Origin of the sequence: Algoriphagus sp. AK58 (assembly GCF_014324365.1) — a bacterium.
GTDB lineage: Bacteria > Bacteroidota > Bacteroidia > Cytophagales > Cyclobacteriaceae > Algoriphagus.
Genome location: NZ_QEIG01000003.1, coordinates 57,672 through 115,342 on the forward strand (window position 1 = coordinate 57,672; position 57,671 = coordinate 115,342).

At 44.2% G+C, this 57,671-nt stretch carries 49 protein-coding genes (2 of these 49 cut by a window edge); 32 read left to right on the forward strand and 17 right to left on the reverse strand.

What is annotated here, in order from left to right; translation table 11 throughout:
• A protein-coding gene (locus tag DDT91_RS02315) for an aspartyl protease family protein (RefSeq protein ID WP_255502001.1) crosses the window boundary here: on the reverse strand, positions 1 to 382 show its start. It extends 830 nt beyond the left edge of the window; 382 of the gene's 1,212 nt are visible here — the first part of the coding sequence; the start codon lies at positions 380 to 382; the stop codon falls past the left edge of the window.
• Positions 383 to 623: 241 nt separating this feature from the next.
• Here DDT91_RS02315 and DDT91_RS02320 point away from each other — a divergent pair, with 241 nt between their 5' ends.
• The gene (locus DDT91_RS02320; protein ID WP_187174518.1) at positions 624 to 1,103 is read left to right on the forward strand and encodes a Fur family transcriptional regulator; all 480 of its coding nucleotides are present in this window, start codon (positions 624 to 626) and stop codon (positions 1,101 to 1,103) included.
• Here DDT91_RS02320 and DDT91_RS02325 read toward each other — a convergent pair.
• A complete protein-coding gene (locus DDT91_RS02325; protein WP_187174519.1) occupies positions 1,093 to 1,530 on the reverse strand; it encodes a hypothetical protein in 438 nt (145 codons plus the stop codon). The genes DDT91_RS02320 and DDT91_RS02325 overlap by 11 nt on opposite strands.
• Positions 1,530 to 2,144: a cytochrome c oxidase subunit 3 gene (locus DDT91_RS02330; protein ID WP_187174520.1), complete on the reverse strand. Its 615-nt coding sequence runs from the start codon at positions 2,142 to 2,144 to the stop codon at positions 1,530 to 1,532. Before DDT91_RS02330 ends, DDT91_RS02325 begins: the two co-directional genes overlap by 1 nt.
• Positions 2,145 to 2,263: 119 nt before the next feature.
• On the opposite strand from DDT91_RS02330, the gene mfd reads away from it, so the two are divergent.
• The 4 genes from mfd (at position 2,264) to DDT91_RS02350 (ending at position 10,653) form a co-directional block, all read left to right on the forward strand.
• Positions 2,264 to 5,614 (forward strand): transcription-repair coupling factor, encoded by a 3,351-nt coding sequence (gene mfd, locus DDT91_RS02335; RefSeq protein WP_187174521.1) that lies wholly within the window; start codon positions 2,264 to 2,266, stop codon positions 5,612 to 5,614.
• A gap of 180 nt (positions 5,615 to 5,794) precedes the next feature.
• Entirely contained in the window at positions 5,795 to 7,018 is a 1,224-nt protein-coding gene (gene gldJ, locus DDT91_RS02340; RefSeq protein WP_187174522.1) for a gliding motility lipoprotein GldJ, read from the forward strand.
• A 123-nt stretch (positions 7,019 to 7,141) separates the two neighbouring features.
• The gene (locus DDT91_RS02345) at positions 7,142 to 8,092 is read left to right on the forward strand and encodes a hypothetical protein (protein ID WP_187174523.1); all 951 of its coding nucleotides are present in this window, start codon (positions 7,142 to 7,144) and stop codon (positions 8,090 to 8,092) included.
• A 170-nt stretch (positions 8,093 to 8,262) separates the two neighbouring features.
• Positions 8,263 to 10,653: an alpha/beta hydrolase family protein gene (locus tag DDT91_RS02350; protein WP_370539283.1), complete on the forward strand. Its 2,391-nt coding sequence runs from the start codon at positions 8,263 to 8,265 to the stop codon at positions 10,651 to 10,653.
• 118 nt (positions 10,654 to 10,771) lie between these two features.
• Here DDT91_RS02350 and DDT91_RS02355 read toward each other — a convergent pair whose 3' ends face one another.
• Positions 10,772 to 11,554, reverse strand: coding sequence for an undecaprenyl-diphosphate phosphatase (locus DDT91_RS02355; RefSeq protein ID WP_187174525.1), 783 nt, complete (start codon positions 11,552 to 11,554; stop codon positions 10,772 to 10,774).
• A 140-nt stretch (positions 11,555 to 11,694) separates the two neighbouring features.
• Between DDT91_RS02355 and DDT91_RS02360 the strand changes: the two genes are divergently transcribed.
• Positions 11,695 to 13,575: a DUF4139 domain-containing protein gene (locus DDT91_RS02360; RefSeq protein WP_187174526.1), complete on the forward strand. Its 1,881-nt coding sequence runs from the start codon at positions 11,695 to 11,697 to the stop codon at positions 13,573 to 13,575.
• A gap of 33 nt (positions 13,576 to 13,608) precedes the next feature.
• Here the strand turns inward: DDT91_RS02360 and DDT91_RS02365 are convergent, their stop codons facing one another.
• From DDT91_RS02365 to DDT91_RS02375, 3 genes are read right to left on the reverse strand one after another with little or no spacing between them, the layout of a single operon-like run.
• A complete protein-coding gene (locus DDT91_RS02365) occupies positions 13,609 to 14,133 on the reverse strand; it encodes a hypothetical protein (RefSeq protein WP_187174527.1) in 525 nt (174 codons plus the stop codon).
• Positions 14,134 to 14,176: 43 nt separating this feature from the next.
• Complete coding sequence (locus tag DDT91_RS02370) at positions 14,177 to 14,458, reverse strand: transcriptional regulator (protein WP_187174528.1); 282 nt, start codon at positions 14,456 to 14,458, stop codon at positions 14,177 to 14,179.
• Entirely contained in the window at positions 14,451 to 15,026 is a 576-nt protein-coding gene (locus DDT91_RS02375) for a hypothetical protein (RefSeq protein ID WP_187174529.1), read from the reverse strand. The genes DDT91_RS02370 and DDT91_RS02375 overlap by 8 nt, the downstream gene beginning before the upstream one ends.
• Before the next feature lie 128 nt (positions 15,027 to 15,154).
• On the opposite strand from DDT91_RS02375, the gene DDT91_RS02380 reads away from it, so the two are divergent.
• The 3 genes from DDT91_RS02380 (at position 15,155) to DDT91_RS02390 (ending at position 16,897) form a co-directional block, all read left to right on the forward strand.
• The gene (locus DDT91_RS02380) at positions 15,155 to 15,607 is read left to right on the forward strand and encodes a DUF1569 domain-containing protein (protein ID WP_187174530.1); all 453 of its coding nucleotides are present in this window, start codon (positions 15,155 to 15,157) and stop codon (positions 15,605 to 15,607) included.
• 43 nt (positions 15,608 to 15,650) lie between these two features.
• Positions 15,651 to 16,334: an energy transducer TonB gene (locus tag DDT91_RS02385; RefSeq protein WP_187174531.1), complete on the forward strand. Its 684-nt coding sequence runs from the start codon at positions 15,651 to 15,653 to the stop codon at positions 16,332 to 16,334.
• A 95-nt stretch (positions 16,335 to 16,429) separates the two neighbouring features.
• Positions 16,430 to 16,897, forward strand: coding sequence for a copper resistance protein NlpE (locus DDT91_RS02390; RefSeq protein ID WP_187174532.1), 468 nt, complete (start codon positions 16,430 to 16,432; stop codon positions 16,895 to 16,897).
• 2 nt (positions 16,898 to 16,899) lie between these two features.
• Here DDT91_RS02390 and DDT91_RS02395 read toward each other — a convergent pair whose 3' ends face one another.
• Positions 16,900 to 17,832, reverse strand: a complete 933-nt coding sequence (locus tag DDT91_RS02395) for a hydrogen peroxide-inducible genes activator (RefSeq protein WP_187174533.1) — start codon at positions 17,830 to 17,832, stop codon at positions 16,900 to 16,902.
• A gap of 202 nt (positions 17,833 to 18,034) precedes the next feature.
• Here DDT91_RS02395 and DDT91_RS02400 point away from each other — a divergent pair, with 202 nt between their 5' ends.
• The 13 genes from DDT91_RS02400 to DDT91_RS02460 all read left to right on the forward strand — a co-directional run bounded on the left by DDT91_RS02400 (position 18,035) and on the right by DDT91_RS02460 (position 38,301).
• Positions 18,035 to 19,339, forward strand: coding sequence for a Gfo/Idh/MocA family protein (locus DDT91_RS02400; protein ID WP_187174534.1), 1,305 nt, complete (start codon positions 18,035 to 18,037; stop codon positions 19,337 to 19,339).
• A 24-nt stretch (positions 19,340 to 19,363) separates the two neighbouring features.
• Positions 19,364 to 20,566 (forward strand): redoxin domain-containing protein, encoded by a 1,203-nt coding sequence (locus DDT91_RS02405; protein WP_187174535.1) that lies wholly within the window; start codon positions 19,364 to 19,366, stop codon positions 20,564 to 20,566.
• A 148-nt stretch (positions 20,567 to 20,714) separates the two neighbouring features.
• Positions 20,715 to 21,155: a MarR family winged helix-turn-helix transcriptional regulator gene (locus DDT91_RS02410; RefSeq protein WP_187174536.1), complete on the forward strand. Its 441-nt coding sequence runs from the start codon at positions 20,715 to 20,717 to the stop codon at positions 21,153 to 21,155.
• A 1-nt stretch (position 21,156) separates the two neighbouring features.
• Positions 21,157 to 21,576 carry an organic hydroperoxide resistance protein gene (locus DDT91_RS02415; protein ID WP_187174537.1) on the forward strand — a complete coding sequence of 140 codons (420 nt, stop codon included), beginning with the start codon at positions 21,157 to 21,159 and terminating at the stop codon, positions 21,574 to 21,576.
• 162 nt (positions 21,577 to 21,738) lie between these two features.
• The gene (locus tag DDT91_RS02420) at positions 21,739 to 24,273 is read left to right on the forward strand and encodes a M14 family metallopeptidase (protein WP_187174538.1); all 2,535 of its coding nucleotides are present in this window, start codon (positions 21,739 to 21,741) and stop codon (positions 24,271 to 24,273) included.
• Positions 24,274 to 24,450: 177 nt separating this feature from the next.
• Complete coding sequence (locus tag DDT91_RS02425; RefSeq protein WP_187174539.1) at positions 24,451 to 28,146, forward strand: sensor histidine kinase; 3,696 nt, start codon at positions 24,451 to 24,453, stop codon at positions 28,144 to 28,146.
• Positions 28,147 to 28,306: 160 nt separating this feature from the next.
• A complete protein-coding gene (locus DDT91_RS02430) occupies positions 28,307 to 30,100 on the forward strand; it encodes a patatin-like phospholipase family protein (protein WP_187174540.1) in 1,794 nt (597 codons plus the stop codon).
• A 122-nt stretch (positions 30,101 to 30,222) separates the two neighbouring features.
• On the forward strand, positions 30,223 to 31,587 hold the full coding sequence (locus tag DDT91_RS02435; RefSeq protein ID WP_187174541.1) for a sensor histidine kinase: 1,365 nt from the start codon (positions 30,223 to 30,225) through the stop codon (positions 31,585 to 31,587).
• Between the two features lie 11 nt (positions 31,588 to 31,598).
• Positions 31,599 to 31,979 (forward strand): response regulator, encoded by a 381-nt coding sequence (locus DDT91_RS02440; protein ID WP_187174542.1) that lies wholly within the window; start codon positions 31,599 to 31,601, stop codon positions 31,977 to 31,979.
• 398 nt (positions 31,980 to 32,377) lie between these two features.
• The gene (locus tag DDT91_RS02445) at positions 32,378 to 32,758 is read left to right on the forward strand and encodes a response regulator (RefSeq protein WP_187174543.1); all 381 of its coding nucleotides are present in this window, start codon (positions 32,378 to 32,380) and stop codon (positions 32,756 to 32,758) included.
• Position 32,759: 1 nt separating this feature from the next.
• Positions 32,760 to 33,800 (forward strand): adenylate/guanylate cyclase domain-containing protein, encoded by a 1,041-nt coding sequence (locus tag DDT91_RS02450; protein ID WP_187174544.1) that lies wholly within the window; start codon positions 32,760 to 32,762, stop codon positions 33,798 to 33,800.
• 15 nt (positions 33,801 to 33,815) lie between these two features.
• Positions 33,816 to 34,550, forward strand: a complete 735-nt coding sequence (locus DDT91_RS02455) for a DUF6090 family protein (RefSeq protein ID WP_187174545.1) — start codon at positions 33,816 to 33,818, stop codon at positions 34,548 to 34,550.
• Positions 34,551 to 34,671: 121 nt separating this feature from the next.
• Positions 34,672 to 38,301 (forward strand): amidohydrolase family protein, encoded by a 3,630-nt coding sequence (locus tag DDT91_RS02460; protein WP_187174546.1) that lies wholly within the window; start codon positions 34,672 to 34,674, stop codon positions 38,299 to 38,301.
• Between the two features lie 52 nt (positions 38,302 to 38,353).
• On the opposite strand, the gene DDT91_RS02465 is transcribed toward DDT91_RS02460, so the two are convergent.
• Together DDT91_RS02465 and DDT91_RS02470 are read right to left on the reverse strand one after the other, a co-directional pair.
• Complete coding sequence (locus tag DDT91_RS02465) at positions 38,354 to 38,818, reverse strand: TspO/MBR family protein (protein ID WP_187174547.1); 465 nt, start codon at positions 38,816 to 38,818, stop codon at positions 38,354 to 38,356.
• Between the two features lie 4 nt (positions 38,819 to 38,822).
• Positions 38,823 to 39,125 carry a DUF4286 family protein gene (locus DDT91_RS02470; RefSeq protein ID WP_187174548.1) on the reverse strand — a complete coding sequence of 101 codons (303 nt, stop codon included), beginning with the start codon at positions 39,123 to 39,125 and terminating at the stop codon, positions 38,823 to 38,825.
• Positions 39,126 to 39,221: 96 nt separating this feature from the next.
• On the opposite strand from DDT91_RS02470, the gene DDT91_RS02475 reads away from it, so the two are divergent.
• The 10 genes from DDT91_RS02475 (at position 39,222) to DDT91_RS02520 (ending at position 49,137) form a co-directional block, all read left to right on the forward strand.
• Positions 39,222 to 39,887 carry a carotenoid biosynthesis protein gene (locus DDT91_RS02475; RefSeq protein WP_187174549.1) on the forward strand — a complete coding sequence of 222 codons (666 nt, stop codon included), beginning with the start codon at positions 39,222 to 39,224 and terminating at the stop codon, positions 39,885 to 39,887.
• 97 nt (positions 39,888 to 39,984) lie between these two features.
• Positions 39,985 to 40,431 carry a sterol desaturase family protein gene (locus DDT91_RS02480; RefSeq protein ID WP_187174550.1) on the forward strand — a complete coding sequence of 149 codons (447 nt, stop codon included), beginning with the start codon at positions 39,985 to 39,987 and terminating at the stop codon, positions 40,429 to 40,431.
• Positions 40,428 to 41,324, forward strand: coding sequence for a MerR family transcriptional regulator (locus DDT91_RS02485; protein WP_187174551.1), 897 nt, complete (start codon positions 40,428 to 40,430; stop codon positions 41,322 to 41,324). Before DDT91_RS02480 ends, DDT91_RS02485 begins: the two co-directional genes overlap by 4 nt.
• A 192-nt stretch (positions 41,325 to 41,516) precedes the next feature.
• Positions 41,517 to 42,029 carry an RNA polymerase sigma factor gene (locus DDT91_RS02490; RefSeq protein WP_187174552.1) on the forward strand — a complete coding sequence of 171 codons (513 nt, stop codon included), beginning with the start codon at positions 41,517 to 41,519 and terminating at the stop codon, positions 42,027 to 42,029.
• Between the two features lie 4 nt (positions 42,030 to 42,033).
• Positions 42,034 to 43,518 carry an NAD(P)/FAD-dependent oxidoreductase gene (locus DDT91_RS02495; RefSeq protein ID WP_187174553.1) on the forward strand — a complete coding sequence of 495 codons (1,485 nt, stop codon included), beginning with the start codon at positions 42,034 to 42,036 and terminating at the stop codon, positions 43,516 to 43,518.
• Between the two features lie 21 nt (positions 43,519 to 43,539).
• A complete protein-coding gene (locus tag DDT91_RS02500; protein ID WP_187174554.1) occupies positions 43,540 to 44,382 on the forward strand; it encodes a phytoene/squalene synthase family protein in 843 nt (280 codons plus the stop codon).
• Entirely contained in the window at positions 44,382 to 45,083 is a 702-nt protein-coding gene (locus DDT91_RS02505) for a lycopene cyclase domain-containing protein (RefSeq protein WP_187174555.1), read from the forward strand. Before DDT91_RS02500 ends, DDT91_RS02505 begins: the two co-directional genes overlap by 1 nt.
• A 13-nt stretch (positions 45,084 to 45,096) precedes the next feature.
• Positions 45,097 to 45,942, forward strand: coding sequence for a 4-hydroxy-3-methylbut-2-enyl diphosphate reductase (locus DDT91_RS02510; protein ID WP_187174556.1), 846 nt, complete (start codon positions 45,097 to 45,099; stop codon positions 45,940 to 45,942).
• Positions 45,943 to 45,945: 3 nt separating this feature from the next.
• Positions 45,946 to 46,653, forward strand: coding sequence for a fatty acid desaturase (locus DDT91_RS02515; RefSeq protein ID WP_187174557.1), 708 nt, complete (start codon positions 45,946 to 45,948; stop codon positions 46,651 to 46,653).
• 81 nt (positions 46,654 to 46,734) lie between these two features.
• Entirely contained in the window at positions 46,735 to 49,137 is a 2,403-nt protein-coding gene (locus tag DDT91_RS02520) for a TonB-dependent receptor (RefSeq protein WP_187174558.1), read from the forward strand.
• On the opposite strand, the gene DDT91_RS02525 is transcribed toward DDT91_RS02520, so the two are convergent.
• The 7 genes from DDT91_RS02525 to polA all read right to left on the reverse strand — a co-directional run.
• Positions 49,134 to 49,595 carry a DUF1905 domain-containing protein gene (locus tag DDT91_RS02525; protein WP_187174559.1) on the reverse strand — a complete coding sequence of 154 codons (462 nt, stop codon included), beginning with the start codon at positions 49,593 to 49,595 and terminating at the stop codon, positions 49,134 to 49,136. The two genes, DDT91_RS02520 and DDT91_RS02525, sit on opposite strands and share 4 nt — an antisense overlap.
• A 49-nt stretch (positions 49,596 to 49,644) precedes the next feature.
• On the reverse strand, positions 49,645 to 50,088 hold the full coding sequence (locus tag DDT91_RS02530) for an outer membrane insertion C- signal (protein WP_255502002.1): 444 nt from the start codon (positions 50,086 to 50,088) through the stop codon (positions 49,645 to 49,647).
• A 67-nt stretch (positions 50,089 to 50,155) separates the two neighbouring features.
• Positions 50,156 to 51,622, reverse strand: coding sequence for an aminotransferase class V-fold PLP-dependent enzyme (locus tag DDT91_RS02535; protein ID WP_187174560.1), 1,467 nt, complete (start codon positions 51,620 to 51,622; stop codon positions 50,156 to 50,158).
• Positions 51,623 to 51,675: 53 nt separating this feature from the next.
• On the reverse strand, positions 51,676 to 52,044 hold the full coding sequence (locus tag DDT91_RS02540; protein ID WP_187174561.1) for a DMT family protein: 369 nt from the start codon (positions 52,042 to 52,044) through the stop codon (positions 51,676 to 51,678).
• A 102-nt stretch (positions 52,045 to 52,146) separates the two neighbouring features.
• A complete protein-coding gene (gene ftsH, locus DDT91_RS02545) occupies positions 52,147 to 54,111 on the reverse strand; it encodes an ATP-dependent zinc metalloprotease FtsH (protein ID WP_187174562.1) in 1,965 nt (654 codons plus the stop codon).
• Between the two features lie 115 nt (positions 54,112 to 54,226).
• The gene (radA, locus tag DDT91_RS02550) at positions 54,227 to 55,600 is read right to left on the reverse strand and encodes a DNA repair protein RadA (RefSeq protein WP_187174563.1); all 1,374 of its coding nucleotides are present in this window, start codon (positions 55,598 to 55,600) and stop codon (positions 54,227 to 54,229) included.
• 98 nt (positions 55,601 to 55,698) lie between these two features.
• Positions 55,699 to 57,671 carry the 3' portion of a DNA polymerase I gene (gene polA, locus DDT91_RS02555; RefSeq protein ID WP_187174564.1) on the reverse strand. Its footprint extends 856 nt past the window's final position, so only the last 1,973 of its 2,829 coding nucleotides appear in the window; its start codon lies off the right edge, out of view — the gene reads right to left on this strand; the stop codon is at positions 55,699 to 55,701.

Sequence of the window (57,671 nt, forward strand, 5' to 3'; positions counted from 1 at the left end):
TGCCATAAACAGGCACACCGATAACCGACTCCAGCTCAAGAAAGTCTTCTTCAAGCACCAGCAGACTTTGCAGCTTACCTTCCACCGGTCCCATATCGATGGTATTGATTGGGGAGACCTGAGCCCAAATGCTGGTTGTACCGTCAGCGCCCACAATATTGATTCTTCTGGAGTACTCAAGGCCCAAAGCATCCCCTAACTTTTTGCTAAAAAGAATATTGGATTTGACTCCCGTATCGACCAGGAAATTGAGCTTATAGTTGCCATTGATGGACACCGGCAGGATGATCAAGCTATTGGAGGAGTAAAATGGGATTTTTGCCTTTTTTACCTCTTCCTTCAAAAAAAAGCCCGGCACCTGGGCTTTACTTTGAAAACCCATTAAAAGAAATATGAAAATCAGAGACTTTAGGAAAGTCATTTGGATTTTGGGCGAACTTTTAGTTATAAGTTAAGGACTTTTCTCTTTCCAACTGATGGCTTTAACTCAAAAACCTAGCTAAATTGTTACAGTCTTTTTTTTCTTTCTTTAATTAGATTGAAACCAAATTATGGCTCAGAAAGTCTCGCAGTTTGCCAAAAAAACGAGAATGCCACATCTTTAATTTCTGAATTCTTGGAAAATGGCTGACACTGCTCTGATAGAGAAAGCAAAAAAAATCTTCGAAAACTTCCTGATCAAGCAAGGGAACAGGAAAACTCCCGAGCGTTTTTCTGTAATCGATGAGCTGTATCTTTTACCGGAAGATGAGCACATTGATGTAGAAGGTCTTTTTCTCAAAATGAGAAACAAAGGTTACACCATCAGCAGGGCCACTATTTACAATACCCTGGACCTTTTGGTCGAGAGCGGACTAGCCGTCAAGCATCAGTTCAAGGACAAAGTAGCACTCTATGAACAGGCGCTGACTTACAAGCACCATGACCATCACGTGTGCAATCAATGCAGGAAAATCCGGGAATTTTCTGATCCGAGAATCAATGAGATCAAAGAGGCAATGGGAAGGGAATTTCAATCCGGAATTACCAGTCACTCACTGGTGCTGTACGGAGATTGCAAAATCCCAAACTGCGAGAATTTACAGGCAGTGCCTACTTTTTAAATATCCTTCGGTAGATAGGTTTTCGATACACAAACTGTAACCACAAAGCAGGGAATAGCAAGGGTGTCATCCAAGAGAAGGGACCTGAAAAATCAATTTCGTCGCGAATCACAGATCCGGTTCCGGTGGAAATGATTCGGTGTTTATGCCTCCATTTGCCCAAGAAAAAAGGCAATTCAATTCCTTCATCAACAAAATAAAACTCCTGATCGGTGGTCTGATCATCGGTAATCAGACTTACCCATTTTTGCTTAAACAGCAGGAAATTTAGCTCAAGCACTACCTGATGGCCTTTTTTGCAGCCATCAAATCTCAGCACGTTTACCGGCGGGAAAGGCGGAGCAAGTTTTTTGAACAGTACTTCGGTAAAGCCTTCTTTGACCTCCAAGTAGCCTTTTTCGACGGGAGTATCTATTACAATCTTCATCAGAAACTAATTACAAACAGGAGAAACAAAATGAGCCAAATCGCGTCCATGAAATGCCAATACACGGTGAAAAGACGAATCCTCATTTTTTCATAGGGATTGGTGACCAAAATCAACTTCCGGACTCCATCTTCTTGGGTTTTGCGAAGCTGAAGGAGCAAAATCACCGCAAAGACCATCGCTCCGACCAAGTGAAACACGTGTATGCCCGAAAGCAAATACAGAAAGGAGCCACTTGGAATTCCGGTAAAATTGATGCCCATGTCTGTCAGCTCCTTCCAGCCTGCAAACTGGAGAATGGTGAAAATCAGACCTAGAAAGAACGTGTTTCTCAGAGCAGATTCCAGCTTGGGAATGTTTTCTTCCTGATAAAACAAGCGCATTTTAGTAGCCGTGTATCCCGACAAAACCAGCATAAAGGTGGAAATCAGGAAAGCAATAGGCATGCGCTTGTTCATACCTGATAACTGATTCAGTCCTGAAAAAAGAAAAGCAGCTACCAAAAAAAGGAAAATCAATCCGCTGCCGATCATTGCCAGGTACAGCAAAGTTTCATAGGGGTGAAGATTCTCCAGCTTTTGAAGCCAGGATTTTTGTGGATTTTGATGGTTCATCGGTTCAAAAACATTTTGCAGGCAGCTTGGTTCAAAAATTGGCAAATCAGGAAACATCTCCCCTCCAAAGCCCAAAAAAACCTAGATTTGCAGCCTGATTTCCGCTAAACACACTCCCATTGGACAGACTATCCTTTCTATCCATCTATCAATCTGACCCTATCTTTCAGACTCTTGCACACAGGCTGAGTTCGGAACTAAGATTCCGTATCCAACTCAAAGGTCTTGCGGGAAGTCTGGACATGGTTCTTTTTGCAGCTTTTTATGAGAAAAAGGGAGGATTTCATTTGATTGTGGCCCAAGACAAGGAGGAAGCCGCCTATCTCAATTCGGACCTTCAAAATCTCTTGGCTACCGAAGACCACATGGTATTCCCGGGAAGCTTCAAACGACCCTACCAATACGATGAAGTGGACAATGCCAACGTACTCATGCGGGCAGAAATCCTCAATCAAATCCTGGAAACCAAAGGAAAATCCAGAATCGTCATCACCTATCCAGAGGCACTTTACGAAAAGGTCATCAATAAACGGTCCTTGGTCGAAAATACCTTCTCAGCCCGTGTAGGAGAATCGGTGGATATGGAGTTCGTGGCAGAGGTCTTGACTTCTTACGATTTTGAGCGGACAGACTTTGTGTACGAACCGGGTCAGTTTGCCATCCGTGGTGGTATTCTGGATGTTTTTTCATTCTCCAACGAGCATCCCTACCGTCTGGAACTTTTTGGAAAAGAAATCGAAAGCATCCGAACGTTTGATCCCGAGACTCAGCTCTCCATTGCCAATGTAGAGGTGATTTCGCTGATCCCAAACGTACAGACCAAACTGCTTCAGGAAGTTCGGCAATCCTTTTTGAGCTTCTTGCCAGAGAATGCAACCATATGGATCAAAGATTACCAGCTGACCTTGGATGTGATGGATGAGTGTTTTCATAAGGCCGAACAGGCTTTTGCGCAAATCGTCGCTCAGACAAAAACAGATAAGCTGGTCTTGAAGCCCGAAAACCTCTTTGACAGGGGAAAGGATTTGACTGAAGCGATGATCAACTTCTCTTTGGTGGAATTTGGTCGTCAGTTTTACCTGAGGGCCGAGGAAAAAATCAACTGGGAAAGCCAACCCCAACCCTCCTTCAATAAAAATTTCGACCTGTTGGTCACTAACCTGGCAGAAAACGAAAAACAGGGATTTGTCAATCTGATTACGGCAGAAAACGAAAAGCAGATCGACCGCCTTGTGGGTATTTTCCAAGAATTGGATCCTACCCTTCAGGTACAGAGCATGCTGTTGGGACTGAGGGAAGGATTTATGGATAAACAGGCAAAACTCGTTTGCTACACAGATCACCAGCTTTTTGAGCGCTTTCACCGATATAAATCCCGTACCAAAGCCAGTAAATCCAAAGCTCTGACGATCAAAGAGCTGAAAGCCCTTCATCCGGGAGATTATATCGTTCACGTGGATTATGGAGTCGGAAGGTTTGCCGGTCTGGAAAAAGTCGATGTGGGTGGTAAGATGCAGGAAGCCGTCCGACTGATTTTCCGGGATGATGACCTGCTCTATGTCAACATTCATTCCCTTCACAAGATCTCCAAGTATTCCGGTCAGGAAGGTCAGGTACCTTCCATGTCCAAGTTGGGATCACCCGAATGGGAAAATAAAAAGACCCGAGTCAAAAAACAGGTCAAGGATATCGCAAAGGACCTGATTCAGCTCTATGCTAAGAGGAGATCGGCTCCTGGTTTTGCTTTTTCAAGAGATTCAGTGCTCCAGGTAGAGCTAGAATCTTCCTTCATTTATGAGGACACCCCGGATCAGGCATCAGCTACCGCGGATGTCAAATCCGATATGGAAAAAAGCTATCCCATGGACCGTTTGGTCTGTGGAGACGTGGGATTTGGGAAAACGGAAGTGGCGATCAGGGCTGCCTTCAAGGCTGTCAATGACCGAAAACAGGTGGCCGTCTTGGTTCCGACGACGATCCTGGCCATGCAGCATTTCCAAACTTTTAAAGAGCGACTGGAAAACTTCCCGGTAAAGGTGGATTACATCAACCGATTCCGGACAGCCAAAGACATCAAGGCGATTAAAGAGCAGGTAAAATCCGGGGAAATCGACATTCTCGTGGGTACTCACAAGATTGTCAACAAAGACATCGAGTTTAAAGACCTTGGATTGTTGATCATCGATGAGGAGCAGAAGTTTGGTGTAAAAGTGAAAGATCAGCTCAAAAACCTCCGTGTCAATGTGGATGTACTGACGCTGACCGCGACCCCCATCCCGAGAACGCTCCACTTTTCGCTGATGGGTGCCCGGGATCTCTCAGTCATCGCCACCCCTCCACCAAACAGGCAACCTGTAACTACGGAAGTACAGACTTTCCATGAAGAAGTCATCCGAGACGCTGTTGCCTATGAACTTAGAAGAGGTGGGCAGGTATTTTTTGTCCATAATCGGGTGGGCGAAATCGACAGCATCGCCAACCTGATCATGAAACTTGTCCCGGATGCTCGCGTGGTCGGTGCACACGGCCAAATGGATGGTGAAAAGCTTGAAAAAATCATGGTTGGATTTATCAATCATGACTATGATGTTCTGGTTTCCACCAACATCATCGAGTCTGGGTTGGATATCCCCAATGCCAATACCATCATTATCAACCGGGCGCACATGTTTGGTCTTTCGGATCTTCATCAGATGCGAGGCCGGGTAGGCAGAAGTAATAAAAAGGCATTTTGCTATTTGCTTACCAGTCCCATGTCAGGCCTGACTCCGGAAGCACGAAAAAGGCTGCAGACCTTGGAGGAATTTTCAGATTTGGGTGACGGCTTCAAGGTCGCCATGAAGGATTTGGACATCAGAGGAGCGGGCAACCTGCTTGGGGCAGAGCAAAGCGGCTTTATCACAGATTTGGGCTTTGAGATGTACCATAAAATCCTCGATGAGGCAGTTCAAGAACTGAAGGAAAATGAATTTGCCGCGCTTTTCGAGACAGATTTAAAAGAAAAAGTCAAAGTTTTGGTACAGGATTGTACCATTGAAACAGACTTAGAACTCCTGATTCCGGAAGAATATGTCAGTAACATCAGTGAGCGATTGGGCTTGTATTCTAAACTTGATGCCTTGAAAACCGAGGAAGAACTGGAGAAATTTGGTCAAATGCTACTGGACAGATTTGGACCGCTTCCCGAGTCTGTCAAAGACCTGATGGAGACGGTTCGTTTACGTTGGAAAGCAGAAAACCTTGGAATTGAAAAGCTTACACTTAAAGGAAAACAGATGAAGTGTTATCTTTTGCCCTCCAATCGGGACGACTTCTATTCCTCGGATGTATTTGGTAAAATCATGAAGTTTGCCCAAGTACATTCCAAGGCATGCAAAATAAAAGAACACAAAAACCGTTTGATCCTTACGATCGAGGGAGTTTCAACGATCCAAAAGGCACAAAAGGTGCTTGAAGAAATGAAATCCTAAAGATTTTAAAAAAATTTAACTGGCATAAATATTGTACTTTCGCCAACCAATTTTGTAAGATTTGCCTGGTTTTGATATGTTTCCAGGCGTTTTCAAAATCTGGCGAAAAATCAAAGCATTGGAGGAAGTATTCAATGCGGTTATATTAGCAACTTGAAATAGACCAAACCACCTGATACTATGCGTCTAAGTAACAAATCTTGGGGAATGTGGGCAGCAAGCTTAATGCTGGCTTCCGCCTCAATTTTATCTTCCTGTCAAAAGACTCCTGGTTACGGCCGCAGAACTGCGAGTGATCCCGGAAAGCGAAGTGCAACTACTGGGGCAGATTTCTCTTTTGATGAGCAAGACACCACTCAATTTTTCGTGTCCAAAAATGCAGAACAAATCCCAGGTCCAAACCTGAAATTTATCCAAGGCGGCCGTACCGTTTTGGGATCTCAGGAAGAGGACGTGATGGCATTCAGAGACAACCTGGAGAGGACGGTTTCCATCGCTTCCTTTTACATGGACGAAACAGAAATGACCAATAACGACTATCGTGAATTTCTGTTTGACATGAAAAAGAGAGTCAGCGCTGACTCTCTCAAAAAGTTGGAGCCTTCTGAAAACGTTTGGTCAGGAGCCATGTCTTTCAATGATCTTTATCAGTCCTATTATTTCAGATTCCCTGGATTCAATTTCTATCCGGTAGCTGGTGTATCTTGGAAACAGGCCAGTGCCTATGCCAAATGGAGAACTGAATTTGTTCAGGAGTTAATCAGAAAAGATAGGGGGTTGGATTCTACGATGACCAAAACTCAGTTGATCGAAAGAGGGGTAGCAATGGCTGACTTCCGTCTTCCTAACGAGGCAGAATGGGAATATGCAGCCAAAGCCATGATCGGAACTCAGTACTTGGATGAAAATCAAGAATATGGTCGAATCTATCCATGGGATGGTCGTGGTGTAAGAAATCCATACAACGTAAAAAGAAAAGGAAAGCAAGGTGACTTCTTGGCTAACTTCAAAAGAGGCCGAGGTGACTATGCCGGTATCTCCGGTAACCAGAGAAATGACGGTGAGATCCTTCCAACCAACGTCTATGATATGGCTCCAAATGATTTCGGGCTTTACCATATGGCAGGCAACATGAACGAATGGGTTTATGACGTGTATCGTCCGTTGACCTTCCAAGATGCAGACGATCTCAACCCGTTAAGAAAAGACGGTGTCTACGATGAGCAGGAAAACTATGAAACCTCACTCTTCACCGACGAAATGAGAGTGTATAAAGGTGGTTCTTGGAAAGATGTAGCTTATTGGCTTGCTCCAGGTACCAGAAGATTTATGCACCAAGACTCTGCAACCAACAATATTGGTTTCCGATGCGCTATGATCTCCATTGGAGAGAAAGGTAAATAATTCCATTTCACAATTGAATAGTCAAGGCCTCGAAATTCGAGGCCTTTTTTGTTTTTCCTCTATTTATGCCTAGATTAAGTAACATTTTGATTTTCAGTGTTTTTCAACAAAACCAAATCTTTTATGAGAAAAATTAATCTAGTAGTAGTGTTTTCTGTGTTGGCCTTTGCCTGCCAACAGAATGAAGTGATGGATCTTCCATCCGGTGACCAAATGGTATCTGAGGAAATAGAATTTAGGGAAAATCCATTCGGGTCCATTCCGGTAAATCATTTCGATCCAAACGCCCGAGTTGAGTCTGCTTACAGTCTAGTCCTGCATTCCGTCAGTTACCTTACGGCTCCAGAAAGCAACCAAATGGGAAAAACCATTTTCTTCACAGACCGGGGCAACAAGCAGTTGTCTGCCGATTTCTCTCCTTTGGTCCCATGGGATGGTACGGCCTCAGTGGATTATTTTCTGGATGAGGCACGTGCTCCTTCTTCCATGGATTTTTCGGCTGCCCAAGCAGCAATTCAGCGTGCTTCTTCCACTTGGGAAGGTGTCAACTGCTCTGAAATGGGATTAAGTCAATCACCATCAATACCTTTTCCCTTGGGATTTGTGGCACTTGTTTATGGCTACCCTAGTTTCGGTTTCGCTCCCAGTGAAGTTAATCATTTGGGGTGGATGCCTGCTGGTTTTTGGGAATTGCTTGTTCCCGGAGGTAGTGAATTTATTTTGGGAGCAACCTTTACCTTAACCTACATAGATGAGGAAGGCCAGCCCCTGGACACCAATCAGGATGGGAAAGCGGACGTTGCTTTCAGAGAAATTTATTATAACGACTATTTCACCTGGGGAGATGGGGTGAATTCACCAGGAACCATTGATGTGGAAACAGTGGCCTTGCATGAAATGGGGCATGGATTGAGTCAAGCCCATTTCGGAGAGGCCTTTAGAACTCCTTCCGGCAAATTGCAATTCGCACCCAGAGCGGTGATGAACGCTGCCTACTCAGGAATCCAGACCAGAATAGGGGGTACTGACCTTGCTGGACATTGCAGTATCTGGGGGAATTGGCCAAACCGATGAAATAAGCCCACCAAAGGCTTAAAAAAACCAATCCCCTTTACAAAAGTGAACCCCGATAAAAATCCGCTAATAACCATTAGCGGATTTTTTGATGTAAAGAGTCAGGAATCCTCCTACATTCAAAAAAGAATTAACCCAAATCAAGTATGACATATAAAACTATCCGGACTATGATGGTCTTGGTGGCTACGGTTTTTTGCCAAACCCTATTGGCACAGACCACCTACCAGACCCCGCCAAAATCCATCGCTGATTTATTTAATGCTCCCGCCACTCCTTCTGTGACTTTCAACAAGGATGGTTCGATGATGATGATTCTGGAGCGAACTGAGGCTCCGTCAATTGAAGATTTGGCACAGCCCGAACTCCGAATAGGAGGAATCCGAATCAATCCTGCCATTTCGGGTCAAAGTCGCGCAGGAAGCTTTACCAACATTAAAATCAAAAAGACCCGCTCTGGTGAGGAAATTCAAGTCAAAGGACTACCCTCCAATCCCAAAATGAATGGATTCTCCCTTTCTTTGGATGAGAAGTACTTGGCTTTTACCCAAACGGAAAGCAACGGGGTCAGTCTTTGGGTTGTGGATATGCTATCTTATGAAGCCAAAAAGATTACCGAGCCGATCCTCAATCAAGTGTTTGGTAACTCAGTTGCCTGGCTACCGGACAACAGCATTGTGATCAAGGCTGTAAATCCTGCACGAGGGGCTATGCCCAAAGCCCCTGCCGCTCCGGCTGGACCCGTTATTCAGGAGACTTCCGGTAATGCAGCTCCCAGCCGTACCTATCAAGATCTTTTGACCAATCCCTACGATGAGGCACTTTTCGCCTATTTCATGGACTCTCAATTGATGAAAGTTGATTTGGAAGGCAGCAAATCCCCCATCGGCAAACCGGCTATGATCAAGTCCATGGATATCAGTCCAGACGGAAATTACCTATTGATTGAGTCTATCCAAAAGCCATTTTCTTACCTGGTCCCTGCTGACAGATTCCCTTATACAGTGGAAATCTGGTCTACAACCGGTGAAGTGGTGAAGATGCTGGCACAAATCCCCTTGGATGAAGTTCGCCCAACTGGGTTTGACGCTACTGTAACAGGAATCAGAAATGTGAACTGGAGAGCTGACAAGCCAGCTACCTTGTATTGGGCAGAGGCTCAAGACAAAGGAGATCCAAGAGTGAAAGTGGAAGAACGCGATATCATCTATACGCTTTCTGCCCCATTCAGCGGTGAGAAACAAAAGCTCGTTGGAACTGCGCTCCGATTTGGAGGAATCAGCTGGTCGGATGATTCTTTTGCCATCCTGAATGAACGATGGTTTGCCAGCAGAACAGAAAAGCGCTCTGTGATCAACCCTTCCAACCCTACTCAGGCGCCTAAAGTGATCATCGAGCGCTCCTCAGATGATCTATACAATGATCCTGGAAGCCCGCTTTTCACACGAAATGCATTTGGAAGAAATGTATTGTTGCGAAAAGGCGATCTGGTCTACATGACCTCCGAAGGTGGTAGTCCCGAAGGCAGTATGCCGTTTTTGTCCACATTCAACACTGCCACAAAAGAACAAAAGATCTTATGGAGGTCTCAGGCGCCTTACTATGAGCGGGTGGCAAAAGTATTGGCGTCAGATGCTACTGAATTTATTACCATCAAAGAAGGAACAGACCTTCAACCCAACTATTGGCTGATCAATACCAAAAAGCGCATCGCCCCAATGCAGGTGACCAACTTTGCCCATCCGTATGAGTCCATCAAAGGAATCAACAAGCAGTTGGTGACTTACAAGAGAAAAGATGGGCTAAACCTTTCTGCGGTAGTCTATACTCCAGATGGATATGATCCGGCCAAAGACGGAAGACTTCCTGTCCTCATGTGGGCCTATCCACGGGAATACAAATCCGCAGCCGATGCCGCTCAGGTGAGAGGCTCCAAATACACCTTTACCCGACTGAGCTGGGGTTCTCCGATCTATTGGGTGACTAGAGGCTATGCGATCATGGATCAAACCGAAATGCCGATCGTGGGTGAAGGAGATCAGGAACCAAACGACTTCTTCATTGAGCAGCTGGTGGCCAATGCAGAGGCAGCGATCGATCATATTGTGGAGATGGGCATTGGGGATCGAAACAAAATCGCGGTGGGTGGTCATTCCTATGGCGCCTTTATGACGGCCAATCTGCTGTCCCACACCAATATTTTCGCAGCGGGTATCGCCCGAAGCGGAGCCTATAACCGTACCCTGACACCGTTTGGATTCCAGTACGAGCAGCGCACCTATTGGGAAGCTCCGGAGGTATATTTCAATATGTCGCCGTTTTCATTTGCCGATAAGGTAAAAACTCCGATTCTACTTATCCACGGTGAGGCAGATAACAATTCAGGGACTTTCCCAATTCAATCCGAGCGCTATTACAATGCTTTGAAGGGTCATGGGGCAACTACCCGATTAGTCTTCCTGCCTCACGAAAGCCACGGCTATGCCGCCAAAGAGTCCGTACTCCACACCTTGTGGGAGATGGATACCTGGCTGGAAAAGTATGTGAAGAATAGGAAGTAAAAGGAATCTAAGAATCAGTTCAAATGAAAAGACCTGCTCAAATTTTCTATTTGAGCAGGTCTTTTTTGTAAAAAGGATTTAACAAAATCCCATGGAAATTGTAAAATCTATTTTACAATCACCCCAAATCCGTCCCCCACATAAAGATCAAAAACAGAATCCCCAAGGCGATGCGATACCAGCCAAAAGCCGTGAATCCATGGCTGGAGACATATTTCAAAAACAACTTCACCGCAAACCAAGCTGAAACAAAGGCGACTCCAAAACCGATAGCCAACATGCTCAATTGCTCAGAAGTGAAGGTCAAATCAGATTTGATCAGATCATAGCCTCCCGCAGCCATCATCGTCGGTACGGCTAGGAGAAATGAAAATTCGGTTGCCTGCTTTTTATCCAAGCCATTGAACACCCCTCCGATGATCGTGGCAGCAGCGCGGGAAGTACCAGGCACCATGGAAAGGCACTGACAGAGCCCGATGAAAAAGGCGTTTTTATAGGAGATGTCTTCTACTTCTTTGAGTGTGGATTCTTGATTGACTACTTTTTTGTCAATAAAAATCAAAATCACCCCACCCAAAATCAGGGAAACTGACACCACAATCGGATTAAAGAGGTAATCCTTGATAAAATCATAGGCCAAAAGTCCAACCACCGCGGTAGGCAGGAATGCGGCAAACAGCTTGAAATAGATGTCCAAGCTTCTGAAAAACCGCTTGATGTACATCAAGGCAATCGCCAAAATAGCTCCCAATTGGATAAATACCTCAAAAGTTTTGACAAACTCATCCTCGTGAATTCCCATCGCCGCCGAGGCCAAAATCATATGACCGGTGGATGAAATCGGCAAAAACTCGGTAAGACCTTCGATAATGGCAATGATGATGCTTTGAAAAAGAGACATGAATAGGCGATTTTTTTATCCGCCAAAACTAACAAACTCCATCGGAATGAAGGTCAATTGTACGCAGAATTCATTTTTTTGAATGAGTCTTGTTGCCTTTTGAGGAAAATATTCGTTCTTTAAACTAAAATAGTCTTCCTATGAAACGATCCATTTTTACCATTTTTATGTCCTTTTTGTCTCTCTCGACTTTGGCTCAAGAGCTAAAAGAAACCACCCTGACCAGCCAAATTCAAGAAGTTACTTTGTTCCTTTCAGGAGCTCAGATTTTTGAACAAGCGTCTGGTCAGGTGGCAGCAGGCGAATCGACTGTTATTCTGAAAGGTCTTTCTCCATATCTAGATGAAAAAAGTATTCAAGTCAAAGCTCAGGGTAATTTTACCATCCAAGCAGTCAATAAGCGATTGGATTACCTGACTGAAAAAGAGGTCGGCGAAAAAGTCCAAGAACTTCAAAAACAGATGGATGCGATTCAAAAGTCTGTCACCCTGGGACAAAACCGACTTCAGATTCTTGCAAACAAAGCAGGGCTGCTTTCTGCCAATAAAGACCTCGGAGGCAATCAGTCTGGCCCCACTATGGCAGAATTGAGAGCCGCCTTGGATTTTTTTGACACGGAACTTACTAAAATCACCACCGAGGAGCTGGAAGTAAAATCCAAAATTTCGGAAGGGGAAAAGGAACTCGAGCGCATCCGTAATCAAATCCTTGCCATGCAGGAAAGTAAAAACAAATCCACGTCCGAAATCCGCATCCGAGTCAAGGCTCCTAATTCAGGGACGGGCAGCTTTCAAATCAACTACCTCGTAACCAATGCGGGCTGGTATCCAAAGTACGATGTGAGGGTAAAAAATATCTCGGAAAACCTTCAGCTAAATTATAAAGCTGAAGTGTATCAGAATACAGGCGTGGATTGGAAAAATGTCAAGCTCCGATTTTCCAATGCCAATCCCAACCAAAGCGGCCAAGCCCCCCAACTTGAAAAGTGGGAGCTCAACTATGCCCGCTACACAACAGTAAATAAATTCGCTCTTCCTCCTGTACCTGGTCAGGTCAGTGGTGTGGTTTTGGATTCAAATGGTGAGCCTCTTCCCGGAGTTTCGGTCTTGGTCAAAGGTACTAGCATCGGTACGGCCACAGATTTGGAAGGGAGATATTCACTTACCATCCCTCCATCAGCTCAGAGCCTTGTTTTTTCCTTTGTCGGATTCTCTTCTCAGGAGGTTGCTATACAAGGGCGTTCCACAGTCAGTGTGCGTATGCAAGAGGATGTTTCCATGCTTCAAGAAGTAGTAGTAGCAGGTTATAGCCAAGAAGTACAAAGGAGCCTTCAAGGCAGAGTAGTTGGGGTTTCAATAAGAGGAAACAATTCGATTGAATCGGCTCCCTTGATGACCAACTTTGTAGAAAACCAAACCACGGTCGAAATTGAAGTGGCCGAACCGTATTCGATCAAAACCAACGGAGAGCGGACTTTAGTGGATCTGAAAACCTACGATATTCCTGCTACCTATCGATACACCGCCATTCCCAAGCTGGATAAAGATGCGTTTCTCCTGGCAGAAATCACCGATTGGAGTCAATACAGTCTGCTCGAGGGAGAAAGCAATCTGTACTTTGAGGAGGGTTTTGTCGGTCGGTCTATTCTCAATGCTGCCGCACTTCAGGATACGCTTCAAATCTCCATGGGCCGTGATCGCTCGATCATAATGCAGCGGGAAAAAGTGGATCAATTCTCCAAAAAACGAACCATCGGCTCCAATATGACCGAAAGCAGAGGTTATGAAATCACGTTGAAAAATAACAAATCCCAGCCCGTCACTCTGCTGGTGAAAGATCAGATTCCCGTATCGGTCAATTCCAACATCACGGTGACCGCAGGGGAACTCAGCGGTGGAAAGCTCGATCAACAAACGGGAATAGTTACCTGGGAAGTGACGCTTTCACCAGGAACGCAGCAAAAGCTCTCCCTGCAATACGAAGTCAAGTATCCCCGAAGCGAGCGTGTTATATTGGATTAATAAAACAGCGGCCTGGTTAGGCCGCTGTTTTTCTTACTTCACCTTGTCAAGCGTCATCTCAAAAAATTGATACCAAGTACCTCCTGCTTGATATTCTCCCACCTCATACCATTGACCTTGATCGTTGAGTTGAATCACATAGCGCACTTGCTCTGTGGGTTGCCAAATGAGTTGGTTATTTTCCCATCGGGCAGGATAGGTACCCCGCAGGCCACTTTGGAGAAAGGAAGTAAATTCAAACGCACCGTCTTCCTTCGCTGGCTGAATCATAGCTAGCGCATGATGCACGGTTTTACCATCGGCTCGTCCTATCCCTTCGATTTGTAGTAACGTTCCGCTGAGTTGAAACTGTACCCGTTCTTCCTGCTCAAAGGTCATTTTGACCCGATTCTCGCCCATCATCCATCCTGTTCCTTTCCAGGTTCCTTCCAAAAAGGACAGGAATGCCAATTTTTCTTGAGCCTCCCTGTTGAGTGCGTAGCTCATTTGAGACCAAGCCTTTTGCTGAAAAGAAGTTACCAAGCTCACCATCAGCATGATTTTTATAAAGTATTTCATTTGTAAATTAGTTTAAATTATAAACCAAAAAGGTAAATTTTTTTTAGGAAATGTAGTTTTTCAGATTTTCGACATACGCTTCAAAGGCTTTGACCCCTTCAGATGTAATTTTACAGGTAGTAAGAGGTCTTTTTCCCTTAAATGACTTTTCAATTGTGATGTAACCGGCTTTTTCCAGCTTGTCCAACTGCACGCTGAGGTTACCCGCAGTGGATTCGGTTTTTTCCTTTAGGAAAGTAAATTCTGCTTCTTCCAAGCCTATCAAAAGAGACATCACCGCTAGCCTTAGCTGGGAATGAAGAAGGGGGTCTAATGGCTTAAACACGATTTTTAAATTTGGTTTTTAATACATATCCCGGTACCAAATACCCCAATACCATCGAGATGCCCGCGGTCAGGTATTGTTCATTGACAGGCAGCAAAAATCCGATAATCGCTCCGATGAACAAAACCGTCCCTCCCAATTTGGTAGAATTATCCCGAATCATCGCGCCAGTGCTGAAGACCCCAATTCCGGCCAGCACCAAAATGATCGGATTGTGTCGATACTCCAACACAGGCATAAAAGACAATAGAATCACCATTCCGACAAACACAGCGATCCAAAGCTGTCCCAAGAAATCGTCCAAATGAGTCTTGACGCGGGACTTTTTACGCTCCCGAAACTCATGGACAAAACTCCAAATCACAGCAGGTATCACCGCGAGCCATACCACATAAGGCATCTCAAAACCTGATTTAGCTAAGAAATAATGCCCAAAATTGCAGAGAGCAATTACCCAACCCCAGAGTAAAAGCTGAAAGCTTCCGTCACCTGCGGCTTCTTTTTTGGCCTTTTGGATCATCTCGGTGATCAAGGCCAGAGATTCCGAACTGTTCATTTGTTTTTCCATGATAATGATTTTTGAATTAATAACGAGCCAAATGTAAATTAGTTTACTTTATAAACCTATTTATTACAAATATTTTTTGCTGACGTTTCAATTGGTAACTTGTAGAAGCAATTTTTCCCTTACTATCCATGAAAAACATCTTTGATCCTCAAATCACTGGAGAACTTATCTCCAGAATCAATCAACTGAAGTCCGACAGTCCTGCGCTTTGGGGAAAAATGTCAGTGGATCAAATGCTAGCCCACTGTTGTGTAGCTTACGAGATGGCTTTTACCAATAAGTATCCCAAGCCTAATTCGATCATGCGTTTTCTTCTAAAGACTTTTGTCAAAAATGGGGTCGTTAATGAAGTACCTTACAAAAGGAATATCCGAACAGCGCCACAATTCGTGATCTCGGATCGCAAGGATTTTGAGCTTGAACAAAAGCGGCTGATTACTTACCTCGAGCATACCTTGGCCTTAGGCAAAGACCATTTTGAAGGAAAGGAATCTCTTTCATTTGGGCCATTGACCGCTCAAGAGTGGAACAACTTATTCTACAAACATCTGGACCATCATCTGAATCAGTTTGGAGTATAAATCCTATTCTAAATTCTTTTCTTGACTATTTAATATTACTTCGATGCTACTTTACAAAAGACCTTTCCAAAAGAAAATGGGAGTCGTACTCAGTGTTCTTTTCCTTTGTTCCTTCGGTCTTTTTGCTCAGGAAACAGCCTCAGATATTCCCACCTCGACTTCCTTAAACGAGCTTTTGGCAATGAATCTGAAATTTCCCAGTGCAGAATTAAGGGATAAAAAGTCTGCAAGAGTCATTATCTCTATGAAAATTGATCAAGTGGGGCGGCCAGATAGCATATTCCTGATTGAAAGTGCCTCTGAGGCTTTTAATAAGGAAGTTTTAAGAGTGATCGATTTGGCTACGATAAACTGGAAACCTGAATATTTGGAAAACAGACCGACAGGGAATGAATATTTATGGGTAATTTCCTTCAAGGCTGCAATGGGGGAAAGCATGATCACAGATGAATTTAGCGTTGTGGATAACCTTCTCAAAAAGGAGAAATATGACAAAGCAATCGAGCTTTGTTCTGAAAAAATTACCGAGAACCCCTACAAATATCTATGGTATGAGAAACGGGCCGAGGCTCACCGCTTGGCAGGAAATGCTGAGTCAGGACAGCGCGACTTCATGGCAGCCAAGCAGGTGAAGCGCAAGGTATTAGCAGAAGCAGAAGTGAAAGCCTTTGGATCCATTCGAGTGGATCAGGTTATGCCCGGTACCATCAGAGGGACGAATTTTTGAAATCACCAACCTGCTTTTAGTTCTTTTGAATCTATTGAAGAAAAGGATCTATTATCAACCTTTGTTAAATTTGACTTCACCAATATTCTTTAGCGATGAAAAATTCCCTACTGTTCATTTTTGCATTAGCCACTTTACAACTAAGCTGCAGCAAACCATCAGAATCACAATCTGAAGAAGTCGAAACTGTGGCTGAAACCTCAGAAACATCTCAAACACTACCAACAGGAGACAACTCACAAACCTCGTTGGATTGGGCGGGAACCTACTTCAATGTCCTTCCCTGTGCCAGTTGTGAAGGAATTGAAACTTGGGTGACCCTAAATCAAGACGGCACTTTTCAGCTCAAAACCAATTATTTAGGACTAAACGATGCCAGGGAAGAGATTTTCACAGGAACCTTCAAATGGGATGATACCGGCTCAAACGTGCAGCTCGAAGGCCTGATCGGTGATGCCCCGGGAAAATATAAAGTAGGTGAAAACCAAATCTGGCATCTCGACCGGGACGGAAATCGCATCGAAGGCGAATTGGCCGAGCGCTACATCCTCAAAAAGCAATAGGCTTATTTGAAGCGTACGATTTTTCCGTGTGCTTTGGAGGTCATCTCCTGCGGAATGGCCTCCGTAATTTCCCTATAAAGCAACTCTACCAGTTTTTGCTTGAGAAAATTACGGTTGAGGATGATGCTTACTTCCCTGATAGGAGCACTTCCTTTGAACGGTCTAAGCCTTGATTTTTCCTCCTCGGAAAGATCAAAGGTCGCTAATTCAGGAAGCAAGGTCACACCTTGATACCGGTTGACCATATTTCGAAGTCCTTCCAAAGAGCCGCTTTCATAATGGAAATTTTTATGGCCTGCCATTCGTTGATCACAAAAGCTTACCACTTGATCCCGAAAACAATGGCCTTGTTGCAAGATCCAAAGTTCATCAGATTTCAATTGATCGGGTCGGATTTCTTTTTCTTTCAACAGTTCATGCCCCTGAGAAAAATAGGCGTAGAATTTCTCATAAAACATCGGCTTTTCCAGGATACCGGATTCTTCCAAAGGAGTTACTATAATTCCCAAATCCAACTCATCATTTTTTAGCCTTTTGACTACCTCTTCGGTTACCATCTCTTGGACTTCCAGTTTGACATTCGGGTATTTGTCCAAAAACCTTCGGATAAATCGATGCAATAAGTAGGGTGCCAAAGTAGGGATAATCCCAAGTTTTAGCGTCCCTGAAATATCTCCTTTCAACTGGGCAACGAGCTCCAAAATTCCTTTACTCTCAGACACCACTTTCTTGGCTTGGGCAATAATTTGAACCCCGATTTCTGTAGGTATCACAGGCATTTTGCTTCGATCAAAAAGCAAAACCCCTAATTCTTTTTCCAGCTTGCCAAGCTGTGCACTTAAGGTCGGCTGAGTAACAAAGCAGGACTCTGCTGCATTTCCAAAGTGTCGGTGCTTATCGACTGCGATCAGGTATTCCAGCTGTTGAATAGTCATTTTGATAGAAAAATTCTATGGCAAGAAAGTAAAAAGTCGGGGAAAGAGTTCCATTCCGAAAGCTGAATAAAATCAGGAAACCCTCCCTTTTATCTCGATTTATCCATCATTTATCAAAATCACCTTCGAAAATTTCAAAAGCCAAATCATTTCTGGTAATTTATTTAGCTTATTGAGTAATTCACTTAAACCCATTAACCTGATGAGTTCTAATTCATTTTCCCGACGAAAATTCCTCGGCGCCAGTCTATTGACCTCTGCCGGACTGAGTTTGATACCCGAACTTTCTTTTGCTTCAGCGCCAACCCCTCTTTTCCAAACCGCCCACGAGCGTGTTCGCTTGGGTTTTATCGGAGTGGGCCGGCAGGCTATGGGACTCTTAAATAACTTCATGAGAATCTCAGGAGTGGAAGTCGTGGCAGGTGCCGATGTTTATGCCATCAAGCGGGAGCGATTTGCCCTCCGAGTTCAGAAAAATATGACTGAGGCTGGCAAAACGTATGTCGCTCCTAAACTTTATGAAGACTACCGGGAGCTTTTGGCAAATCCTGAAGTGGATGCAGTGGTGATTGCCTCACCGGACCACTGGCATGCCATCATGGCCATAGATGCCTGTAGGGCCAAAAAAGACATTTACCTCGAAAAACCGCTCACCTTCACGATCAAAGAAGGTCAGGAGCTTGTCAAAGCGGTTCGTGAAAATGGGATCGTCCTCGCCGTCGGTTCTATGCAGCGAGCAGCAGTCAACTTTCAAACGGCTGCCATGCATGTGCAACGAGGCAAGCTGGGCAAAATCTCCCAAGTGCTCGTTCATGTCGGTGACAATCCCCATCCCAAACCCTACGATCTCGCGGAAGAAGCCATCCCGGCTGGCTTAAATTGGGAAAAGTGGCTCGGTCCCATTCCCTCCATACATTTCAATGATTTGCTGAACCCGGGAATTACTTTAAATCCGGAAAAAAACGAAGCGGCCTGGGGTGCTTGGCGCTGGTATCGGGAAACAGGTGGTGGGTTGATGACCGACTGGGGCGCGCACATGATCGACGTCGCTCAATGGGGACTCAGCATGGACCGAAACGGTCCCGTGGAAGTCATCCCAGCATCGGGAGACAAGCCGCTTTCCTATCGCTATGCAAATGGGGTAGAAATGTTGATCACCAAGTTTGATGAGGGTCGACAAGGCGTGAAGTTTTTAGGAGAAAAAGGATGGATCAAAGTTTCCCGGGGAAATTACGATACTTCGATCGCTGACTTGCAGATTGGAAAAGAACCGGAAAACTTCAGTTTTGGAGCACATCATGTGGACTTTATCGACTGTATCCGAAAAAGAAAAGATCCGATTGTTCCGGTTGAGGTCGGACACAGCACTTGCACGGCTTGTACGATAGGAAATATTGCTCATGAACTTAACAAACCCCTGAAATGGGATCCAATTGCTCAGGTTTTCACGGATTCAGAAGCTAATAAAAAGTTACACTACACCTATCAGCGCGGACTTTCGCTTTAGTCTGGCAATCCACACCCAAACCCTATGAATACCTCCAATCGAACGCTTTATATTGCCCTGATCGCTTCCGGTTTCCTCTTTTTCCAATGTGGAAAAACAAGGGAACCCGAAGTCCAAACGGAAGAAACAGCCTCCACGTTTGTGGCAAATCCTCAAGTAGTAGCCGAAAAAGCAATAGCTAAATTAACTATTAGAGACCAAGCCCCTCCATTTAACCTTCCAGATGTGGATGGCAAATTTCATACGCTGGAGGATTTTGCGGACAAAGATATACTCGTGGTCAACTTTACCTGCAATCATTGTCCGACAGCGCAAGCATATGAAGATAGATTCATCGGGTTGGTAAAAGAATACGAAGGAAAATCAGTCGCCTTCGTGGCGATCTCTCCCAATAGCCCGATTGCAGTTTTGCCCGAAGAACTGGGCTATACGGATTTGGGGGATTTTCACGAGGAAATGAAAATTAGAGCAGAGGCAAAAGGCTATAATTTCCCTTACCTCTATGACGGGGATACCCATGAGTTTTCCACAGCGTATGGTCCTACAGCCACACCGCACGTGTTTGTCTTTGACAAAGACCGAAAACTGACTTATTCCGGTCGAATCGATGCCAAGGAAAAACCCGGAACCGGAAATTCGGAGGATTTGAGAGCTGCCATTGAAGCAACACTGAAAGGCGAGGCCTTGCCCCCTGAGTCCGCTCAAACGCCTGCTTTTGGCTGCTCGATCAAATGGGCTTGGAAAAATGAGTACACCATCAAGACCAATGAGGAATGGAAAAAACGGGAAGTCACTTTAGAAAAACTCAGCCCGGCCGGATTGGCTGATTTATTGAAAAACGATTCAGACAAACTGCTCTTGGTCAATTTCTGGGCGACTTGGTGCGGCCCCTGCATTATAGAATATCCGGAATTTGTGACCATGCAGCGGATGTATGGCGCAAGGGATTTTCAGTTTGTCTCCGTGAGTATGGATGCACCAGACCAGCAGGAAAAGGCCTTGAAGTTTCTCAAATCCAAAGCTTCTGCTCTGCCCAACTATCTGATGGATACCGAAGACAAGTATGAAGTCATCAAAGTAGTTGGCTCGGATTGGGATGGAAGTCTGCCGATCACTCTACTGATCGAGCCGGGAGGAAAAGTAGCCTATCGGGTTCCGGGAACAATTGACGCCTTGGAATTGAAGCGGGCAATTGTGGATCATCCGATGATCGGAAGATACTATTGATGTACAATTGTAGATTTTTGATTTACAACGTTGAAGAGTGAAGAGGGCTCTGAATTAAAAACCTGCCCCTTTCTTGTCAAAATTTAGATCAAAACACTTTTGAACAGGATTGAAAACAAGTAGATTGTATTCAATCCTGTTTTTTGTTATGAACTCCTCCGAATTTACATCCCTACGCCTTTCCCAGCTTCTCTATACCAGTTCAAGGCTGATGATTCAACAGATTCAATTGCGCCTGAATGAACTTGGCTTGACTTATTTACAATATTTAGTTTTGTCCATTCTTTGGGAAATAGATGGGCTGAAAGTTCATGAATTAGGCGAACGGTTGAGTTTAGACTCGGGAACATTGACTCCCCTCCTTAAAAAACTGGAAGTTCAAAACCTTCTCAAGCGAAAGCGAGGGGAAAACGATGAGCGGACGGTCAGTATACACCTGACTTATCAGGGAAAATCACTCCAGACCAAAACTTTGGCCATACTTCAAGAGTTGGAAGACCAATTGACTTCACGCCTGGGAAAATCGACTGAGAAGTTAATCCCTCAGGCGGAGGTCTTTTTGGAAAATCTCAAAACCCTTAAAAAGTAAGATGGAAAAACTGATTGTAGACTACACAGCCGTAGCGATCAACACCGGCGGAAGAAAAGGACATGTCCGAACAGATGATGGAAAATTGGATTTTGAAGTTTCTATGCCGAAAGAAATTGGAGGAGATGGAGAAAAAACAAATCCTGAACAGCTTTTTGCAGCAGCCTATGCGGCCTGTTTTGGAGGTGCTTTGGCGGCAGTGGCCGGAAAAACCAGCCTCCGTGATTCTGAAATCAAAGCCAAAGTACATCTGGGACACTATGGTCCAAACAGTTTCGGACTCGGAGTAGATATTGAAGTGAAAATTCCGCATGCCGAATCACTAGAGCACGCCCAGCAATTGGTGGAAGCTGCGCATCAAGTTTGCCCTTACTCTAAAGCTACCCGAGGGAATATCGAGGTGAAGGTAAAGGCCGTGTAAGTCCTGTTATTCTAGGAGAAAGAGACTGTGCGTGTGGTGTGCAGTCTCTTTCTTTTTTGTAACCACCAAGTTTTGATCCTATGGACTTTTTCCACTTTTTCCTAACCGGTAATTTCCATCCCGGCAAAACGCATTAACTTCCCAGCTGAAAAAATTTTCAAGATGAAAAAGAGTTTACTGACCTTAACATTTGCGTTGGCACTGGTTTGGGGAGCTTTGGCACAACTCAAGACCCCGGAGCAGTTTTTGGGCTATAAGCCAGGAGACCGCTTTACTCCACATCACCGCATGGTGGATTACTTTGACTACGTGGCCTCACAAAACCCAAACATCAAAATCATCCAATACGGAGAGACCAATGAAAAACGGCCACTGTTTGTAGCGATTCTATCCAGCCCGGAAAATATGGCCCGTCTGGAACAAATCCGTACGGATAACCTCAAGCGAGCCGGCCTCATGGAGGGAACTCCCAGCACCGAGATTCCGATCAATTGGATGTCTTTCAACGTGCACGGCAACGAATCAGTGGGTATGGAAGCAGCGATTTCGACATTTTATACTCTGGCAGATCCCAATAATCCCAAGTCTCAGGAATGGCTCAAAAATCAAGTCATCATCCTAGACCCTTGCATCAATCCAGATGGTCGCGACCGCTATGCCATGTGGTACAATCAGAAGATGAATACCCGACTGCAGCCTGACCCACAGTCTATGGAACACAACGAACCTTGGCCGGGAGGAAGAGCCAATCATTACCTCTTCGACCTCAACCGGGATTGGGCTTGGCAAGTGCAGGTGGAATCTCAACAAAGACTGAAGCTTTACCAGCAGTGGATGCCTCAGTTGCACCTGGATTTCCATGAGCAAGGCATCGACAATCCTTTTTACATGGCTCCGGCAGCTGAGCCATTGCACGAGCAGTTGACTCCCTTTCAGCATGAATTTCAGGATATCTTCGGTCGTAATACCGCCAAGTATTTTGATCAAATGGGGAAATTTTACTTCACTAAGGAGCGTTTTGATTTGCTCTATCCTTCTTATGGAGACACTTACCCCATGTACAATGGGGCCATAGGCATGACCATCGAACAAGGTGGGAGCGGACGCGCAGGTATCGGAGTTTATAATTCAATCGGTGATACCGTAACTCTGAGCGGTCGTATCGCTGGGCACTACACCGCAGCAATGTCGGCGGCAGAGGTGACCAGCCAAAACGCCAAGCGTTTGGTGGACGAGTTTGCCAATTATTTTAAAAACAACTCCAGCAATCCAAAAGGGAAATATAAAAGCTTCGTGATCAAAGCTGAAAGCAATCCGGCACAGGTAGCAAAATTGCTTGAGCTTTTGGATAAAAACGGCATTCGTTATGGAAAAGCCGGAGCAAAAACCGGACTGAAAGGATTTGAATACCAAACCGGAAAATCAGGTGTCACATTTTCCACCTCGGACAAAGACATTGTGATCAATGCTTATCAGCCCAAATCCGTTTTGGCACAAGTGCTTTTTGAACCCAATCCTACCCTCAACGACTCCATTACCTATGATATCACCAGTTGGGCAATGCCTTATGCCTATGGATTGAAAGCCTATGCTTTGGAAACCAGATTAGATGCTTCCGGTGCGTACGAAAAGCCTTCGAATCCAGCCAATCAGCCCGGCTCTACACCGGTTGCCTATTTGGCTACCTGGGAGGGAACCCGCGATGCTGCATTTCTTTCTGCCTTGCTCAATCAAAAAATCCGGGTTCGCTTTGCGGAATATCCCTTTACAGTGGAAGGTAAAAGCTATCCGGCAGGTACACTGATCATCACCAAAGGCGGAAATGAATATGTGGGAGACTTTGACAAAAAGGTAACAGAAACCGCCAATAGTTTTGGAGTGACCTTAGCCAGAACCCAAACAGGCTATGTGGATAAAGGTAAAGACTTTGGTTCACCCAATATCCGGGTGATCAAAGCGCCAAAAGTGGCCTTGGTCGGCGGAAACGGAACCTCTTCCCTCAATTACGGGGAGGTGTGGCACTTTTTTGAAAAAGAACTCGACTATCCTTTGAGCAACTTGGATGCTACCGCTATGGGAAGTTATGACCTCAGCAAATACGATGTAATTATTCTTCCATCAGTATTTGGAGCAGCGCTTAATGCTGCTGCTCAAACCAAATTGACCGATTGGGTTAAGGCTGGAGGAAAACTGATTGCAATCGATGCAGCAGTAAATCTTTTTGCCAATAAAGAAGGGTTTAAGCTGAAAACCTTTGATTCGGATGAGGAGAAAAAAGCGGCTGAAAAAACCGCCCAAGATCTTGCCAAGCAAGAACGCTTAGAGCCCTACACTGATAGTGAACGTTTGGAAATATCCGGAGGAACGGCCGGTGCAATCTATGAGGTTAAAATGGATGAAACTCATCCACTGGGCTATGGCACTGGAGGAAAATTCTATACCCTTAAAAACAATTCAAGCCGGTTTGCTTACCTCAGTGGGGGCATAAATGCGGGAATAATAGCTTCCAATGATTCTTACCGCACTGGGTACATTGGTTACAAAATCAAATCCCAAATGGGTAACTCCATGGTGATCGGCGCAGAAAATCTAGGACGCGGACAGTTGGTTTACTTTGTTGACAATCCAATTTTCAGAGGTTTCTGGGAAAGCGGCAAGTTGGTCTTAAGTAATGCGATCTTCATGGTAGGGCAGTAATTTGGGCCTACCTCATGCCATAAATCAAGCCGGCTGCGGGATGTAGCCGGTTTTTTTATACCAAAGGGAAATTCCCAGATTCCAAAAGCATTTTTAATCCTAGTATTATTTTCTATCTTTTTCCTCAAATTTTGAAAAAGAACAACTCGCTGGTTCAGGCGTGATTGAAACTGACTGATGAAAAACATCCTTCGCATTTGGGGATTAGCATTTTTACTCGTTGCCTGCGGCAAAAGTGATTTTTCTGAGACCTCAGACGAGAAACTATCCTTTTCTGCCCCTCAGATCACAAGGGTTTCAGAACTGTCGGATTCCCTCAAACCCCAGGTGGTAAGTTTGGCAGAGGTTACTGCCCCTCGAACAATTTTGATACCCACACGAGATGGGGGTTCTTATTCTTTCCAAGGCGGGAATGAAGAATACATTTCTTTCTCACTGTTAGCTCCAAAAAGCCAAGAATTACTTGTCCTGCGCGATCCCAATGGAGAAATCGTAAAAGACCAAAAAGGGACACCTTATTTACTTGGTGAAGGGGGTATTTCCCAATTTCGAACCTATTCTACTGACGACGGCTTGGCATTGGATGCGGTCAACTGTGCACTTTTAGACAGTCGGGGCCACCTGTGGTTTGGCACCAATGGTGGAGGAGTAAGCAGGTATGATGGAAATACGTTTACCAACTACACCTCCTCCCAAGGATTGGTGGGAAACACCATTCGCAGCATTTGGGAAGATAGCAAAGGCAATATGTGGTTTGGAACCATCACAGGGGTGAGCAGGTTTGATGGTTTTTCTTTTACAAACTATACGGTCAAAGAAGGATTGGCAGACGATGTGGTATTTGGAATCGCAGAAGACAACGATGGAAATATCTGGTTTGGCACTGGAGGCGGAGGTGTGAGTCGATTTGACGGACAATCATTTACCACCTTTACCAAAAAAGATGGCTTGGCGGAGAACTTTGTAATTGCCGTGGCCAAGGACCAAAAAGGCAATCTTTATTTCGGAACCAACGGTGGAGGAATGAGCCGTTTTGACGGGAAATCTTTTACTAATTTTTCAGAATCCGATGGTTTGGCTGGAAATCGGGTGAGAAGTTTTGGAATGGCATCTGACGGATCCATTTGGATAGGAACCATTGGCAGTGGGGTGAGTCGGTTTGATGGTGAAAAATTTAAGACTTATACCCTCAAAGATGGTCTGGCAGACAATATCGTCAGATCCATTTTGGAGGATAAAAACGGAAATATTTGGCTGGGAACCGAGCGAGGAACCAGCAGATTTGACGGCAAATTCACGACCTATACCCGTGATCAGGGTATGCCTGCCAATAGTGTTTTAGCCATCGTGATGGATGATTCCGGCAAGCTTTGGTTTGGCACCGACGGAGGAGGGGTTACACGATTTGATGGGAGCGCATTTACAAGCTTTACGGTAAATCAGGGGCTTGGAGGAAACATCATCCTGAGTACCTTGGAAGATAAAGAAGGGAATCTTTGGTTTGGTACAGCCGGTGGTGGATTAAGTAAGTTTGATGGGAAGAGTTTTACCACGTTCTCCCTTTCCCAAGGGCTAGCCGGAGAAATTGTCTATTCGATCATTGAGGACAAAAGCGGCCACCTTTGGATTGGAACCGGTGGTGGCGGAATCAGTAAATACGACGGTAAAAGTTTCACCACCTATACTAGCCAACAAGGACTGCCATCCGATGAAATCTATGCCATTGCAGAAGATAAAGATGGGATCCTTTGGATCGGGACGGAAAATGGCCTCAGCAGATTTGATGGGACGCGATTTGTCAACTACGGAATAGATCAGGGTTTGGCAGGGCAAATCATCTTGGCTCTTTTGCCCGAAGATGAAGGAGGAATATGGATAGGAGCCGTGGACGGTGGAATTAGCCATTTTGATGGGGAAAAATTTACCAATCTTACTACCAAACAGGGTTTGGTGGACGACGAAGTAATGAGGCTAAAGAAAGATCTGGACGGTAATCTTTGGATAGGTACGGGCCATGGATTGGGATTTCTGCCCAAAGAATCTATTTCCAAATGGATCAAAGGGGATTTAGATCAAGCATCATCTGCCATGAAATCATTTGGTATCCAAGATGGACTGCCTGACAATGTCATTCTTCAAATTGTTCCCATGAAAAATGGGAAAATCGCCATAGGAACCAATCTTGGGATCGCATTTTTTGATACCCCAACAGAGCAAGATGCGCCCGGTTCAACATTGAAAAACATAGAAATTTTTAACTCCAATACCGGATACCCAGTCAAAGACCTCACAGATGGTCAAAACGGGATGTTTGAGGACAGCAAAGGAATCATTTGGGCCGGGACCGGAAGTAACAAAACTGCATTGGTCAGATTTGACTACGATGGTTTGATTCGCAATACCGAACGTCCTAAGGTTTTTCTTAAACAGCTTAGAATCAACGAAGAAATCATCTCTTGGGAGTCTTTAAAAACGGATATAGACCCAACCTTAGTCGATTTTGACGAACTGAGTACGCTTGGTAAAAAGTTAAATTCTTCCGAAAGGGAAACACTTCAGCAGCGTTTCCGAGGACTTGAATTCTCAGACCTATTACCCTTTTTCCCTATTCCCCAAGGATTGGTGTTACCCTATCGACACAACCATATCAACATTGACTTTGGATCCAATGAGCTAGCCAAGCCCTATTTGGTCGAATATCAGTACATACTGGAAGGATATGACGAAGAATGGAGCCCTGTCTTAAAAAAAACCAGTGCCACTTTTGGAAATATCCAAGAAGGGGATTATTCCTTCAAGGTCAGAGCTAGATTTGCAGGACCCAGTGAAGAAGATGCCGGAAATTGGACCGAGCCCTTAAGTTATTCTTTCACCGTCTTACCTCCCTGGTACCGAACATGGTGGGCTTATGGGATCTATACTCTCCTATTTCTTTCTTTGATTTATCCAATCCACCGCTATCAAAGAAATATGGTGATCAAAGCGGAACAGGAAAAAGCACGAGAGCGTGAATTGGCTCAGGCGAAAGAAATAGAGAAAGCCTACACCAAGCTGGAAGCTGCACATGAAAACCTAAAGTCAACCCAAGCTCAGCTGATCCAGCAGGAAAAATTAGCCTCCCTTGGTCAGCTCACGGCGGGGATCGCTCACGAGATCAAAAACCCGCTCAACTTTGTCAATAATTTTTCAGGGCTGAGCTTGGAGTTTCTCGACGAAATTGAGGAGGAATTAGACAAAATGGAGGAAAGCGAAGCCTTGGAAAATGTGCGTGATCTGCTCTCCGACATTAAGACCAATCTTACCAAAATCAAACACCACGGAGGCCGCGCTGATGGTATCGTCAAATCTATGCTGATGCACTCCAGAGGAGGAAGTGGAGCTATGGAACCGGCAGACCTCAACGAGGTCATCAAAGAATATGTCAACCTTTCCTTCCACGGCATGCGCGCCAACAAAAATCCGATCAATGTCGAAATCGAACTCGATCTGGAGAATGCGTTACCTAAGATTCCACTCAATTCGGAGGACTTCAGCAGAGTTATCCTAAACCTAACCAAGAATGCTTTTGATGCTATGCGGGAGAAAGTCAATAAAGTGGGTCCTGATTACAAACCCAAGCTGTCTGTAAGAACCCGCGATCTTGGAGAAAAGGTACTCATCGAGGTAGAAGACAATGGCCCTGGGGTTCCTGATGACATCAAGGACAAATTGCTTATGCCATTTTTCACAACCAAAAAAGGGACTGAGGGTACTGGCTTAGGCTTAAGCATCACCCACGATATCATCAAGGCTCACAATGGCTCTTTGGATATCACCACCAAGGTAGGAGATTGGACCAAATTCAGCATTTCAATTCCAAAAGCATCAGCCTAAATTTTCAAAGCGAATTTTTTCAGAACCAGATGCGGGCATGCCTACTTTTTTAATCTAATCCGCCTGTAACATTTATTGACGGTTACTTAGTTTTCAGTTGTTTTTTTGAATTCCAACCTTAATTTTAAAACTATAAAAACCATAATAACCTCTTTCCGCTTTGGAAAATTTTTACTCAAAAGCCAATCATAACAGAAGGATCCTTTTAAGACTCTTTGGGGAATCTGATGTCGAATTTGTAGACCAAGTATTACAATCTGCCAAGCTGATCGAATTGGATACGGGACAGTTTCTATTTCATCAGGGGGACCCGGGAAACGCGCTCTACATTGTCCTGTCGGGTCGATTTCGTGCTTTGGCCACCCAAAATGACAATATCTTACATGCCTTGGGCGATATTGGTGAAGGAGAGCCTATCGGTGAATTTGCTCTTTTTACCTCTGCCCCCAGATCGGCTTCCGTGGTAGCCATCCGAAAATCCGTCGCCCTTGAATTGACGGAACCTGAATACCTCAAACTGGTCAGTAAAAAACCTGAATTCTCAACTTTGATGGCCAGATTTGTCATCAACAGGATGAGAAGAAATGCCCTTCAGCAACATCTGGAAAGTTCTGCGAAAAATATTGCGGTCATGAACCTGCAAGCAGATCGAGATATCTCGGCCTACACGGATGCCATCAGAGTTCAGTTTGAAGCCATGAAGATCAAAATTCAGGTTTTAGATCATGAAAGTCATGCCAACTTCGATACCCATGAATTGTATACTGCACTTGAGCAACATGAGGGGCTGAATTTTTTGGTATGCAGTGAGGCTGATCTTCACTGGTCCACTCAATGTGCGATCTATGCCGATTTGATAGTAGTGGCGACGGATTTTTATGCAGACAGTGAGCTGTATGAAATCGAGAAAAGACTGGAACTCTATTCCCAAAACATCCTGAACAAGAAGATTTTCCTCCTTCTGCTACACCCAGAAAACGCTCCTCAGCCCGAAAATACAAGGAGGTGGTTTGAAAACAGAAATCTGGATTTGCATATTCACTACCGCTTAAATCATGGACCTGATATCCGGAGATTTGCCAGAATTCTGACCAACAATGCCATAGGATTGGTATTAGGCGGAGGTGGAGCCAAGGGATTCGCCCATCTTGGGGCGATACTTGCCCTTTATGAAAAAGGAGTAGAAATCGACTTCTTGGGAGGCACGAGTGCCGGAGCTCTATACGGCCTTACTACGTCCTATTGTGATTTTGATCCGCAGAAAATCCGCTTCTATGCCAACGATTCGGCATCAAGCAAACTGACCCGAAACGATTTTACCTTTCCCATTCTTTCCATCATGTCAGGAAAGAAAATGGTGAATTACCTCAAAAAAATGATGGGTAATATTTACTTGGAAGATCTTTGGGTAAACAGTTACTGCGTATCGACCAATTTCTCCAATGCATCCACCAAAATCCATGACAAAGGACTGGCTTGGAAGCAGATTGCTGCAAGTATTGCCATCCCTGGAATTTATCCTCCTGTGGTGATTGATAATCAACTCCACGTAGACGGAGGTGTGGTCGACAACCTTCCCATAGAGACGATGTATAATTACCCTGTAAGACATATCATCGCCATATCCCTGACTCAGCTCAAATCCCAGCCAGTAGATTTTGAAGAAATTCCTTCTGCAAGTACCTTATTGATGGATTCATTTTTAGGAAGAAGGAAATTTAGACTCCCCGGAATTGCTTCCATTCTGGTCAACTCCCTTACTCTCAATAGCCGTCAAAAGCAGGAGATGTCCAAGTCTGGGGTAGCTATATACTTGGAAATGGAACTCAAAGGTATTGGCATGTTGGATGACACGCGCTGGAAAGAAATCGTGCAAAAAGGTCATGACCAAATGAAAAGTGCACTTGAATCCCTCAAGGAGGAGGAGAAATTCTGGTTACAACCCAAAGAATAAAAATATATCCGAGCTGAGAACCTTTATTTTCCCCCAAAAGCATTGCTAATCCTCTGGTTTTTCACAAATTAGATTGAAATTAATTTGCTTATAAGCCACTTCAGGATAATTGACCTTTTGAGATGACTTTTATCAACCTTGTATCCCTTTTCCTTTTATACTATTTAAAGAGAAGCGCCGAACCGGAGACTTTCACGCCTAAGATCAAAAGCTATTTCAACTACGGAATGGTGCTTGCCGGTGTGTTGGTGGTGTTGACCAATACCGGGCTTCCCCCTGTTTATCTTTATCAATTTTTCTCTTTCGTTCTGGTCGGAGCAATTATCTATTTCATAGTAAACACCCCTTCCCTTGAGCAGCATAAAAATCTGGCAATCACCCCTTTGCCAATTATTGGAGTGTCCTTATTCCGATTTTTAGTAAAACTATATGACGAGGCTCTTTATGATTCGATTGAAAGCTACATCGATGCAGCAGGGGTATTTGCCTTTATCTGGGCGGTGACCATGTGGGTCAACCATCGAAAAGAAATCAAAGAAAGGAAACTTGAACAACTGATCGCCAAAGAAAAGGAGCGTCAATTCCACTTGGCACAAGAGAAGAAAAATGAATTAGAACGATTGGTCAATGAAAGGACCTTTGAAATCAACCAACAAAAAGAAGAATTGCAGGAGGCCTTGGATAGTTTACGATCTACTCAAGAGCAACTCATCCAACAGGAAAAACTCGCCTCTCTTGGACAATTGACCGCCGGAATAGCCCATGAAATCAAAAATCCCCTGAATTTTATAAATAACTTTTCAGAGTTGAGCCAAGACTTTTTGGATGAAATAGAAGAAGAACTTCAAAAACTCCCTTCCTCCAACGAGATAGAAAACATCAAGGAGCTGTTGGGAGACGTCAAGTCCAATCTTGGAAAAATAAGGCACCACGGGTCCCGGGCTGATGGAATTGTAAAATCCATGCTCATGCATTCCCGAGGAGGTACAGGCACTAAAGATCCAACAGACCTCAACGCACTCATCAGGGAATATTCCAATCTGGCTTTCCATGGCATGCGGGCCAATCCCAACCCAATCAATGTAGATATTGCACTTGAGTTGGATGAAAGCTTGACTAAAGTGGACCTCAATTCAGAAGACTTCAGCAGGGTGATTCTCAACTTGGTCAAAAACGCCTTTGATGCTATGAGAGAAAAAATTGCCAAAGAAGGCAACTCATACAAGGCCAAGGTAACATTGAGGACAAAAGATTTGGGAGAAAGTGTCCAGATCGAAGTGGAAGACAACGGGCCAGGAGTACCCGATGAAATAAAAGATAAGCTCTTGATGCCCTTTTTTACTACTAAAAAAGGAACAGAAGGTACAGGCTTAGGCCTGAGCATTACCCATGATATCATCAAATCTCATGAGGGTAAGTTGTCCATTGACTCAAAGGTGGGAGAGTTTACGCGTTTCAGTATAATGATACCAAAAAGAAAATCTTGAATTTTTAAAAGATGAAAATTTTAATCGTGGACGATGAGAGAGACGTAGAGGATCTCTTCCGCCAAAAACTCAGAAAAGAAATAAAGAGCGGGCAGTTGGAGCTAGTATTTGCCTTTTCTGCACAAGAAGCGCTGGAAATTCTCGGAAGTGAAAATCCTCCCCAAGTGGTGTATGTGTTTTCAGATATCAACATGCCCGGGATGAGTGGACTGGAAATGCTGGCCGTAATCAAAGAGAAATTTCCACACATCCATGTGAGCATGGTGTCTGCCTATGGTGACAGCGAAAATTACAACAAGGCGATCAAATCAGGAGCAAAGGGATTTTTTACCAAACCTGTTGATTTTGAATCCCTAAAGAAAGAAATCGCTAGCCTTCAGTTGGGAGATTAGTTCGAAAAATGAATCCATTGGAAAACTAACACGAAAAATAAAATCCCGATTTCCTGCCTTCCTTTCTGGAATTGAATTATCTAAAGAACATAAAACAATTTTGATAAGACAATCCGCAAATAAAGTGCAGTGAGATAGGAATAATAGGTTAAATTAGAGAGTCAAAATCACCATTGGAAAAAGACTTGCCCAGTTAGCAAGATTCTCATTTTCAGATGCCTTTGATTTTGGTAAGGCTAGACTGGATTTTCTTTTCGTGGAAATATCCCGCTGGGGCAAGGGACAGGGCAAAATAGTAAAAAGGGTGGTAGATTATGTTTTCCTTAGCCCAATGCAAATATGAATTAAGGAATCAAGATGGAATTATACTGGTAAGATAAACTCAAACTTTTTGAAAGATGAAAATTTTGATCGTAGACGATGAACAGGATGTGGAAATCATGTTCCTGCAGAAGTTTAGAAGAGAAATAAAGAGTAAGCTTTTGGAGGTGGAATTTGCATTTTCAGGTCAACAGGCTTTGGAAATACTTGGTCAGTCGGATTCTCCTGATGTGGTATATGTATTTTCAGATATCAATATGCCCGGGATGAGTGGATTGGAGCTTTTGGAGAATATCAAGGCGAAATTTCCTCACATACAGGTGAGTATGATTTCTGCCTACGGGGACCGGGAAAATTATAACAAGGCTATTAAGTCTGGGGCAAAAGGATTTTTCACCAAACCTGTGGATTTTGAATCCCTCAAAAACGAAATAGCGGAATTGCTGACGAATAAATAACATGGCAAAAATACTGGTCGTCGACGACGAGGAAGATTTGGAAATGCTCTTTAGGCAAAAATACCGGCAGAAAATCCGATCCGGAGAGTACGAAATGCTTTTTGCCTTAAATGGACAACTTGCCCTAGACACCCTAAAAGAAAATCCCGATGTGGATATCATTTTAAGTGATATCAACATGCCTGTCATGGATGGTCTCACGCTGCTGTCAAACACCAAAGAGAAAAATCCGCTTACCAAAACCATCATTATATCGGCTTATGGAGATATGGAAAATATCCGTAAAGCCATGAATCTTGGCGCATTCGATTTTGTGACCAAGCCAGTAGATTTCCAGGACTTGGAAATCACTATGGAGAAGACCCTTAGCTATATCAATCAGGTCAAGGGAACCATTCAAGCCATGAGGGAAAATAACATTCTCAAAATGTATGTGGATGAGACGGTGTTGAACTTTATGGGTGGAAAAGAAATAGAGACTGCACTCATGGAAAACGTGACCATCGAGGCTACTGTAGCTTTTATAGATCTGGTTGGGTTTACCAAGATTTCAGAAAATGAGGACCCTAACACCGTCGTCACTTTGCTTAACGAGTATTTTGACTTGATGGTCAAAGAAATCATTGAAGAAAAAGGAAGTGTGGACAAATTCATAGGTGATGCCGTAATGGCTGTTTTTCAGGGAGAAAACCATACCGAAAGAGCGGTCAGAGCCTGCCTATCCATCCGGGAGAAGATGAATGCTATTCCTGAATATTCTTCTAAATCCCATTTCAAACCCCAAGTCTCCATCGGGATAAATTCCGGTGAAATGGTATCCGGAAACATTGGGTCCAAATCACTAAAAAGACTCGACTATACCGTCATCGGAGATGCGGTCAATGTGGCTTCCAGACTTCAGAATGCTGCTAATCCAAGCCAGATTTTGATTTTGGACCGCTGTGCCGAAAAATTAAACGGTAAGTTTTCCATGAATCCGGTAGGAGAATTAAATCTGAAGAATAAATCCAATCCTGTTCGGGTTTTTGAAGTAAATTCATGAGTGAACTAAATTCCAATGGTCACCTTACTTCGAAAAATCCGTCATCAACTTCTTCAGGAAAACAGATTTTCGAGATATCTGCTGTATGCCATTGGGGAGATTTTTTTGGTGGTCATAGGTATTCTCATCGCGCTTCAGATCAATAATTGGAATGAGGAAAAAAAAGCCAGAAAGTATGAGTTGAAAATGCTTCAAGAGCTTCAATCTGTCCTGAACAGAGATCGTGAATATTTCAACTCTCAAATCAACCGATTGACCGAAAAGGAAAAATCAGCGAACCGCCTCATCCAAGCCATTGAGGCTAAGGAGGAAAACCTGGATACTCTCAATAAATACCTGCAGGGATTGCGCTACGAAATTCTTTTCCAATACAATTCCGGCCCCTATGAATCTATCCAATCGGGAGGGCTGGATAAGATCTCGAATGACTCCATTCGCAGCAAAATGACCGGTTTATATGAATTTCTTATTCCGAGGTCAGAGAAAGTTTTAGATCAGCTCAAATCTTCCGAATTGTTGGAAAGCCAGCTCCTGGAGCAAATCACTCGAAGAAATATCATGGATCTTCCTTCGGGAGGTAGGGTCATCAGGGGAAAAATTATGGATTCCAAAGTGATCTACGGTGACGAGTTTTTGCACCTGGTTCAGATCAATAAAAACAGCACTTTTGTAGCCAAATCCCAAATGGAGCGTCTAGTACCACACATAGATAGCTTACTGAATCTTTTGAAGGTGGAAGTCGGCAACTAATTTCCATCTAGTAGAAAATTTGGAAATATTGTCCGTTCACGATCAATTTTTCTGCATTACTTTCAATTTTTTTCTAAAACCAAATCAAAACAGTAGATTCATCGCCCAAACCCAAATGTGTATGAAAAAACTAACCCAACCGGCACTCTTGCTGGCCTTGGGAATGACAGTCAGCGCGGCAGCCATTATGCCGAAATCAGCTGATCTGTTTTTCTCGAGTTCCAAGATTCAAGAAACTTCCACCGCGGATAGTACCAAAAAAGATTCTTTGGACTATCCTAAATTCAAAGATCTTCCTCTCAAACCAGAGCGGGAAGTAAAATTTACCACCAAAGAAGGCACTTGGATGAGTGTGGACGTGAGTCCGGATGGTAAAACGATCGCCTTTGATCTGATGGGTGACATCTACACGATCCCGTTGGAAGGGGGAAAGGCTACTCCAATTACATCTGGGATTGCGTACGAAACGCATCCGAGATTTTCTCCCGATGGAAATAAAATCCTTTTTACCTCTGATCGTGCCGGAAGTGACAACCTTTGGTACATAGACATGGTGAAAAAGGACACCGTCCAAGTGACTAAAGAAAAAAATGGAGACGTACCAGGAGCACATTGGACTCCCGATGGAGAGTATATCGTGGTAGCTAAAGGCCGCAGGATTACCAAACTTTGGATGTACCATGTCGATGGGGGTGGAGGAATCCAACTCAATGAAAATCCGGCAAACATGAAGACCATAGATCCTTTTGTGAGTCCGGATGGGAAAAAGGTTTATTTCTCGCATAGAAATGGTGCTTGGAATTACAACGCCCTGCTTCCACAGTACCAAATAGGAACCTATGATTTTGACAAAGGGAAAATCACCAGCATCACTTCTCGTTACGGTTCGGCCTTTACTCCTACTTTGAGTAAAGATGGTAATTGGATGGTCTATGGCTCAAGATGGCAGGAAAAGACGGGTTTGGTAATCCGAAATATGAAAACAGGAGATGAAAAATGGCTCGCCTATCCTGTTCAGCGTGACGAACAAGAATCTATCGCACCTCAAGGGGTGCTTCCTGCGATGGCTTTCACCCCGGACAGTAGGTTTGTGATAGCTTCTTATGGGGGAAAACTCTGGAAACTTCCAGTAGATGGAAGTATGGCTACCGAGATTCCTTTCGAAGCGGATGTCAAATTGGCCATGGGACCTCGTTTGTATTTCAACTATGCAATCAAAGACACCACGCATAAACTCGCTACTCAAATCAGAGACGCAGTTCCCTCACCTGACGGTAAAAAGTTGGCTTTTACAGCCCTGAATCGCCTTTATGTGATGGACTACCCAAATGGAACTCCAAAAAGGGTGACCAAAAATGAATTCACCGAAGCTATGCCTACTTGGAGTCCTGATGGTACTCAATTGGTCTTTGTGACATGGGAGGAGAAAAACGGAGGAAGCATTTACAAAGCAAGTTTGGTTGGAAACGGAGCGATTTCCAAAATTTCTTCCGAATCTGCCCTCTATTCAGGACCAGTATGGGGACCAAAAAACCGAATTTTAGTATTCAAGGGACCTAATCGGGTACTTTTTGAGGCTGAAGGCCCTGGAGTAGATGCTCCAGAAGCAGAACTCGTATGGATTCCTGCCAATGGGGGTCCTTCCCGAAAAATTATGGATGCGGGCAACTATGGAAATGCCCATTTCACGCAAGATACAAGCCGAATCTTCCTTAATGGTCCAGGAGGATCTTTGCTAAGCGTAAAGTGGGATGGCACAGACGAGAAAGTCTTGGCACGTATTACAGGAATTACGCCTTTTGGTTCGGCAGCGGATCCACATTCGGATCATTCGGGCCATGATCACATTGCCAATGATGTGCGCTATGTCATGGGCAAACCATTTTCCAACGCTGATGCTGTCAATTATTGCATGCTTCCGGAAGGTTCCAATTCACGCGAACCACAAATGATGCCTGCTAGTGCCAGTACTATTCTGATGGCTCCTGTTGGAAACAAGGCCTTGGCTCAGATTAACAACAATGTCTATGTTGTGACTATTCCTACGGCAGGAAAGGTCCCCACTATCAACGTGTCTGAACCAAGTGCAAGTAACTTCCCCTCCAGGCAACTTACCGAAATCGGCGGAGAATGGCCGGCTTGGGAAGCCAATGGCAAGAAAGTACACTGGTCACTTGGAAATGGCCATTGGGTCTATGACATCGATCGCGCGGAGTTTGTAGAGGATTCGGTTAAGTCAGCCAAAAAGGCTAAAACCTTGGCAGATGCAGACAGTGTCGCCGCTTTAAAAGCAAAAGGTGAATCTGCGGTGAAATTGGCTGATTCTCTCGCTAAGGCAGACAAAAAGCGAATCGACTCCCTGTTTAAAGCAGATAAGGAAAAGTTTAAGGCAGATAGTCTTCACAAGGCCAAGTTGAAAGAACGAGAAACCTACAAGCCTTCAGAGCATCAGGTGAAAGTTTATTTTGCCAAGGATACTCCGAAAGGAAGCATTCTCCTTAAAAATGCCCGAATTGTGACTATGAATGGTTCTGAAGTGATCGAAAATGGGGATATCCTTATCGAGAACAACCGAATCAAGGGAGTTGGAAAAACAGGAACCTTGGATGCCGGATCTGCCAAAGTGGTAGATGTCTCAGGCAAAACGATTACTCCGGGCTTCATTGATACTCATGCGCACATGTGGCCGACTTGGGGCTTGCACAAAAACTCAGTGTGGATTTATGCTGCTAACCTTGCTTATGGAGTAACCACCACACGTGACCCACAGACCGCAACGACTGATGTCCTGACTTATGGAGACATGGTGGAGGCTGGAATGGTTCCAGGACCGAGAGTTTATTCCACCGGGCCGGGTGTGGGCTTTTGGATGTACAACCTGAAGTCACTGGAGCAGACCAAAAACGTGCTCAAGCAGTACAGTAAGTATTACAATACTCAATACATCAAAATGTACTTGGTCGGTAACCGTCAGCATCGGCAGTGGGTGATCATGGCAGCCAAAGAGCAGCAATTGATGCCTACTACTGAAGGTGGGTTGGACTACAAGCTCAATATGACTCAGCTATTTGATGGCTATCCGGGACATGAGCATTCTATTCCGGTATTCCCGCTATACAGTGATGTCACCAAAACAATCGCCGAAAGTAAAATGGCTTACACTCCGACTTTGTTGGTGTCTTATGGTGGGCCGTGGGCAGAAAATTACTTCTACACTACCGAAAGTCCACTTCATGATCCTAAGCTTAACCGCTTTACTCCTTACAATGAGCTGAATGAAAAAGCCAGAAGAAGAGTAGGTGGATTGGGAGGATGGTTTGCACCAGAAGATCATGTTTTCCAAAAGCATGCTCAAGGTGTGAATTCTATCGTGAAACAAGGAGGATTGGCGGGTGTAGGATCCCATGGACAGCTTCAAGGCTTGGGTTACCATTGGGAGCTTTGGTCAGTAGCCAGCGGTGAGATGAGTAATATGGATGCCCTAAGAGTAGCTACCATCCTTGGGGCCGAATCTTTGGGTTTGGATAAAGAACTCGGAAGCATCGAAGTCGGAAAGTTGGCCGACCTGGTGATCATGGAAAAAAATCCACTGGAGAGTATCCGGAATACGAACACCATCTCCCATGTGGTAAAGGACGGCAGAATCTACGATGGAAATACCCTGGATGAGATACTCCCAACTGCACGCAAACTTGACGTAAGTCAATGGACCAAGGAAGCACCCAAAGTGACGACTTCGGTGAAGGAGTAAACACCACTTTAAACTAAGAAAAGGCCAGCTGATCACATTAGCTGGCCTTTTCTCAATTCAACCACCAGATTGCGCCATTCAAGGCAGTGGCAAAGGAAACCCAAAGCAGGTAAGGGACCATTAATCCCGAAGCCCAAATGCTCGCTTTTTTGAATTGGATAATGCAAGTCAGAATCATGATCCAAAGAGGAATTATCACAATCAAACCCAAAAGGGGACTTTGTGCACCAAAAAAAGCAGGAGACCAAAGTGCATTCAATCCCAATTGAATAAAATACAGAATCATCAACTCTTTTTTCTTAGGATGTTCACTTTTCCAGATCAGGTAGCAGGCTATTCCCATCATCACATATAAGGTTGTCCACATCGGTCCAAAGATCCAATTAGGAGGATTCCAACTAGGTCGATTGATAGTCAGATACCAGTCCCTCACCGAGGAAAAGGTGAACAGGGCTCCCAGACCTCCTGCTACTTGAGGAAGGGCAAGACTTAAGATAAGTTTGAATGTTTTGGACATAGGATTAGACAGTTTCCAACAGGGAGCGGAAAGACATTGCCTTGTCCGAATACCGCTCTCTGGTTTTTGAGCGAAGGGCAGGAGCGTGCCTTTGCTCATATTCCATCATTTTTTCCATGGTTTCCGTAAAAAATTGGATTGAGTAATTGGTCGAACCGTCCTCAGATTCATGAAGAAGACGATAAAACCGATGGTCTACAAACATCCCAGTTTCCAAAACCTCGGGGATATGAGTATTTTTCATCCAAGAGATAAAGTCCTCCTCGATATCAGGAGTGACATTTATGGTGATGTTATAAAGGATCATGATCTGGGATTTAGGTTTTATTTACTTGTTTTGCTAACAATAATTACTTGTGCAAAGTTAGGAATCCCATAACAAACTTTGCCTACCCAGATTGCTATGCACAAAGTTGTACCCTCTCGAGGAGAGCCCGCAGTTTCCAAATTGCTGATTGCCAAAGTGGTAATCATCGTACTCCATGCCGTAGGCATTGTAGGACTGAGTATTCCGGAATACCAAGATTGGTTTCTTCAGCTCACCCCTGTTCAGCTCCTAAGCTCTCTTTTGATCCTTCTGTTCTTTCATAGGGGTTGGAATGATGCTTTCCCGATTTTTGCAGCAGCAGCATTTTGGATTGGTTTCGGGGCAGAGATCATCGGAATTCACACCGGGTATTTGTTTGGAGACTATGTATACGGTCCTACGCTCGGCCCCAAGCTTTGGGATGTGCCCATCATCATCGGGGTTAATTGGTTTATTCTCAGCTATACCACCGGGGTGCTTTTCAGAGCTATACCCAATGACATCTATGCGGCTATTTTAGGGGCAACTGCCATGACTGCACTGGATTATATTATCGAGCCAGTGGCTGTCGCTTTAGATATGTGGGCATGGAAATGGGAAGTAATTCCACTTGGCAATTATGCAGGTTGGTTTGGAGTCTCTTTCCTGATCCATCTTATTTGGAGGAAGGCCAATTTTGAAAAGGAGAATCTTGTTTCTAACTGGTTGCTAATGGCCCTGATTGTATTTTTCACAGTCTTAAATTTTACTTTGGATATTTAAATAGACTTTTTTAATGATCTTTATATTAATTGTAAAACAAAAGACCCTTCTCAAGACTTTTGGATAACAAAATGCCCGGATACGGGTTATCACTGTCATGATCAAAGCACTAGTATTCATCATAGTTGGTTTTGCGGCGATGGAATTTTCCGGATGGTTTATTCACAAGTACCTGATGCATGGTCCCTTGTGGATGATCCACAAGACTCACCATCAACCCTCCAAGTCGGCTCTCGAGCTTAATGATCTATTTTCGCTTCTTTTCGGAAGCATCGCGGTGGTTTTAATCTTGTTGGGAGTCCAGGAATTGGACTATAGATTCTGGATGGGGATAGGAATAAGCCTTTACGGGTTTCTTTATTTCATACTACATGATGTGATGGTTCACAGAAGGCTGAAATGGTTTGATCGGCCAAAAAATCCATTTCTCAAGGCAATCTTCAAGGCCCATCAAGCCCATCACCGGACCAATCAGAAAGACGATGCCGTTTCCTTTGGCTTGTTTGTTGTACCCAAAGAATTCTTTAAAAACGAAGAAAAGTGAGCACGTATTCAATCAAAGACTTAGAACAGTTGTCTGGGATAAAAGCCCATACACTTCGTATTTGGGAGCAGCGTTACAGTCTTCTCAGTCCAAAAAGAACGGATACCAATATTCGTTTTTATGACGATGATGATCTAAAGCTGATTTTGAATGTAGCCCTGTTGAACGACAACGGTTTTAAAATCAGCAAAATTGCTTCCATGGAATCTCAGGAAATCCGTGAAGAAGTAATGAAGTTAACCGAACGCTCATTGACTCACGATGATCAAATTCACGCTCTCACGATCTGCATGATCGAGATGGACGAAGAGCGATTTGATAAAATACTTAGCACGAATATTATCAAGTTGGGATTTGAGCAAACCATGCTTAATATCATATACCCCTTTATGTCAAAAATCGGGGTCCTCTGGCAGACTGGGGCCATCAATCCTGCCCAAGAGCATTTTATGTCCAACTTGGTCAGACAAAAGCTAATCGTGGCGATAGATGGACAGATTTCGCAGGGTGGAGGAAAGAAGTTTCTTCTTTTTCTTCCTGAAGGTGAACTACACGAGATCTCCTTGCTCTTTGCGAGCTATTTGATCAAATCCAAAGGACACAAAGTGATTTACTTGGGGCAAAGCACTCCGAATGATGATCTGCTTTCTGTTTTCAAACTTCATCAACCCGAATTTCTGCTTACGGTCATTACGACCTCTCCCTCTTCTGAATATGTTCAAGAATACGTTAATGCTTTGGCAGAGCGTTTTTCTTCCTCACAGATCCTGGTGACCGGCTATCAGGTGATCGGCCAAGATTTGATATTCCCCAAAAATGTCCGGCAAATGAACTATATCAGGGATATAAAAGAACTTCTTGAAGAGCTCGAACCCGTTGGCCAAGAAAAATAGTTAAACAAAAAATCCATTTACTTAAACAGAGGCACTTCATTGAAAAGTGCCTTTTTTAATGTCTATACAGCATTTTATCTGAATTTTTTACCTTTTATCACTTTTTGTTTAATCTTTTTGAAAATTAATTCGACAAAATATTTGGATTTTGTTTAATCCTTCCTAGATTTGGTTAAACAAAACAACGCAACCATGACAACTCTAGAATTTAGCTATTCTCTTCAAAAGCTCTCCAGCTCTTTGAAGCCCTTTGCGATGAAGCTTACCCGTGATGTGGATGATGCAAATGACCTACTACAGGACACAATGGTTAAGGCATTCACGAATAGAGATAAGTTCACGGAGGGTACTAACCTGAAGGCTTGGTTGTATACGATTATGAAAAATACCTTCATCACCAACTACCAAAGAATGGTAAGAAGAGGTACTTTCGTAGATACTACAGATAATCTCCACTACATCAACTCCAGTGATGCACTTATCGAAAACGGAGTTTTCGGAAGTTTCACCATGGAGGATATTCAGGTAGCCATCGAAAAGCTGGATGATGTCTACAAAACCCCGTTTTTGATGCACTTCCGTGGTTTCAAATATCACGAGATCGCGGACAAGCTTCAGATCCCGATTGGAACTGTGAAAAATAGAATCCATATTGCCCGTAAGCTTCTCAAAGAAGACTTGATGGTTTACAAGCACAAAAACTAATTCTATGTCAAAAAAACATGTGGTGGTGATCGGATCCGGCTTCGCCGGGCTTTCCGCAGCCACACACCTGGCAGATAAAACGAGTTGTTCAATCACCCTTCTTGAAAAAAACGATTCCCCCGGTGGAAGAGCTAGAAAGTTCGAGCACCAGGGGTTTGTTTTTGATATGGGTCCCAGCTGGTATTGGATGCCGGATGTCTTCGAAAGCTATTTTGCCCACTTTGGCAAAAAGCCCTCAGATTATTATGACTTGCTCCGATTGGATCCATCCTATGCGGTAGTGTATGGAAAAAATGACATCCTGGATATTCCTGCAGACTTGGGAGAATTCAAGAAGATGCTTGACCGGATCGAACCAGGGGCTGGCAAAAATCTGGATAAATTTCTGGCTCAGGCAAAGTATAAGTACGAGGTAGGCATCCACGATTTGGTACATAGGCCGAGCAGGTCCATTTTCGAATTTACCTCGCCTGGATTATTGGTGGACATGATTCGCATGGACATCTTTCAGTCTATGTCCAAGCACGTGAGGAAATTTTTTTCTCATGAAAAAATTATTCGTCTGATGGAATTTCCGGTACTTTTCCTTGGAGAAACTGCCGAAAATATTCCCGCTCTTTACAGCTTGATGAACTATGCAGACATCGCCTTGGGGACCTGGTATCCCAAAAAAGGAATGCACGAGATCATCAAAGGAATGGTAGCTCTCGCAGAAGAAAAAGGCGTGAAAATCCGCTATTCTTCCGAAGTCGAAGAAATAGAAGTCGAAAATGGCGTCGCAAAAAGAATCAGGCTTAAATCAGGCGAAAAAATTGAGGCTGATATCGTGGTAGCCGGTGCGGACTATCATCATGTGGACAAGCATCTGCTCAATCCCAAATACAGTAATTACAGCGAAGAATACTGGGACAAGCGGGTGATGGCCCCTTCCAGTTTGTTGTTTTATCTGGGAATCGACAAGAAGCTCCATAATCTGAGACATCACAATTTATTCTTCGACGAGCCGCTTGGTCCCCATGCAGACGCGATTTACACCCATCCCCGCTGGCCCGAAAAACCGCTCTTTTATGCATCTGTCCCATCCATCACTGATCCCACTGTGGCTCCGGAAGGAAAGGAAAATGTATTTTTATTAGTGCCTTTGGCTCCGGATTTGGAGGATACCGAAGAAATGCGGGAAAAATATTACCACCTCATCATGGATCGTTTGGAGAAAATTTCCGGACAGGAGATTCGCTCGCACGTGGTTTATAAAAGGTCCTATGCACACCGTGATTTCAAGGCAGATTACCACGCCTTCAAGGGAAATGCCTACGGATTGGCTAATACGCTCCTTCAAACCGCTATTTTGAAGCCTGGACTGAAAAACAAAAAAGTGCGAAATCTGTATTATACAGGTCAGTTGACCGTACCAGGACCCGGAGTACCCCCTTCTCTCATCTCCGGGCATGTAGTTGCAAAAGAGGTGATGAAAGAAAACAATTTGTAGACAAAAAGGTATATTATAGCAATGGATGCAATTGAGCTTTTTGACCAAACTACCCTTGAGTGCAGCAAGCTGATCACTCAGCGATATAGCACGAGCTTTACCCTAGGTATCAAAACCCTGGACAAAAAGTTTCACCTTCCTATCTATGCTATCTATGGATTTGTTAGGTATGCGGATGAGATTGTAGATACCTTTCACGACAAAGACAAGCAAGCCCTTCTTGAACGATTCAAGAAAGATACCTACGAGGCGATAGAATCCGGCATCTCCCTTAACCCTGTCCTTCATGCCTTTCAGCTGATGGTAAACAAGTACAAGATTGATTTGGACTTGATCGAGGCGTTTCTCCATAGCATGGAAATGGATTTGGATTTTAAGACTTACAACGACTCCCGATACCATGAATACATCTATGGTTCGGCTGAGGTAGTGGGATTGATGTGCCTAAAGGTATTCTGCGAAGGAGATCAGGCTATGTATGAAAGGCTTCGTGAGCCTGCCTGCAAGTTGGGGGCAGCTTTTCAAAAAGTGAATTTCCTAAGGGACATCAAAAGTGATTTCGAGGAAAGAGGCCGTGTCTACTTCCCCGGAGTAGATTTCACCCGATTTGACAAATCCGCAAAATCCCTGATCGAAGAGGATATTCAAAAAGATTTCAATGATTCCCTGATTGGAATTGAGCAGTTGCCCTCAGGAGCAAAACTCGGCGTGCGAGTAGCTTATCTCTACTATCAAAAGCTCTTTGACAAAATCAAAGGTCTTCCAGCAGAAGTGATCACTCAAAAACGTGTACGTATTCCCAACTCTCAAAAATTATCTCTTTTGGTAGGGACCTATTTTGAAACCAAACTCGGGATTCTCTGATGGAAAGATACCTCTATTTTGGTGTGCTGCTCTTTGCGATTTCTTACCCCTTGGCTCAATCCTTTGAGCATCGAATACGGTATGCTTCCAAGTGGGGACAACTCTTTCCGGGTATGCTGATTACAGCCCTGTTTTTTATCGTATGGGATATTTGGTTTACCAAAATCGGAGTTTGGGTATTCAATCCCACGTATATCACCGGCATTTTCTTGGGAAATCTTCCAATTGAGGAAATCCTCTTCTTCTTTATCATTCCCTTTGCTTGTGTATTTATTTATGAAGTGCTGATTTACTTCTTTCCAAAAGACTATTTTCAGCCATTGGGAAAGCCTTTTGTTTTTGTTTTGGTGCCTATTCTTTTCGGTATGGGCATTTTACATCTTGACAAATGGTACACTTCAGTCAATTTTCTGATCGGATCAGTGACCTTGATGATTCATTACCTGATTTTCAAAGATCGATATTTGGGAAGATTCATATTTGCTTATCTGGTTCATTTGATTCCTCTCTTCCTATGTAATGGAATTCTGACAGGAGGAATGACGGAAGAGCCGGTGGTGATCTATAACAATGCAGAGAATCTTGGTGTCAGAATCTGGACGGTTCCCATAGAGGATACCATTTACTCCATGACGCTCTTTTTGATGAATATCAGCTTCTTTGAGCATCTGAGGAGCCAAAAAACAATTCAGTTAACTTGAAGTTTAAACGAACATGAAGAATCTCCAAGTACAAATCGATGACCATTCAGGCTTTTGCTTTGGCGTGGTCTACGCGATCGAAATGGCTGAAGAAATACTCGATGAGCAGGGCTACCTATATTGCCTTGGAGATATTGTGCACAATGACGAGGAGGTCAATCGCTTGACCCGAAAAGGCCTTAAGATCATTGATCATGGGGATTTGCATGGACTAAGGGATGAAAAAGTATTGATCCGCGCTCATGGTGAGCCTCCTTCCACCTACGAACTGGCAATCAAAAATAACCTTACACTGATCGATGCAAGCTGCCCAGTAGTTTTGAAGCTTCAAAACAGAATCAAAAATTCATTCGATAAAGACGAGAAGATCTATATCTATGGAAAACACGGTCATGCAGAGGTGATAGGGTTATTGGGTCAGACCAACAATAAGGCAGTGGTCTTCCAAGATATCTCAGAACTGGACATCGCCACACTTCCCAAAAATCTTACACTATACAGTCAGACCACCAAAAGCACCGATAAATTTTACCAGATCAATGATATCCTGACTCAAAATGGGATAGCAGTCAATACCAATGATACCATCTGCCGACAGGTATCTAATCGGGATAAAGAACTTAGAGATTTTGCCGCCAAATTTGATAAAATTGTCTTTGTGAGCGGTACTAAATCATCGAATGGAAAGGTTCTTTACAACGTCTGCAAAGAGAAAAATCCCAATACCTACTTCGTCTCCAATCCAGAACAAATCGAGGAGTCCTGGTTTAACCCGAATGAATCTGTAGGTATCTGCGGAGCCACTTCCACCCCAATGTGGCTGATGGAACAGGTAAAAGAACGAATCCTTACCTTTTAACCTATGACCGGTACCCAAAACCAAATTGCCACGACAGATCCAAAAGGGCTCGTGATCGGTTGGTCAATTATTTTAGTTTGGGCAACTTCTTTGGTTTTTTTGCTTACTTGGGACTTTTCGTGGACAAATCCACTCACCTATTTGGCGATCTTGGTCCAAATGCACCTCTATACGGGGTTATTTATTACTGCCCATGACGCCATGCATGGTGTGGTGACGGCCAATAAAAAATTAAACCATTTGACCGGCTGGATAGCAGCTTTACTTTTTTCCTACAATTTCTATTGGAAGCTTTTCCCAAAACATCACGAACATCATCGCTTTGTCGCCACAGATCAAGATCCTGATTACCATCCTTCAGAACGTTTTTTCCCTTGGTACCTTAGCTTTATTCGTCAGTATGTGAATATCTGGCAGATTCTGTTGATGGCAGTTACCTTCAATATTCTAAAACTGTATTTGCCTATGGTAAATCTGATCATTTTCTGGATGCTTCCGGCCGTACTGTCTACGTTTCAATTGTTTTATTTTGGCACTTACCTTCCCCATCGAGGAGAAAATGATAACAAACATCACTCGAAATCCCAGGGGAAAAACCACCTTTGGGCATTTCTGAGTTGTTATTTTTTCGGGTATCATTTCGAGCATCATGATTCGCCTGGCACCCCTTGGTGGAGACTATGGAGAGTAAAAGAAGGACAAACTGCCTAAAATTCTTGATCAAAATCAAAAATTCGTAAAAGAGTAAACTTTGTCGGCTCTTTTTTGATTTAGCCTAAAAACCAACTATTCATGAGACCAGCTCTACTTCTTTTCGCTTTTTTTCTATCACTTTCCTCGGTTTTTTCTCAAGGAATAATCCGTGGGAAAATCACCAATTCTGTCAACAATCAGCCAATCGGATTTGCAAATGTGTTGATTCTAAACACTGACTTGGGGGCTATTTCAGACGAAAACGGAAACTATGAGATCCAAAATGTACCTCCAGGACTGTATAATATTCGGGCAAGTTTCGTAGGCTATAAATCTTCCACCCAATTTGAAATCCAGGTCACTCTGGCCAGACCAGTCCAATTGGATTTCAATCTCTCAGAGGATGCTTCAGAGCTTTCCGAGGTGGTAGTAAACAGCGAATTCACCCGTTCGGAAGAGACGCCTCTTTCTGTGAGAAAACTAGGCACCAATGAAATTGAAAGATATCCGGGAGGAAACCGTGACATTTCTCGGGTGATCCAGGCCCTTCCGGGCGTAGCCAGTACACCAAGCTTCCGAAATGACATTCTAATTCGCGGTGGCGCACCAAATGAGAACCGATTCTATGTGGACGAAATAGAGGTACCTGTCATCAATCACTTTTCTACCCAAGGATCTTCCGGAGGACCAGTAGGGATCATCAACGTCAATTTGATTAAAAGTCTGGACCTGATTGCCGGGGGATTTCCTGCCAATAGAATGGATGCTTTGAGCTCTTTTTTTGAAATCCAACTCAAGGAAGGGCGTCGTGACAAAATGTTCTCCCAGCTTACCCTTGGTGCCTCGGAACTGACCTTTTCAAATGACGGCCCACTTTCAGAAAAAACCACCTATTCTCTTTCAGCAAGAAGATCTTATTTGCAAGGCCTATTTAGACTTCTTGGACTTCCTTTTCTTCCAACTTTTAATGATTTTCAGCTAAAAACCACCACTAGAATCAATGAGAAGACCGAGTTGACCTTTATTGGACTTGGCGCAATTGACGATTTTGAACTCAATCAGGACATTCCTGAAAATGAAACAGAAGAAGAGCGGGAAAACCGACTCTACCTACTCGATGTACTGCCCGTACAGACTCAGTGGAATTATACTACAGGGGTAAAGCTCAAGAGATTTAGGGAAAATGGCTTTTGGACCTTTGTGCTCAGCAGAAACATGCTGAACAATCAGTCCATCAAATATGCAGGAAATGACGCCAGTTCAGAGAACAACCTGCTTTTTGATTATTCCTCTCAGGAATCTGAAAACAAATTCAGGGCAGAAAACAGTATTTTCGGAAAAGGGTACACGATTAAATACGGAGTAAATTACCAGTATTCCCGCTATTTCATCAGCAATTTTGACCGATCCACCCTTTCGTCCACAGGTGGAGTAATCGATGTAGAAGCGACTTCCTTTTTCAACCAATATGGAGGTTTTATTTCGGGGAGTAAAAACTTTGTGGGAGACCGACTGCTGCTGACAGGAGGGGTCAGGATAGACGGGGCTGATTTTGCCAAAACCGCATCCAACCCTTTCAATCAGATAAGCCCTAGATTATCGGCTTCTTATCAGCTCAAGCAAAACCTTTATGCCACGTTGAATGCCGGTATATATTATCAGAAGCCGTCCTATTCGGTGTTGGGATACCGCGATAATGAAGGTGTCTTGGTGAATCAGGAAAATGATGTACGATACATACGAAACGCTCAATTGATAGGTGGAATCGAATACCTGGTACCTGAAAAATCCAGGAGATTTACAGCCGAGGTTTTCTATAAAAAATACAGTAATTATCCTTCCTCTATCCGAAATGGAATATCTCTGGCTAATCTGGGGGCTGATTTTGGTGTCATTGGAAATGAACCTGTAGCGTCCAATTCAAGTGGACGTGCATACGGATTGGAATTGCTCGCTCAGCAACGGTTTTACAACAACTTCTATGGAATCGCGGCCATCACGTTAGTGAGAAGTGAGTTTACCAATCCCAACACTCAGGGTTTTGTGCCATCCGCTTGGGACAACAAATTTATCGTCAGTATGTCTGGGGGAAAACGGTTCAGGAAAAACTGGGAAATCGGATCAAGGTGGAGATTTCTCGGAGGTACACCCTACACGCCTTTTGATTTGGAAGCATCCAGTCTGATCAGCAATTGGGATTTGAGAAATTCAGGAATCCTGGATTATACCCAGATCAACGCCATTCGACTGAACCCTTTTCACCAGCTAGATCTGAGGATTGACAAAAAATATTTTTTCGACCGTTGGAATCTCAACTGGTATGTGGATATACAAAACCTCTACAATTTCCAGGCAGAACAAGCACCGATATTAATTCCGGTAAGGGACGACTCTGGTAACATTCTTATCGATCCCAATGATCCAAGCCGGTACCAATTAAAACTAATAGAAAACCCTGCCGGTAATATTCTCCCTACGGTTGGGATTATTGTGGAATTTTAACCCAATCGCTCCAAGAATTGCAAAAGCTGGACAATTCGTTCGGCTTTTTGCTCTTCTGAAGCAGATAAATAAATCTTTTCAAGCCACTCTTGCTGTTGGCTGATTTGCAAACTCAAAAACAGGTTTAGCTTTCCAGGATCATCCAAGAGACAATCTTTAAGTTCGTCAGTCAGCTGATCAGGAATTCCTTTACGATATAAGCGAAGCAAGGCTTTCTCGCCTTCCTCTTTTTTTATTTTGGTTCGGATTTCCCTGGAAATTGGCAAAAACAAAAATCCATCGCCCATGGGCATGAGGGTTTTGTCTTCAAATTCATAGGAATCTATACTTCCGGACACCCTCAACATCCCAAAATGGTTTCTCGCTCCTAGTTGTGCAATAGGCAAGCGGATAAATGTCCACCCGCCTTTGCCGGTGAATCTTTCCAGATAAAACTGACCTTCAATAAGTAATTGCATAAAAAAAGCCGTTCGATCGAACGGCTTAAAGTTAGATGAATAGTAGATCTTATGGTAATCTCCAACGGACATTCAAACCAAATCCGGCTTTGAACTCGGTGACTTCAACGAGGAAAAGGTAAGGCCTAAAATCAAGTCCAATGGTGATCGGCACTTCCGAGAAGGCGTATTCTGCACCAATCTCACCGGCTCCACCAAAGAAGAAATCATCTCCGAGATAAATTGAAGGACCAAAACCCGCATACCATTTAAGATCTGTATCAGGAATATCGTCATATATGGGATTCCAAAGTGCATCGATTCCCAGACCATCCCCTCCAAAGCTCACGTTAGCATGGATACGGCTAAAATCTCCAGTTGCAAATATCCCGTCCAAAGCCACATTATTTCCATTCAATTGGCCAAAACGCAGACCGATCTCCTGTGCTTGGGATTCCAAGGTAGTCAATAAGGCAAGGCCCATTACCAGGGCGAATAGTTTGATAGTTTTCATTTTTGTTAAAAGTTTGCTCTTCGATCAGCGAAAATTAAGCCAAATCGGCCCAAATCGCCGATTTTTCTCAGATTGTCCTGATTTCTTGACCGATCCGAAGGACCTCCCGAACGAGCAGGTCCATGTCTTCCATCCGTGTCCTCTGATTGACATTGGCAACTCTGAGGGTATATTTTCCATTCAAAATCGTAGAACTCGGGGACGCAATTCCTTCCTCTTGAATTCGAAGTAAAATTTCCCTGTTGAGATCCCTCAGTTGGGACTCATCCAGACCGGGCTTTACCATTCGAAAGCAGGTAATGCTCATGGAAACAGGAGCCATCAGTTGTAGTTGGGGATTTTCCTGTACCAAATCTCCCAAATACTCTGCCTGTCGGTTGTTTTGGGAAATCATCTGGGCATATTTCTCCCTACCATGTTCCTTGATCGACATCCAGATTTTTAGGGCTTTGAATCCTCTAGAAAGTTCAAACCCATAATTATTGATCGAATCCGGTCCTCCAGACAATCCGCGGGTTTCCTGCAACAGGTAATTAGGAGTCATTGCGAATGCTTCCCGGTGTTTTTTGCTATCCCGAATTAGGGTGCAGCCGACTTCGTAGGGAACATACAGCCACTTATGCAAGTCAAAAGCAAGGCTATCGGCTTCTTCGATAGCCTTTAATCGAGTGGCATATTTGGGGTCTAATTTTGCCAAAGCTCCATAAGCGCCATCCACATGAAACCAGAGCCCGTATTTCCTGGAAATCGCTAGAAGCTCATCCATTGGATCAATCGCCCCTGTATTGACCGTACCCGAAGTTCCCACAATACAAAAAGGAAATAGTCCTTGGCCCAAATCTTCCTGAATCTGCGCTTCCAGTTCATCGGTTTTCATCTCAAAGCGATCATTCACACCGATTTTCCGCACTCCATCGGTACCTAGTCCGATGATTTCGGCGGCTTTCTGAATACAGGAGTGAGTCTCTACCGAGCAATACAAAACCAATTGAGCAGAAGCAGCTTTAAGACCACGTTGACGGATTTTTTCCTCTCCAAAGGAGTTGCGGGCTACAGTCAACGCGGTGATATTGGCCATAGATCCTCCACTTACCAAAATCCCGGATGACTCTGAGGGAAAATTCATCAGCTGCTTACACCAATTCACCACTTGCCTGTCCACGTACATGGCAGAATGCTCCCCGATGGTGGTGTTTGGGTTCATTCCGGAAGCAAGCAAATCTGCAAAAGTGCCCAAAGGCGTGCCTGTGCCCTGAATCCAGGCAAAAAATCGAGGATGGACATTTCCTTTATTGTAGGGGAAAATGAAGTGCTTAAATTCCTCGTAGACCTCCTTAGGATCCTGACCTTTCGCTGGGATAGGTTGATCCAAAAAAGCTTTCACTTCAGCCGGAATCGGCTTCCAAATTTTTTCCTGTCGGATATTCTTCCAATAATCGATCAAATCATCGATCATCTGATGACCTAGCTGACGCATAGCTTCCCAATCCTTTGGGTCTAAGGTCAAGTCTTCCCTACTTTTTTTGTTTGTCATAATTCAGTTTTACCAAGGATGGCAATTATCCCTTTCGAGTTGCTTGATTGCCCCTATTTTTTGAAAATAAAATATACGGCCAAAACCAAAAACACCGCGCCAATCAGGTGATTGAGTTTCAGGGTCTCATTTTTGAAGGCAATAAGGGTAAAAATCATAAACACGATCAATGTTATGACCTCCTGAAGAACTTTGAGTTGGACTAGTGAAAAAGGCCCTCCATTTCCTGAGAAGCCAATTTTGTTGGCGGGAACCTGAAAGCAATATTCAAAAAGAGCTATCCCCCAACTGATCAATATCACCGAAATTAGCCCAAGCTTATTAAACCATTTCCACTCAGCAAATTTCAAGTGGCCGTACCAGGCCAAAGTCATAAAGGTGTTGGAAAGGACAAGAAGTCCGATGGTAAGGAGCGCTTTCATATGAGATTGTATTTGGCCTCCAAATCTCCTGAAAAAAATAAAAAGCCATCTATTTAATTTAGTCGGAATTAAGAATCTCCATCTTCTAAACAGCTATAAAAGCTAAAGCTTTTTTATCTCCAGATCAGGGGCAGGCGGAAGTCCGGTCACTTTGAGGATTTCTTCTTCCTCCAAGGTTTCTTTTTCCAACAACGCCTTTGCAAGTGCGTCCAATTCTTTTCGGTGTAACTTCAAAAGTCGGATCGCCTCATCATGGCATTCATTGATGATTTTTACTATTTCTGCATCGATCTTTTTTGCGGTTTCCTCGCTGTAGGTGTAAGGTAAATCGCCATACGATACTCCCAAGTATTCATTTTGAGTAGGCCCCAACTGGACCAGGCCTAATTCCTCACTCATCCCCCAACGAGTCACCATGCCCCAGGCAATTTCAGTTGCTTGTTCGATGTCATTTTCCGCTCCGGTGGTTTTGGTTCCATAGACCACTTCTTCTGCCGAGCGACCACCCAAAATACCGATGATCCGAGCTCTGAGATATTCCTCCTCATAATTATACTTGTCCCGGTCGGGACGCTGATAAGTAACTCCCAAAGCCTGACCTCGGGGCACAATAGTCACCCGGTTGACCGGCTCCGCACCAGGTACCAAAAGGCCCAGTATGGCATGGCCACTTTCGTGATAAGCTATTCGTTCCCGATCCTCCGGACTAAGTAAAATGGGTCGTTCTGGACCTAAGACAATCTTCTCCAAAGCATCCATGAAATGAGCTTGGGTAACTTTGTCGGCATTTTCGTGTGCCGCTTGAAGAGCAGCTTCGTTTACCAAATTCTTAAGATCGGCTCCTGTAAATCCCGGAGTCGTAGCAGCAATCTCTTCAAAGCTGAATTTTTCTTCCAGGGGTACCTTTCGGGTATGAACTTTCAAGATCGCGATCCGTCCAGCCTTATCCGGAGGATTGATAACAATTCTGCGATCAAATCGACCGGCTCTTAGCAAGGCCTTGTCGAGTATCTCTGGCTGATTGGTGGCAGCCAAAACGATAACCCCTTCCTTGCTCGAAAACCCATCCATCTCAGTTAAGATTTGGTTGAGCGTTTGTTCCTGCTCACTGGCACCTCCTACCACATATTGCCCCCGAGATCGACCCACAGAATCCAGCTCGTCTATGAAGATGATGGAAGGTGCATTTTCTCTGGCAAGCCGAAACAAATCCCGAACCCGGGCAGCACCCACCCCCACGATCATTTCTACAAACTCTGAGGCACTCATGGAAAAAAACGGGACTCCGGATTCTCCCGCCACTGCCCGGGCAAGAAGAGTTTTTCCCGTACCCGGAGCTCCTACCAGCAAAACCCCTTTGGGAGCGGTCCCACCAAGCCGGGTAAACTTCTCCGGATTTTTCAAAAATTCCACAATCTCCACCAATTCATTTTCCGCTTCATCTATCCCCGCCACGTCCTCAAATGTCACTCTTTCCTCTGTTCTTACATCAAAAAGCTTGGCGTTGCTTTCTCCCATTCCCATCATCCCTCCAAAGCCCCCCCGAGCCTGAGCCCTACGAAACAGCCAGATATAAAAAAGAATAATCAAAACCGCCGGACCAAAAGAAGCCAGAAAAGTCCAAAACGGGCTGCTCTCACTCTCGGTCGGGCTGGCAATGATCTCTACCTGATGTTCGTGGAGCAAGGCTTCCAAATCCTGCCCCGCAAATGCCGGAACGATGGTTTTGAAATGGGTGACTTCTTGTAATTTGGGCTCTTGCTTTTTCTCAATTTCAGGTTTTTGATAGGTTACTGCATTCTGGAATTTCCCGGATAAAAGCTCCCCCTTGGACGTAATCGCTTTTACATTTCCTTTGGTAACCTCCTCTTTAAACAGGGAATAAGGAATTGAAACCTCTGGTGCTTCTCTTGGGAAAAAGAAGTGAACTACAAAGTAGTTGAGAATCAAGATTGCAATAAAAATCAGCCAAGTCCTTTTGGAGGGAAGTCTACTTGGTTCTTCTGAAGGTTGGGACCAAGGATTTTGGGAATTAGGCTCTTCTTGAGTTGATCTGAAAATACCCATAAGGCTAAAGGGAGATGAACTACAAGGAATTTAGCCAAATTATCTTTTGCAAAAAGCTTTTTTCAGGAATTTCTGTTTTTTTGAATAGACTTATTCTTGGGATCTGTTTTTGAAATCAAAAAATCATCTGGTACATCTCCTCCAGTTTACTTACCTGGAGGATTTGGATCTTAAACTTGCTCAGATCCAAGCCTTTCACGGCGTATTTGGAGACCACGATCTTTTTGAAACCCAACTTTTCCGCTTCGGCGATACGATTTTCGATACGGGATACGGCTCGAATCTCTCCACCTAATCCCACTTCTCCAGCAAAGCATATCTGCTCCGATACGGGCGTATCCTCATAGCTGGAAATCAGCGAAGCACAAACCGCTAGATCCAATCCCGGATCATCCACCCTGAGTCCACCAGCCACGTTCAAGAACACGTCCTGCTGACCCAATCGCATGCCTCCACGCTTTTCCAAAACCGCCAAGAGCATGTTTAATCGCTTGGCATCGTGGCCCGTGCTGCTTCGCTGTGGAGTACCATAAGTTGCCGGACTAACCAAGGATTGGATTTCAATCAAAAGGGGTCGATTCCCTTCCATCATGGCACCGATAGCCACGCCGTTGAGTACTTCTTCCCGCTGGGTAAGGAGAATTTCTGATGGATTGGCCACGGATCTCAATCCTTCCGCCCGCATTTCGTAAATCCCGAGCTCATGGGTGGAGCCAAAGCGGTTTTTGGAGGTACGGAGAATCCGGTAGGTCAAATGACGATCACCTTCAAACTGCAAGACGGTATCAACCATGTGTTCAAGCACTTTGGGTCCGGCGATAGACCCATCTTTGGTAATATGTCCAATAAGAAATACCGGAGTGCCCGTTTCCTTGGCGAATTTCATCAGCTCGGCTGTACATTCTCTTACTTGAGACACAGAGCCTGCGGCTGATTCTACATATTGACTACTTAAGGTCTGAATGGAATCAATAATCAAAAAATCTGGCTTCAGAATCTCAATCTGCTGAAAAATCTGTTGGGTGTTGGTTTCCGAAAGCACATAGCAATCCGGATTTTTGGCGGACATGCGATCTGCTCGCATTTTGATTTGGGCTTCGCTTTCTTCCCCAGAGACATAAAGGACTTTTTTCCCTTTCAATGTCAAGGCAATCTGAAGCATCAGCGTGGACTTTCCGATACCTGGCTCGCCCCCGATCAAGACCAAAGAACCTGAGACAATTCCTCCTCCAAGTACCCGGTCCAACTCCGGATCTGAAGTGATCCATCTGGGCTGTTCCTCGTAATTGACCTCGGCAATTTTTTTGGGAACACTGGCTTTTTTGAGTCCGGAGCCCTGGGGCTTCCAACTTCCCTTTCCGGTTTCTTCTTTTTGGAGAATCTCCTCTACATAGGTATTCCACTCCCCACAGGCGGGACATTTTCCCAGCCACTTGGGACTTTGTGCACCGCAGTTTTGACAGAAAAAGGTGGTTTTGACTTTAGCCATCCGTGAAGTATCAAGTAGTTGGTATCAAGTATCAAGACGTGATGCTCAAAATGAGACCAACCAATTTTTTAATTTTGAAATATTCCAATTTTTCAATCCTAGTGTGCTTGGAGCCAATCTGAACCCACGCCCACTTCCACTTCGATCGGTACAGGTAGTTTGATGGCATTGGACATCAATCCCGGAATATGCTTTTTGAGCAGATCTACTTCGTCCTTGTGGGCATCGAAGACCAATTCATCATGCACTTGAAGGATCATTTTGGATTTGATCTTTTCTTTTTTCATCCAGTCATGCACGTGGATCATGGCAACTTTGATCAGGTCGGCGGCTGAGCCCTGAAGCGGGGCATTGATGGCGTTTCGCTCTGCAAAACCCCTCATGGTCATATTTCGGCTGTTGATATCGCGCAGGTAGCGACGACGGCCGAGTATAGTTTCCACATATTCATGCTTGCGTGCCTTTTCGATGGCTCCATCCATGTATTCTTTGACTGCCGGAAACTCCGTGAAATAGGCGTCGATTATTTCTTTGGCTTCAGTCCTGGGAATAGACAATCGTTGGGCTAATCCAAAGGCAGAAATCCCGTAAATAATCCCAAAATTGGCGGTTTTGGCCTTCCTTCTCATATCAGAAGTTACCTCTTCCAATGGCACTTTGAAGATCTTGGCAGCAGTAGTAGCATGGATATCCCTACCATTTTTAAATGCTTCCAGCATAGACTCATCTTGAGAAAAAGCGGCCATCAGGCGAAGTTCAATCTGGGAATAATCCGCAGAAAGCAGAACGTGATCTTTATCTCTGGGCACAAATGCCTTGCGTATTTCTCTTCCCCGGTCAGTCCGAATAGGGATATTTTGAAGGTTGGGATTGATGGAGGATAATCGTCCTGTCGCTGCGACAAATTGATTGTAGGTGGTATGGATTCGTCCTGTTTTGGGATTGATCATCGTCGGAAGCGCATCCACATAGGTGGACTTCAACTTGACCATTTGTCTGTGATCGAGAATGGCTTGGGCGATTTCATGTTCATCAGCCAATTTACTGAGGATCTCCTCGCCAGTGGCATACTGACCGGTTTTGGTCTTTTTGGCTTTCGGATCGAGTTTGAGCTTTTCAAAAAGTACCTCGCCCAGTTGCTTTGGGGAGGCAAGATTAAACCTTACTCCGGCCAACTCATAGACCCGCTTCTCAATTTCCTTGCTTTCTTGCTCCAAAGCCACAGACAATTCTGTCAAACATTCCGTGTCAATCCGAACACCTTCAAACTCCATATCGGTCAACACTCGAATCAAAGGATTTTCGACTTCATCAAATAGTTTTTCCAAGCCGTTGGTCGAAATAATCGGATCCAGTTTACCTTTTAGCCTTAGGGTAATGTCCGCGTCCTCGGCGGCATAGGCAGTCACTTCGTCCTCATCCACATCCCGCATATTTCCCTGTCCTTTTCCTTTTTTGCCGATGAGTTCAGTGATAGAGACAGGGCGGTAGTTCAGGTATTGTTGGGCCAGCCAGTCCATCCCGTGTTTTCCCTCCGGCTCAATAAGGTAATGGGCAAGCATGGTATCATAGAGTGTTCCCTTCACCTCAAGGCCATAGTTCTTCAGCACGAGCATATCATATTTGATATTTTGCCCAATCTTGATGATGGATTCATTTTCAAATACAGGCCGAAGCAACTCAAGGATTTCCTGAGTTTCGTTTTGATCAGATGATACAGGGATGTAGTAAGCTTCCCCCTCGATATAGGCAAAGGAAAGCCCGACCAGTTCTGCTTTCATTGCATCCAGATCGGTCGTTTCGGTATCAAAGCAGATTTCCTTTTGCAAAAGGAGGTAATCTACCAGCTCCTGAACAGCCTCTTTTCCTTTGATTTTGTGGTAATTGTGGACATTGGTGTGGATGGTATCCAATATGGCGGGAGTAGTAATGGAAACTTCCTCCTCTGGGGTTTCCTCTTCCTCTGTCCTGGCAGGTGCTGATGATGGTGCCCCAAAAAGGTCCATCTGCGCGGGAGCTGCAATGGCTGCTTTTTTTCCGGTGGAATCTTTGAATATTCGGCTGGCAAGGG

Coding starts and splice junctions, on each gene's coding strand:
- DDT91_RS02515 (WP_187174557.1), top strand. CDS start 45,946: ATGACCGGTACCCAAAACCAAATTGCCACGACAGATCCAAAAGGGCTC.
- DDT91_RS02525 (WP_187174559.1), bottom strand. CDS start 49,595: ATGCAATTACTTATTGAAGGTCAGTTTTATCTGGAAAGATTCACCGGC.
- DDT91_RS02435 (WP_187174541.1), top strand. CDS start 30,223: ATGACTTTTATCAACCTTGTATCCCTTTTCCTTTTATACTATTTAAAG.
- DDT91_RS02325 (WP_187174519.1), bottom strand. CDS start 1,530: ATGAAGATTGTAATAGATACTCCCGTCGAAAAAGGCTACTTGGAGGTC.
- DDT91_RS02530 (WP_255502002.1), bottom strand. CDS start 50,088: ATGAAAACTATCAAACTATTCGCCCTGGTAATGGGCCTTGCCTTATTG.
- DDT91_RS02320 (WP_187174518.1), top strand. CDS start 624: ATGGCTGACACTGCTCTGATAGAGAAAGCAAAAAAAATCTTCGAAAAC.
- DDT91_RS02400 (WP_187174534.1), top strand. CDS start 18,035: ATGAGTTCTAATTCATTTTCCCGACGAAAATTCCTCGGCGCCAGTCTA.
- DDT91_RS02455 (WP_187174545.1), top strand. CDS start 33,816: ATGGTCACCTTACTTCGAAAAATCCGTCATCAACTTCTTCAGGAAAAC.
- DDT91_RS02360 (WP_187174526.1), top strand. CDS start 11,695: ATGAAACGATCCATTTTTACCATTTTTATGTCCTTTTTGTCTCTCTCG.
- DDT91_RS02460 (WP_187174546.1), top strand. CDS start 34,672: ATGAAAAAACTAACCCAACCGGCACTCTTGCTGGCCTTGGGAATGACA.
- DDT91_RS02345 (WP_187174523.1), top strand. CDS start 7,142: ATGAGAAAAATTAATCTAGTAGTAGTGTTTTCTGTGTTGGCCTTTGCC.
- DDT91_RS02505 (WP_187174555.1), top strand. CDS start 44,382: ATGGAAAGATACCTCTATTTTGGTGTGCTGCTCTTTGCGATTTCTTAC.
- DDT91_RS02385 (WP_187174531.1), top strand. CDS start 15,651: ATGCTACTTTACAAAAGACCTTTCCAAAAGAAAATGGGAGTCGTACTC.
- DDT91_RS02495 (WP_187174553.1), top strand. CDS start 42,034: ATGTCAAAAAAACATGTGGTGGTGATCGGATCCGGCTTCGCCGGGCTT.
- DDT91_RS02410 (WP_187174536.1), top strand. CDS start 20,715: ATGAACTCCTCCGAATTTACATCCCTACGCCTTTCCCAGCTTCTCTAT.
- DDT91_RS02470 (WP_187174548.1), bottom strand. CDS start 39,125: ATGATCCTTTATAACATCACCATAAATGTCACTCCTGATATCGAGGAG.
- DDT91_RS02375 (WP_187174529.1), bottom strand. CDS start 15,026: ATGGAAAAACAAATGAACAGTTCGGAATCTCTGGCCTTGATCACCGAG.
- ftsH (WP_187174562.1), bottom strand. CDS start 54,111: ATGGGTATTTTCAGATCAACTCAAGAAGAGCCTAATTCCCAAAATCCT.
- DDT91_RS02425 (WP_187174539.1), top strand. CDS start 24,451: ATGAAAAACATCCTTCGCATTTGGGGATTAGCATTTTTACTCGTTGCC.
- DDT91_RS02355 (WP_187174525.1), bottom strand. CDS start 11,554: ATGTCTCTTTTTCAAAGCATCATCATTGCCATTATCGAAGGTCTTACC.
- DDT91_RS02350 (WP_370539283.1), top strand. CDS start 8,263: ATGATGGTCTTGGTGGCTACGGTTTTTTGCCAAACCCTATTGGCACAG.
- DDT91_RS02380 (WP_187174530.1), top strand. CDS start 15,155: ATGAAAAACATCTTTGATCCTCAAATCACTGGAGAACTTATCTCCAGA.
- DDT91_RS02330 (WP_187174520.1), bottom strand. CDS start 2,144: ATGAACCATCAAAATCCACAAAAATCCTGGCTTCAAAAGCTGGAGAAT.
- DDT91_RS02500 (WP_187174554.1), top strand. CDS start 43,540: ATGGATGCAATTGAGCTTTTTGACCAAACTACCCTTGAGTGCAGCAAG.
- DDT91_RS02510 (WP_187174556.1), top strand. CDS start 45,097: ATGAAGAATCTCCAAGTACAAATCGATGACCATTCAGGCTTTTGCTTT.
- DDT91_RS02405 (WP_187174535.1), top strand. CDS start 19,364: ATGAATACCTCCAATCGAACGCTTTATATTGCCCTGATCGCTTCCGGT.
- DDT91_RS02520 (WP_187174558.1), top strand. CDS start 46,735: ATGAGACCAGCTCTACTTCTTTTCGCTTTTTTTCTATCACTTTCCTCG.
- DDT91_RS02540 (WP_187174561.1), bottom strand. CDS start 52,044: ATGAAAGCGCTCCTTACCATCGGACTTCTTGTCCTTTCCAACACCTTT.
- DDT91_RS02390 (WP_187174532.1), top strand. CDS start 16,430: ATGAAAAATTCCCTACTGTTCATTTTTGCATTAGCCACTTTACAACTA.
- DDT91_RS02365 (WP_187174527.1), bottom strand. CDS start 14,133: ATGAAATACTTTATAAAAATCATGCTGATGGTGAGCTTGGTAACTTCT.
- DDT91_RS02480 (WP_187174550.1), top strand. CDS start 39,985: ATGATCAAAGCACTAGTATTCATCATAGTTGGTTTTGCGGCGATGGAA.
- DDT91_RS02490 (WP_187174552.1), top strand. CDS start 41,517: ATGACAACTCTAGAATTTAGCTATTCTCTTCAAAAGCTCTCCAGCTCT.
- DDT91_RS02450 (WP_187174544.1), top strand. CDS start 32,760: ATGGCAAAAATACTGGTCGTCGACGACGAGGAAGATTTGGAAATGCTC.
- gldJ (WP_187174522.1), top strand. CDS start 5,795: ATGCGTCTAAGTAACAAATCTTGGGGAATGTGGGCAGCAAGCTTAATG.
- radA (WP_187174563.1), bottom strand. CDS start 55,600: ATGGCTAAAGTCAAAACCACCTTTTTCTGTCAAAACTGCGGTGCACAA.
- DDT91_RS02440 (WP_187174542.1), top strand. CDS start 31,599: ATGAAAATTTTAATCGTGGACGATGAGAGAGACGTAGAGGATCTCTTC.
- DDT91_RS02395 (WP_187174533.1), bottom strand. CDS start 17,832: ATGACTATTCAACAGCTGGAATACCTGATCGCAGTCGATAAGCACCGA.
- DDT91_RS02535 (WP_187174560.1), bottom strand. CDS start 51,622: ATGACAAACAAAAAAAGTAGGGAAGACTTGACCTTAGACCCAAAGGAT.
- DDT91_RS02445 (WP_187174543.1), top strand. CDS start 32,378: ATGAAAATTTTGATCGTAGACGATGAACAGGATGTGGAAATCATGTTC.
- DDT91_RS02415 (WP_187174537.1), top strand. CDS start 21,157: ATGGAAAAACTGATTGTAGACTACACAGCCGTAGCGATCAACACCGGC.
- DDT91_RS02420 (WP_187174538.1), top strand. CDS start 21,739: ATGAAAAAGAGTTTACTGACCTTAACATTTGCGTTGGCACTGGTTTGG.
- DDT91_RS02475 (WP_187174549.1), top strand. CDS start 39,222: ATGCACAAAGTTGTACCCTCTCGAGGAGAGCCCGCAGTTTCCAAATTG.
- DDT91_RS02465 (WP_187174547.1), bottom strand. CDS start 38,818: ATGTCCAAAACATTCAAACTTATCTTAAGTCTTGCCCTTCCTCAAGTA.